General features: G+C 49.6%; 46 protein-coding genes and 4 tRNA genes (2 of these 50 running past the window's edge). 27 read left to right on the top strand and 23 right to left on the bottom strand.

All coding sequences use genetic code 11. The annotated features are described in order from the left end of the window. The 3 genes from recD to FTT64_RS02530 all read right to left on the bottom strand — a co-directional run. Window positions 1–1339: the 5' portion of an exodeoxyribonuclease V subunit alpha gene (gene recD / locus FTT64_RS02540; protein WP_160241668.1), read on the bottom strand. The gene continues 437 nt to the left of window position 1, outside the view; 1339 of the gene's 1776 nt are visible here — the first part of the coding sequence; it begins with the start codon at window positions 1337–1339; its stop codon lies beyond the left edge, outside the window. A 62-nt stretch (window positions 1340–1401) separates the two neighbouring features. Beyond that, window positions 1402–5118 carry a UvrD-helicase domain-containing protein gene (locus FTT64_RS02535; protein WP_168396675.1) on the bottom strand — a complete coding sequence of 1239 codons (3717 nt, stop codon included), beginning with the start codon at window positions 5116–5118 and terminating at the stop codon, window positions 1402–1404. 3 nt (window positions 5119–5121) lie between these two features. Continuing rightward, the gene (locus FTT64_RS02530) at window positions 5122–8808 is read right to left on the bottom strand and encodes an exodeoxyribonuclease V subunit gamma (protein ID WP_180181995.1); all 3687 of its coding nucleotides are present in this window, start codon (window positions 8806–8808) and stop codon (window positions 5122–5124) included. 181 nt (window positions 8809–8989) lie between these two features. Here FTT64_RS02530 and FTT64_RS02525 point away from each other — a divergent pair, with 181 nt between their 5' ends. Beyond that, complete coding sequence (locus FTT64_RS02525) at window positions 8990–9496, top strand: hypothetical protein (protein ID WP_005181834.1); 507 nt, start codon at window positions 8990–8992, stop codon at window positions 9494–9496. A 74-nt stretch (window positions 9497–9570) separates the two neighbouring features. Here FTT64_RS02525 and FTT64_RS02520 read toward each other — a convergent pair whose 3' ends face one another. Continuing rightward, window positions 9571–10995 carry a phosphate--AMP phosphotransferase gene (locus FTT64_RS02520; RefSeq protein WP_168396673.1) on the bottom strand — a complete coding sequence of 475 codons (1425 nt, stop codon included), beginning with the start codon at window positions 10993–10995 and terminating at the stop codon, window positions 9571–9573. 207 nt (window positions 10996–11202) lie between these two features. Here FTT64_RS02520 and FTT64_RS02515 point away from each other — a divergent pair, with 207 nt between their 5' ends. The 14 genes from FTT64_RS02515 to FTT64_RS02450 all read left to right on the top strand — a co-directional run bounded on the left by FTT64_RS02515 (window position 11203) and on the right by FTT64_RS02450 (window position 27055). After that, window positions 11203–11907 (top strand): hypothetical protein, encoded by a 705-nt coding sequence (locus FTT64_RS02515; protein ID WP_168395535.1) that lies wholly within the window; start codon window positions 11203–11205, stop codon window positions 11905–11907. A gap of 207 nt (window positions 11908–12114) precedes the next feature. Further along, the gene (ubiE, locus tag FTT64_RS02510) at window positions 12115–13056 is read left to right on the top strand and encodes a bifunctional demethylmenaquinone methyltransferase/2-methoxy-6-polyprenyl-1,4-benzoquinol methylase UbiE (protein ID WP_168396672.1); all 942 of its coding nucleotides are present in this window, start codon (window positions 12115–12117) and stop codon (window positions 13054–13056) included. A 19-nt stretch (window positions 13057–13075) separates the two neighbouring features. Next, entirely contained in the window at window positions 13076–13747 is a 672-nt protein-coding gene (locus FTT64_RS02505) for an SCP2 domain-containing protein (protein ID WP_104471776.1), read from the top strand. A gap of 12 nt (window positions 13748–13759) precedes the next feature. Continuing rightward, window positions 13760–15379 (top strand): AarF/ABC1/UbiB kinase family protein, encoded by a 1620-nt coding sequence (locus FTT64_RS02500; protein ID WP_104494772.1) that lies wholly within the window; start codon window positions 13760–13762, stop codon window positions 15377–15379. Between the two features lie 195 nt (window positions 15380–15574). Further along, window positions 15575–16651 (top strand): patatin-like phospholipase family protein, encoded by a 1077-nt coding sequence (locus FTT64_RS02495; RefSeq protein WP_005181814.1) that lies wholly within the window; start codon window positions 15575–15577, stop codon window positions 16649–16651. Between the two features lie 148 nt (window positions 16652–16799). After that, window positions 16800–17585: a bifunctional phosphoribosyl-AMP cyclohydrolase/phosphoribosyl-ATP diphosphatase HisIE gene (hisIE, locus tag FTT64_RS02490; protein ID WP_005181811.1), complete on the top strand. Its 786-nt coding sequence runs from the start codon at window positions 16800–16802 to the stop codon at window positions 17583–17585. A gap of 11 nt (window positions 17586–17596) precedes the next feature. Then, window positions 17597–19099: a UvrD-helicase domain-containing protein gene (locus FTT64_RS02485; RefSeq protein ID WP_168396671.1), complete on the top strand. Its 1503-nt coding sequence runs from the start codon at window positions 17597–17599 to the stop codon at window positions 19097–19099. 16 nt (window positions 19100–19115) lie between these two features. Further along, on the top strand, window positions 19116–20486 hold the full coding sequence (locus tag FTT64_RS02480; RefSeq protein WP_180181996.1) for an AAA family ATPase: 1371 nt from the start codon (window positions 19116–19118) through the stop codon (window positions 20484–20486). Between the two features lie 339 nt (window positions 20487–20825). After that, the gene (locus tag FTT64_RS02475; protein WP_168396669.1) at window positions 20826–23663 is read left to right on the top strand and encodes a monovalent cation/H+ antiporter subunit A; all 2838 of its coding nucleotides are present in this window, start codon (window positions 20826–20828) and stop codon (window positions 23661–23663) included. 2 nt (window positions 23664–23665) lie between these two features. Beyond that, window positions 23666–24031: a Na+/H+ antiporter subunit C gene (locus tag FTT64_RS02470; RefSeq protein WP_075167613.1), complete on the top strand. Its 366-nt coding sequence runs from the start codon at window positions 23666–23668 to the stop codon at window positions 24029–24031. Further along, window positions 24031–25839, top strand: a complete 1809-nt coding sequence (locus FTT64_RS02465) for a monovalent cation/H+ antiporter subunit D (protein ID WP_163143043.1) — start codon at window positions 24031–24033, stop codon at window positions 25837–25839. The genes FTT64_RS02470 and FTT64_RS02465 overlap by 1 nt, the downstream gene beginning before the upstream one ends. Before the next feature lie 2 nt (window positions 25840–25841). Beyond that, entirely contained in the window at window positions 25842–26363 is a 522-nt protein-coding gene (locus FTT64_RS02460; RefSeq protein WP_104499197.1) for a Na+/H+ antiporter subunit E, read from the top strand. Next, entirely contained in the window at window positions 26360–26635 is a 276-nt protein-coding gene (locus FTT64_RS02455) for a monovalent cation/H+ antiporter subunit F (protein ID WP_005181799.1), read from the top strand. Before FTT64_RS02460 ends, FTT64_RS02455 begins: the two co-directional genes overlap by 4 nt. Before the next feature lie 9 nt (window positions 26636–26644). Continuing rightward, window positions 26645–27055, top strand: coding sequence for a Na+/H+ antiporter subunit G (locus FTT64_RS02450; protein WP_016659653.1), 411 nt, complete (start codon window positions 26645–26647; stop codon window positions 27053–27055). Between the two features lie 202 nt (window positions 27056–27257). Here the strand turns inward: FTT64_RS02450 and FTT64_RS02445 are convergent, their stop codons facing one another. From FTT64_RS02445 to tpiA, 10 genes are all read right to left on the bottom strand, one after another. Continuing rightward, window positions 27258–27662: a ribosome-binding factor A gene (locus tag FTT64_RS02445; RefSeq protein WP_005181793.1), complete on the bottom strand. Its 405-nt coding sequence runs from the start codon at window positions 27660–27662 to the stop codon at window positions 27258–27260. Next, window positions 27662–30382, bottom strand: coding sequence for a translation initiation factor IF-2 (infB, locus tag FTT64_RS02440; protein ID WP_168396668.1), 2721 nt, complete (start codon window positions 30380–30382; stop codon window positions 27662–27664). Before infB ends, FTT64_RS02445 begins: the two co-directional genes overlap by 1 nt. Window positions 30383–30392: 10 nt before the next feature. Beyond that, a complete protein-coding gene (gene nusA, locus FTT64_RS02435) occupies window positions 30393–31877 on the bottom strand; it encodes a transcription termination factor NusA (RefSeq protein ID WP_005181786.1) in 1485 nt (494 codons plus the stop codon). Between the two features lie 32 nt (window positions 31878–31909). Then, window positions 31910–32434 (bottom strand): ribosome maturation factor RimP, encoded by a 525-nt coding sequence (gene rimP, locus FTT64_RS02430; protein ID WP_005181784.1) that lies wholly within the window; start codon window positions 32432–32434, stop codon window positions 31910–31912. A 228-nt stretch (window positions 32435–32662) separates the two neighbouring features. Next, window positions 32663–32739, bottom strand: a tRNA-Met gene (locus tag FTT64_RS02425). Between the two features lie 144 nt (window positions 32740–32883). After that, window positions 32884–32960, bottom strand: a tRNA-Met gene (locus FTT64_RS02420). A gap of 77 nt (window positions 32961–33037) precedes the next feature. After that, window positions 33038–33114, bottom strand: a tRNA-Met gene (locus FTT64_RS02415). 51 nt (window positions 33115–33165) lie between these two features. Then, window positions 33166–33250 (bottom strand) — tRNA-Leu (locus FTT64_RS02410). Window positions 33251–33303: 53 nt separating this feature from the next. Continuing rightward, entirely contained in the window at window positions 33304–33633 is a 330-nt protein-coding gene (gene secG / locus FTT64_RS02405) for a preprotein translocase subunit SecG (protein ID WP_005181783.1), read from the bottom strand. 13 nt (window positions 33634–33646) lie between these two features. Continuing rightward, a complete protein-coding gene (gene tpiA / locus FTT64_RS02400) occupies window positions 33647–34438 on the bottom strand; it encodes a triose-phosphate isomerase (protein ID WP_005181780.1) in 792 nt (263 codons plus the stop codon). 288 nt (window positions 34439–34726) lie between these two features. Here tpiA and pilB point away from each other — a divergent pair, with 288 nt between their 5' ends. From pilB to coaE, 4 genes are read left to right on the top strand one after another with little or no spacing between them, the layout of a single operon-like run. Beyond that, entirely contained in the window at window positions 34727–36433 is a 1707-nt protein-coding gene (gene pilB, locus FTT64_RS02395; protein ID WP_016659655.1) for a type IV-A pilus assembly ATPase PilB, read from the top strand. Between the two features lie 30 nt (window positions 36434–36463). Further along, on the top strand, window positions 36464–37690 hold the full coding sequence (locus FTT64_RS02390; protein WP_016659656.1) for a type II secretion system F family protein: 1227 nt from the start codon (window positions 36464–36466) through the stop codon (window positions 37688–37690). Then, entirely contained in the window at window positions 37690–38550 is an 861-nt protein-coding gene (locus tag FTT64_RS02385) for an A24 family peptidase (RefSeq protein WP_005181774.1), read from the top strand. Before FTT64_RS02390 ends, FTT64_RS02385 begins: the two co-directional genes overlap by 1 nt. A 10-nt stretch (window positions 38551–38560) precedes the next feature. Continuing rightward, window positions 38561–39169, top strand: a complete 609-nt coding sequence (gene coaE, locus FTT64_RS02380) for a dephospho-CoA kinase (protein WP_005181773.1) — start codon at window positions 38561–38563, stop codon at window positions 39167–39169. On the opposite strand, the gene FTT64_RS02375 is transcribed toward coaE, so the two are convergent. The 3 genes from FTT64_RS02375 to FTT64_RS02365 all read right to left on the bottom strand — a co-directional run bounded on the left by FTT64_RS02375 (window position 39166) and on the right by FTT64_RS02365 (window position 41285). Beyond that, window positions 39166–40086 (bottom strand): DMT family transporter, encoded by a 921-nt coding sequence (locus FTT64_RS02375; protein WP_168396667.1) that lies wholly within the window; start codon window positions 40084–40086, stop codon window positions 39166–39168. The two genes, coaE and FTT64_RS02375, sit on opposite strands and share 4 nt — an antisense overlap. 17 nt (window positions 40087–40103) lie before the next feature. After that, on the bottom strand, window positions 40104–40856 hold the full coding sequence (gene rlmB, locus FTT64_RS02370; protein ID WP_005181769.1) for a 23S rRNA (guanosine(2251)-2'-O)-methyltransferase RlmB: 753 nt from the start codon (window positions 40854–40856) through the stop codon (window positions 40104–40106). A gap of 105 nt (window positions 40857–40961) precedes the next feature. Continuing rightward, window positions 40962–41285 carry a pyrimidine/purine nucleoside phosphorylase gene (locus FTT64_RS02365; protein ID WP_005181767.1) on the bottom strand — a complete coding sequence of 108 codons (324 nt, stop codon included), beginning with the start codon at window positions 41283–41285 and terminating at the stop codon, window positions 40962–40964. A gap of 711 nt (window positions 41286–41996) precedes the next feature. Here FTT64_RS02365 and recN point away from each other — a divergent pair. From recN to FTT64_RS02345, 4 genes are all read left to right on the top strand, one after another. Beyond that, window positions 41997–43661: a DNA repair protein RecN gene (gene recN, locus FTT64_RS02360; RefSeq protein WP_168396666.1), complete on the top strand. Its 1665-nt coding sequence runs from the start codon at window positions 41997–41999 to the stop codon at window positions 43659–43661. Between the two features lie 109 nt (window positions 43662–43770). Next, entirely contained in the window at window positions 43771–44325 is a 555-nt protein-coding gene (locus tag FTT64_RS02355; protein WP_005181761.1) for a YqgE/AlgH family protein, read from the top strand. After that, window positions 44318–44758, top strand: coding sequence for a Holliday junction resolvase RuvX (gene ruvX, locus FTT64_RS02350; RefSeq protein WP_005181760.1), 441 nt, complete (start codon window positions 44318–44320; stop codon window positions 44756–44758). The genes FTT64_RS02355 and ruvX overlap by 8 nt, the downstream gene beginning before the upstream one ends. A gap of 119 nt (window positions 44759–44877) precedes the next feature. Continuing rightward, window positions 44878–45645, top strand: a complete 768-nt coding sequence (locus FTT64_RS02345) for an IclR family transcriptional regulator (RefSeq protein ID WP_005181757.1) — start codon at window positions 44878–44880, stop codon at window positions 45643–45645. 85 nt (window positions 45646–45730) lie between these two features. On the opposite strand, the gene FTT64_RS02340 is transcribed toward FTT64_RS02345, so the two are convergent. Further along, the gene (locus FTT64_RS02340; protein WP_168396665.1) at window positions 45731–46354 is read right to left on the bottom strand and encodes an alpha-ketoglutarate-dependent dioxygenase AlkB; all 624 of its coding nucleotides are present in this window, start codon (window positions 46352–46354) and stop codon (window positions 45731–45733) included. A gap of 137 nt (window positions 46355–46491) precedes the next feature. Between FTT64_RS02340 and FTT64_RS02335 the strand changes: the two genes are divergently transcribed. Beyond that, the gene (locus FTT64_RS02335) at window positions 46492–48294 is read left to right on the top strand and encodes an ABC transporter ATP-binding protein (RefSeq protein ID WP_005181751.1); all 1803 of its coding nucleotides are present in this window, start codon (window positions 46492–46494) and stop codon (window positions 48292–48294) included. 82 nt (window positions 48295–48376) lie between these two features. Here the strand turns inward: FTT64_RS02335 and pgsA are convergent, their stop codons facing one another. The 3 genes from pgsA to uvrC form a co-directional block, all read right to left on the bottom strand. Continuing rightward, window positions 48377–48964: a CDP-diacylglycerol--glycerol-3-phosphate 3-phosphatidyltransferase gene (gene pgsA / locus FTT64_RS02330; protein ID WP_034598126.1), complete on the bottom strand. Its 588-nt coding sequence runs from the start codon at window positions 48962–48964 to the stop codon at window positions 48377–48379. Between the two features lie 108 nt (window positions 48965–49072). Next, window positions 49073–49867 carry a thioesterase family protein gene (locus FTT64_RS02325; protein WP_168383612.1) on the bottom strand — a complete coding sequence of 265 codons (795 nt, stop codon included), beginning with the start codon at window positions 49865–49867 and terminating at the stop codon, window positions 49073–49075. A 114-nt stretch (window positions 49868–49981) separates the two neighbouring features. Continuing rightward, the gene (gene uvrC / locus FTT64_RS02320) at window positions 49982–51781 is read right to left on the bottom strand and encodes an excinuclease ABC subunit UvrC (protein ID WP_005181732.1); all 1800 of its coding nucleotides are present in this window, start codon (window positions 51779–51781) and stop codon (window positions 49982–49984) included. 173 nt (window positions 51782–51954) lie between these two features. Between uvrC and FTT64_RS02315 the strand changes: the two genes are divergently transcribed. Beyond that, window positions 51955–53031, top strand: coding sequence for an AAA family ATPase (locus tag FTT64_RS02315; protein ID WP_168370327.1), 1077 nt, complete (start codon window positions 51955–51957; stop codon window positions 53029–53031). Here FTT64_RS02315 and FTT64_RS02310 read toward each other — a convergent pair. Both FTT64_RS02310 and lpxO read right to left on the bottom strand, forming a co-directional pair. After that, window positions 53020–53436: a PH domain-containing protein gene (locus FTT64_RS02310; protein ID WP_168396663.1), complete on the bottom strand. Its 417-nt coding sequence runs from the start codon at window positions 53434–53436 to the stop codon at window positions 53020–53022. The two genes, FTT64_RS02315 and FTT64_RS02310, sit on opposite strands and share 12 nt — an antisense overlap. A gap of 121 nt (window positions 53437–53557) precedes the next feature. Further along, window positions 53558–54472: a lipid A hydroxylase LpxO gene (gene lpxO / locus FTT64_RS02305; RefSeq protein ID WP_104471810.1), complete on the bottom strand. Its 915-nt coding sequence runs from the start codon at window positions 54470–54472 to the stop codon at window positions 53558–53560. Between the two features lie 489 nt (window positions 54473–54961). Between lpxO and fadB the strand changes: the two genes are divergently transcribed. Beyond that, the gene (gene fadB, locus FTT64_RS02300; protein ID WP_168396662.1) at window positions 54962–57115 is read left to right on the top strand and encodes a fatty acid oxidation complex subunit alpha FadB; all 2154 of its coding nucleotides are present in this window, start codon (window positions 54962–54964) and stop codon (window positions 57113–57115) included. A gap of 12 nt (window positions 57116–57127) precedes the next feature. Continuing rightward, on the top strand, window positions 57128–57671 hold the 5' end (the start) of the coding sequence (gene fadA / locus FTT64_RS02295; RefSeq protein ID WP_004975824.1) for an acetyl-CoA C-acyltransferase FadA. The gene runs 629 nt beyond the window's last position; 544 of the gene's 1173 nt are visible here — the first part of the coding sequence; its start codon is at window positions 57128–57130; its stop codon lies off the right edge, out of view.

Raw genomic sequence — 57671 nt, 5'->3', positions numbered from 1 at the left:
GAACCAGTTGCTGCAACAAACGCTGCTCAATCTGCATGTTCAGCTGTTGCAAGCCCAAGCCACCATGCCGAATTGCAGTCAGAATCCGATACTGGTCAAAGGCTTTCACCACCTGTGCCACCACCGCGTCCGGATCATCGGCCTGTAAATACTGTTTTAGGCTGTGCACATAGCCCTGATAGCCCAGCATCAGTTTGTCATAATAGCCCTGCCCGGCTATGGGATCCGGGGCTTCATCGGGTAAATATTCCAGTTGCAGTACATCGGCCATGTCCTGCGTTAAAGTTACGGCCTGTAATTCGCCCGGCTGCACCAGCTGTGCGGCAAACTGCTGCAAGATTTGCGCGGCCGGCTGTTCAGCCGTTTGCTGCTGAATAAAGCGGGCCATTTCACCAATTAAGGCACCGGCTTTAAAACGGCGACTGGTGACCAGATGCACATGATTATCTGCCAGTGCCGGCACCTGCTGTAAATCGGCCAGTACCGAACCAACATCGACCGACGCCAGCTGCTGCGCATCCCCAAGTAAAATCACCCGGGTCTGTTCAGCAATGGCATTGAACAGCATGCTGGCCAGATTCAGGTCCAGCATGGAAGCTTCATCAATCACAATCAGGTCATAAGGCAACGGCTGCCGGGCATGAAAACGTGGCTGCTGCCGGTTGCCAAGGCCCAAAAGCCGGTGGATGGTAATCGGGGTCAGGCGTTTGAGATCGTCACTGACCAGATTGGCAATTTTCGGATCATCAAAGGAATTCTGCAGTGCTTCTTTCATACGCTGCGCGGCTTTTCCGGTCGGGGCCGCCATGGCAATCCGGATTTCCGGCAAGGCCTGGTTTAGCACGGCAATAATCCGCGCCAAAGTATAGGTTTTACCGGTACCCGGGCCGCCCGTAATCAGGTTAAAAGCGGTAGTCGCGGTCATTTTGAGCGCCTGCTGCTGGTGCTGGTCTTCCAATAAATGTAGATAGTCCGACACATCTACCGCCGTAACAGCTTGCTGTTTTAAGCGTGCCACCTGCTGTGCCAGCGCCGACTCCAGCGCCCAATAACGGTACAGGTATAAATGCTGCTGGTCATAAATAAACGGCGCCACCGAACCCGGTTCAGAACCGGAACCGACCAGATTGGCCAACGCTGCCACCTGTTCTGCAGAAGCGGCTATACAGCTGTCACCATTGAGAGTAGCCTCCAGCAACTGCGCGATGATTTTAGCGGAATCTTCTCGCTTTTCCGCCTGAAAAAAAGGCGCCTGTAAAAGATAGTTACTCCAAAGCGCAAACCATGCCGGGGTTTGGGTTTCAGGCGTTGCTGCTAAAACTGTCCGCTGGTTGTCCACACTATTATCCTCAAAGTTATCCACATGCTAAATCATTCTTTCTTTAAATGTTATTAAATGATTTAGGCAATTTTCCCCAGTTGATCGACAGTTGGATTCCCCAACAGTGCATCCAGTCGCAAAATAAACTCGACCGGCGGTTTCCAATGGTACACGCCCTGCCCGGCCTGACCATTCATGCCGCGCAAATACAAATAGCTGGCCCCACCTAAATGTTGATAAATATCGTAATTTTCCAGATGGACTTTCAGGTAGCGATGCAGGGCCACCAGATACAGACCGGCCTGCAGCCAGTAACTGGACTGTGACATGCTGGCCTGCACCGAGGCCGCCTGATAATGCGACTGATCGGCACCTAAAAAGTTACTTTTATAATCGGCAATATGGTAACGGTGGCCATCAAAATACACCAGGTCAATCGAACCGGTTAAATAGCGCGCCGAATTGGCATCATGAAAATCCAGCATCTGAATGCCATATTCATCAAACAGCTGATGAATCCGCTTGATCGCCAAGACCTGATCGGACAAGGACAGATAAAACGGAAATTCTGCCAGATGCTGCTCGGGCGCCAGCTGTTTTAACTGAAAGCCCGGATGCAGCGGTGTACTCAGCACATCCAGCAGCCATGCCGACAGCCAGCTCAGCAAGATTTCCTCCGTATGTTCCGGATATTCCTGACTAAACTTGTCCTGCAGCTCCTGCCACAAAGAAGGATAATCATTTTTAAAACGGCGCTGGATTTCCAGCGGCCAGTCCTGCTGATCCTGAAAATCAATGTGTTCAAAAATCTCATGCAGGAAATTACCGGCCAGCGTACCCATCGGGAACTGGCGTTTAATCCAGGCAATCGGCTGATTCAGGATGTCGACATCAGCCACCGCTACTGGCTGATGCAGTTCATCAGAGGCACTACTGTGCTGCTCAATATGAGCCGCCAGCGCATCAATCGCCTGTTTACGGCTTAAATGCTGAGCCAGAGCACTGAAACTGGTTTTACTGCGCGGATAGAAACGCTGCTGCGGGAAAGTCTTTGCCGTTAATGGTAGCGTCTGCTCATGCTGCTGCAGCTTCAGCTTTGGCGGCTTTTCAGTCAGCAATGCTTCATCGCCACAATGCGGATGCTGGAAAACGTCACTGCCCTGACCGCGCCAGAAAGCCAGACCGGAACAGGATTTGCCGCTCTGATCCTGCAAAATGGCATAGACCCGATGGCTGGCCCGGGTCAGCGCCACATACCACAGACGGCGTTGCTCAGCTTCGGCCCGAAGCTGATGCTGCTGTTGATCCTCTGCACTGAGCAAGGCTGCTGCATTTACCGCAATCAGACGCTGCTGCTCGGTTTGACCGGTCAGCGGATTGACCGCCTGAATGGTCGAGAAATTCAGGGTTTTGTTGACCTCGCGAAAGTCCTTATCAGCCCCCAGCAAAAACACCACTTTAAATTCCAGCCCTTTGGACTGGTGGATGGTCATCAGCTGTACCCCGGCGGCATTGGACAGTTTTCGCTCCAGTTCCCACTCGCGTTCACTTGGCGCCTGCAACTGTTTTAAATACCACTGATACAGGGTTTGTGCACCCTGATAATGTTCGCTGTGCTGGCTAAGCAGTTCGCTTAAATGGCGCAGATTGACCACCACCCGTTCATTGTCACGGCTGTGATGGGCGACCAGATTCTCCCAGACCTGAAACAGGTTCAGGGCATATTGCCAGGCACTTAAAAAGCCTTTTTCAAACCAGATGCTGCGGATGCAGTCAAAATCATCCATAAACTGGCTCAGGCCGGCCGGATGAGCCTCCAGTTCCAGTAAGCGCTGTAAATTAAAATTCAGCAGGCGGCTTAACAAGGCTCTTTTGACTTTGGCTTCATCATAAGGATGCATAATTGCGGTCAGCACCGCCCCCACATCTTTGGCGATCTGGCTGTCAAACACACTGCGTTTGGATGGACGGTTCACCCGAATCCCGAGCCGCTCCAGCTCGTACTGCACCTTGTCCAGCCCGTCATGGTTTTTGGACAGCACCGCAATATCATCTTCAATTAGCGGGCTGCGCTCCTGACCATTGTGCAGATAGATCTGCTGCTGCGCCGCCTGATTTAAAAGCTCCCGAATTTTCCAGGCCACCTGCAATGCTTCATTATTTTTGTCTTCTAGCATTAACCAGCGCAAGGGCTGCCGGTTCTCCCCTTGCCCGTCAATTAAGGCCGGATGGGGACGAGGTCCGGCTTCTACCAGGCTATATTGCACCTCTTCACCAAAATCTATTTGGCGCTGGAACAAGGCATCCACCACTTCCACCAGAGCCGGAATAGAACGATGATTGTATTTCAGGCTATACAGGCTCCCCTGTTTGGCCTGCACATCGGCCCGGGCCTTGTTATAGGTCAGCATATCACCGCCGCGGAAACCGTAAATGGCCTGTTTTGGATCACCGACCATAATCATGCAGCCCTGCTGATAATAGCGGGCATGACGCCAGATACTGGCCAGCATACTGTCCTGATCCTGGTTTGTATCCTGAAATTCATCGACCAGAATCAACGGATATTTACTGTGCACAAACTGGGCAAAACGCAGTCCCTGCTCGCCCTGCAAGGCTTCCGACAGGCTGCGGATCTGCTGGGCAAAGGTGGTTTCACCTTTTTGCTGCAACACCTGCGGCAGGCGTTTTTTTACTTCACGGCTTAAATAGTATTTGAGATAGGCATCCAGCAGCTCTAAATCCAGTTGCAGTTGCTGCAACTGCTGGCAGAAGGCTTTCAGCCGTTGAATCACCGCATGCTGTTCAAACTGCGTCAGCACCTCGTCCGGACATTTGTTCAGCACTTTTTTGGTGGATAAATCGGTACACAGCTTTAAGGTTTTTTCAAAATGTGGTGCAAACAAGGCATAGCCACGTTGCTGGGACAACGCCTTTAGTAATGCCGGCAAAGCCTCGCATAAGGTGTGTTGCATCAGCTGATTGGTGCGCCACTTTTTCCCAACCAATGCAGCGTACTGGCCCTGCTCCAGATAATAGTCGCTTAGGCTGTCGACATCAGCCAGATCCAGCTGCAACAACTCATCAATGGCTGCTTCAAACTGGTTTAAATCCAGTTCGGGCGCCGGTACTTCACGAAACTGGGCCGAGGCAAAATTCAGGGTATTTTCAACAATACCCACATAGGCGTCGACATGCTTGAGTTTCTTTTGCAACAGCAGATAATTCACCACCTGCTGTGGCTGGGCCTGCAGCCATTGCCGCAGCACATCATGAATCAGCTGATGCACATAACTTTTGGCATCATCAGTAATATCGGCGCGTTCAATCTTGCCACATTCAAAACTGAATTCTCGCAACAACTTCTGGCTAAAACTGTCTAAGGTACCCACAAACAGTTCATCCAGCTGGTCAATCACCAGCTTGAGCCGGTCACGGGCAAAGTCCGGTTTGGCAGCATAATCCGCCAGCACTTTTTGCAATAGCGGATCGGACTCAGTCTGGGCCTTGGCTTGCAGTTCGGCTTCAGTATAGGACTGGCACTGTTCAAAATAACGTAGGGTTTCAACCAGACGTGCACGAATCCGGCTTTTCAGCTCGGCCGCGGCGGCGCGGGTAAAGGTGGTCGCCACCACCTGATGGGGTAAATAGGCTTCCAGAAAAATCCGCACAATCAGGCTGGATAAGGTATAGGTCTTGCCGGTGCCAGCCGAAGCTTCAATCCAGTGCAGCCCCTTGAACTGCATGTCGGTAATGGGCTGGAAAGATAGCGGCGAAGAATGTGGAGTAGCGGCCATCATTTACTCCTCAAGCGTCTGCTGGTGCCAGAAAATCGGCTGGTATAAATCATAGGAAAACTGTTCACAGGCATGCGCCAATAATAAATTGGCATCCTGCTCCTGCAAAATAAACTGCCAGTCACGATGATGCTTGCAGGCTTCATTGTCGGCCACCGAAAAGGTACTGAACTGGCCTGAATCATTCCAGTCCTTATACAGCCCCTCCAGATCTTTCAGCTGCATACGCTGTTCGGCATCGGGTTCCCATTCATGCTGCTTGCCTTTTTCCGCCACTTTCAGCAGCAAGGCTGATGGCAGTACCAAGGGCTGGCGCTGGCCATAGTCCCAAGCCTTAAACCAGTGTTCCAGCCACTGTCTGGCCTGATTGGAACTGACCCCTTCACAGCAGACGGTATCATCGCTAAATACCACAATCCGCTGATGCTGCTGGCCGCCATCACCCAGATTCAGATAGGCCAGCCAGAGCAGATATTCCAGCCAGAGTGCGGTACGGCGTTTGGCACGCGCACTGGACGCTTCCAGACTAACCCAGCGCTCGGCGCCCTGTTTTGGCAGGGTCAGGCGGATGTGCAAGTCAGGACGCACTTTCCAGACCTGTCGGGTGATAGTCGTTTCACTCGGTGCATAGTGCTGCAAGCGGGCCTGTAGCTGCTGCTGTTCGACCAGACTCATGGTCCAGCTGCCTTCACGAATTTTGCCAATCGGCAGGCGGTCTTGTAACAGTGCCGGATCGGGCGTATCGTGCTGCTGTTTCAGAAAATCGCGGATGGTATAGCGACCCAAACCATCCAGCAATAACGGCTCGGCCTGATCGCTGCGTTGTTCCGGACGTAGGTTTTCCACCCCGACACTTTTTAAATACAGCCGCGCCGGGAAAATCATGTCCTGAATCCATTGCTGGCTGTCCAGCACCTGCAAATCCTGAGTCAATAAAGGATAAGGCTGATTGGCCCAGTGACTGCGCTGCCCACCCGGCTGACGGATCTGCTGTGCCACTGCATACCACTGGTCCTGAAAGCGGATGATCTCGCTGGATTCAAACCCGAGCGGATCAAACGGCTGTAAACGGTGCACACAGTACAGCTGACGTAACTGCTCCGGCACCTCAATCCCGTCAATATTCACGGTCTGGTTCAGTGCGGACTCGGGCTGCGGCGCGGCAACAATCAGCGCCAGATGCTGAATCAGCTCCTGTAAGATACTGGATGGATCACGCACCTGCCCGTCATTGACATCAAAGCCGTTATAAAACAGCCAGACCTTGTCCTGCGCCAATAGCAGTGCATCCAAAAATGCACCCTGATCATCTTCCAGACGTGAGCGGTCACCCAGTTGCGGTTTCAGCAACTGCATTAAATCGAATGGCAGCTGCACATTACGATTCGGGAATTTGCCACTATCCAGATTCAGCATCACCACCAGTTTATACGGCAGTGGACGCAGCTGGCCCAGCTGGCAAAAGGTAATCTGGCCGCTTGGTTCGGCCTGTTCCAGTTGTGCTGCCAGCTGTGCTTCAATTTCTTCCAATATATACGGCAAAGGCAGACTTAAGGCCGCCAGCGCATGCCGGTCCTGCTCATCATAATAGCTGGCCAAAGTCAGCATACGGTATTGCTTTTTAATGATCTTATAAACCGTTTCCAGCGCGGTGACACCGGCTGCACTAAACTCGTCAATGTCTTGCATTAAGCGTTTTAGCCACTGTTCGGCCCGCGTGTTCTCGCCGCGTTCATGCGCAATCATCCAGTGCCGGCGCTCGGCCAGGTCCTGATAAATCTGGATCAGTTTGGCAATCAGTTCAAAATCGGCTGGCATCACTTCGGCAAAACATAGGGTGTCCTGAAACAGGGTATGTTCCGGAATGGCCAGCCCCAGCGCCAGACGATCCAGCGCAAATTTAAAACTGAAGCGATAATCCTGATCATCGGCGCTCAGGCTGCGCTGCAAATGCTCGGCATCAAAACCGCGTTTAAAACCGGCGGCACTAAGCAGCTCCAGCAAACGCTCCAGCTGGGTAATGTCCAGCTCATAACGCTGCAAACTGGCCGCTAGCCCGAGCCAGTCAGCAAATTCATCCAGACTAAAGCGGCCCTGTAACAGACGAATCCGGCCGGCCACGGCGCGCCAGGCATTGCTGACATCCAGCTGGCTGACCCCGGCAATCTGAATTGGCAAATACACGCTGTGCTGGGCCAACCGGCTACTGTCATGTAAGGGACTGCCCAGATCACGCGCACTCGGTGGCGGCGCAAAGACACTGCGGATTAAAGGCTCAATCTCTTTTAAATTTGGACTTAAAACCAGAATATCGCTTGGCCGGCGTGGCTGCTCTTTTGTGCCTTCTGACAGCCAGTGCAGCAGCTGGTCTTTTAACACTTCCAGCTGACGCAGACTGGAATGGCAGACATGAATCTGGATGGAATCATCATGCTGCTCTAAAGCATATTGATGCGCGGCCGGTTCATTTAAATACAGGATATCGGCCTGCAGCTTGCCCAATAAGCTGGGCTGATAGTCATCAATAAACAGATCGGCCCACACGCCTTCTTCACCGGAAGATAAGGCAGAGAGTAAGGAGAAATGATCGCGTGCCTGCTTGCCCAGACGGGTCAGCAAGGGATGACGCGACTCGCGGTTCTGGGCATTAAAATGCAGGGTAAACTGTTCGAAAAACTGGGCAATCTCGGCATCATTGGCCTGTGGATGCTGCGCCAGAAAACGCTGTTTCACCCGCGCATCATAACGTGCCTTCCAGTTCGGATCGACGCTGTCGGCCCAGTACTCCTGTGAAGGGTTATAATGCAGGATAAAAATTTCAATGTACTGACCTAAACGGCGCAGGAACTGTAACTGCTGCGGCGGCAAGTCCAGCAAGGTAAATACCACCAGCTGTTTCGGTAATTTGCGTAGCGCCTTGCCCGGCTGCTCCGGACTGCCCAGCGCCTGCCAGAACAGCTGGTCAATCTGCTGCATCTGCTCAAAATCTTCATGAAAAACTGCCTGCCACAGCCAGCGCTGCCACGCCTCCAGTTCTTCTGCCTGCTGCAGCATAAAGCCCGACACTTCGCTGTCGGTTTTAAAGAACATCTGCTCCAGATCAAGGGCCTGATCACGGCCCCATTGCATCAGCCAGTTGGTCGGACAGCGGCACTGCTCGCCACAGCCTTTCTGGCAATGCCCACGATAAGTCATATAGTGGCTAAACAGTTTGGATACCTGTTCGGCCACCCAATACAACATGCTCTGTTTTTTCAGCTGGCGTTCCAGCGGCTGTTCCAGCCGGTCGGCACTGGCATAAATCCGCTGGATAATCGGAAACAGCGCATGGCTGGTTGCTAGCGGATTCTGTTCCGGCTGAATAAATTCTTTTAGCGCCTGAAATACGCGCCATTTAATGATAATTCGTGGAATATTGGCTTGACGGACCAAGTCTTTCTGATCGTGCAGCACCCATTGATAGGCACTCCACTGGAAACCGCGAATCCGGTGATGAAACTCGGTATTGGCACAGATGCTTTGATGTTCGGCCAGACGCTGGGTTAACCAGGCTTCCACCGCAGGGGACGGCACAATAAAGTGCTGGGTTTTTAATACCTCCAGCGGATGCGCTGCAGGTTTACGGACTGTCTTCAGCATCGCCTCGACCAGTACATCGACACGCTGACTTTGAATGACATGAATCCCCATAACGCTCTACCCTGTTAAACTTTTGCCATGATATCTACAAAACCATAAAGATTCATTACTATACTTTTGCAGTTGCCTATGTCACTTTTAGCTCATGGTTCGATTCAAAAATGCTTTGAAATACGTACCTTAATAGTGCTTCAATAAAAAAATCGATACACCGCTTAAGGTATTTAATATTATGAAAATAGACAAGATTCCCAACTCGATTGACCCCAATTTAAATTTAGAGCAAGTTCGTGCTGACTGTCTGGAGCTGGTCAAAAAACGGGCCTACGTGTCCGCAGGCGCGGCGGTCATTCCGGTTCCATTTTTAGATGTCGTGATTGACGTCGGTATTTTGTCACAACTGATTCCTGAAATTAATGCCCGTTTTGGTCTGTCGCCGGAACAGGTCAGTGTCTATGACCCCGAAACCAAGCAGATTCACTGGCAGGAACTGCGTAAACGCGGCATTGAATTTTCCGGTTTGGTGGTGGCACGTACCGCCGTCAAAAAATCATTGAACAATGTTGCCGCGAAAGTGATCACGAAGCAAGTCACCAAATTTATTCCTTTAGGCGGACAGCTGGTGGCGGCCAGCCTGGGCTATTTTGTCATGAAGAAAGTCGCCGAAGCGCATGTGGAAGAAAGCTATAAGATTGCCAAAGGCATCCAGCAGAAACAGACCCAGGTGGTCAATGGCTAAGCCTTTTTCCTCAATCTGATGCCGGTCCAGTGACCGGCATTTTTATAGCGGATTCATGCCTGTTTGCTGCCGGCTTAATCAGCTTTCAGCTGTTTTAAGATGGTTTTCAGCACTTCAATCCGGGCACTGTTTTTATCATTGGTGGCAATAATATGCCACGGCGCATCCTCGGTGCTGGTATGGGCAAACATATCGGCTGCGGCATTTAAATAATCATCCCAGCGATTCCGGTTCCGCCAGTCTTCCTCGGTAATTTTAAAGCGTTTATGTGCAGTCTGTTCACGCGCTTTAAAACGCTGTTCCTGCGCATCTTTGCTAATCGCCAGCCAGAACTTGATAATCACGGTCTGATGCTCGGTTAAATCCTGTTCAAAGCGGTTAATTTCCGCATACGCACGTTGCCATTCCAGATCACTGGCAAAACCTTCAATCCGTTCCACCAGTACCCGACCATACCAGGAACGGTCAAAAATACAGATTTTTTCTTCTGGTTGCAGCTTGGTCCAAAAACGCCATAAATAAGGCCGGCGTAATTCATATTTTTCCGGTGCGCCAATGGTATAAATTTCGTATTCACGCGGATCCAGCTTTTTCACAATCCGTTTAATTGCGCCGCCTTTGCCGGCGGCATCCATCCCTTCAAACACAATCACCACGTTACGGTCATCAAAACGCAAGGCATCGGCCACTTTACGGCTAAGTTTTTTGAGTTCGGCTTTATAGTCGCCCTCATCCAGCGCGGCATTGTCCGGATTGAGCAAGGCCTCGGGAATCGGCGCCTGCTGCCAGCTCTGCTCAACAGTTTTCGGATGCTCCGGGCAATCTTTAAAAGCCTGTAATACATGCTGGGCAAACTGCTGGTCACGCAGCTGCTCATCTTCACCATCAATAATAATCCAGTCATCGGTAAAGCGCTGGCGCAGCTTTTGCAAGGTGTCGTACTGTTTTTTGTTACGCCAGTCGAGGCCATTCATCTTATGCCAGCGCACTTCGCTCGGCTCCATCTCGTTCAGGCGTTTTTGCAGGGTTTTCCAGGACAGGTCAAACCAGATCTTGACCACATCAACCTGGTTATTTTTTAAATCCTGTTCAAAGGCCCGAAAACGCTGCACATACTCATCAAACAGGCTGTCATCAAAGGGCTTTGAGACATGGGTGGCACTGCTGAGCAGGTCGCTATACCAGTTACCAAACAGAATCATGATCTGCCCTTCGGCCGGAATAAAACGCGCATAGGGCTGCCAGAAACTGGTTTTGAAATCAAACAGGTGTGCGGCATCAGCCTTCACATGCAAATAACGTGGATCAACCCATTCCCGCAGCTGTTTCACCGCCTCGCCTTTGCCGGCCAGCTCAATACCGCTGACCAGAATCACCAGACTTTTGGCATTGCTCTGACCGCGGCTATCTTTTAGGGCATATTGCGCTTCAATCAGCTCGACAGACAGCTGATCTTCATCCATTAACTGAAATTCTGTTTGCGGGTTCTGCTCGGTCATAGGCACACACTCTTGTTTTATTGTTCCGTTCAGTATAACCAGCCTGCTGGCCGGGCGGCTGATGATTTTGTATAGCGCGTCTGTCTGATTTTGTCTATTTCTAGTGCAAACTGACCCGATGATCCTGAATCTGTCACCAATTTGTCATGGCCTGTGCATGTAACTGGCTTTAGAATGCCGCTTAAGTCAAAACAATTGAGACGCTCCATGTCCAAACTTGCGGTTTTAGATGACCTTTTAGAACTTTATAATCAATTTGAATATCATCGCCAGCCGGAAATTTTCACGCGTTTGCAGGAGGTGCAGCTGTGGCAGAAACAGCGCATGCAACGTACCCATGCCCCACATTTTGCCGAAAAAAATAATGTGCTGATGGCCGAATATTTTCTAAACCGTTTATACGGCGGCCCCGATTTTGATGCACTGGCCGCACAGATTGCACGCCTGACCAAGTACGCACATAAAGCAGAAAAACTGATTCCGGAAAATGCAATTAAAACCGGCACCTCCGGGGTGGCACTGGCCATTTTGGCAGTGCAACTGGATGAACAGGTCGCCATTCAGCTGTTAAAGGATTATCCGGCGCAGACGCCATTGACCGACGAGATGATGCGCCTGACCTATTTAAAGCTCGATCAGGGCAGCGCGCGTTTAAAACAGCTGGACATGCTGGATGAACTGGGCAAAAGCCTGGACAAATACATGCGCTCCTTTATGGTTTATACCGCCTTTAAAATGTGTAAAGGTGCCGCGCATAAATACAATTTCGATATCATGTACGAGTTTATGCAAGATGGTTTTGTGGCCATGAAACCGCTGAAATCTGCAGAAAAATTTGTCCGTGAATTTACTGCGGTTGAACGCCAGATTATTGACAAAGTGCATCGGGGAGATCCGCAGCCCTTTCAATAAAGCCACATAATTTTTTGCATGTGATGGCCAAAATTTGGTACAAAAACAGCAGTAAAACGAATATGCATTCACGTTCATCAGGATAACAATTCAATTTTCTGTATTTTATTCCTGACAATTGCAGGCCGATGACTGTACAACGCCTAAGAATCTGTCATCATGCTTGCACTGCCACATCAACCCGATTTTCATGTTAGGAGTGACACTATGTCTAATGAAGAGCAAAAGCCTACCCATCCAGAAACGGCAACCAACACAGACAAAGTGAGCCCATTCTTAACCTCGCCATTACCGGAAGGTGCACCACAAGGTCAGCAGCAGTCTCTAGAACAGCGCCTAACCGATACTCCGGTAACGGGCAGCATTCCAAAATACAACCTGCCACGTGGCGCCAATACCGGTAATGTCGGCGCGACCACGCACTTTGGCTACCAGACCGTAAACAGCGAAGAAAAAGCCCAGAAAGTGGCGGAGGTGTTCCATTCGGTGGCCAGCAAATACGACATCATGAATGACCTGATGTCTTTTGGTATTCACCGTTTATGGAAACGCTTTGCGATTAACATGTCGGGTGTGCGTCGTGGCCAGCACGTACTGGATATTGCGGGCGGTACCGGTGATCTGGCCAAAGTTTTTAGCCGTGAAGTTGGTCCAAGCGGCCATGTGGTCCTTTCAGATATTAACGAATCCATGCTGAATGTCGGTCGTGACCGTCTGATTGATGCCGGCTGTACCAATGTCGATTTCGTTCTGGCCAATGCTGAAACACTAGAACCATTTGCCGACAACAGCTTTGACCTGCTGACCATTTCTTTCGGTTTACGTAATGTGACCGATAAAGATGCTGCACTGCAGGCCATGTACCGCGTACTTAAGCCAGGCGGCCGTTTACTGATTCTGGAATTCTCAAAACCGGTATTTGAACCGTTCTCGAAACTGTACGACCTGTACTCGTTCACCGCACTGCCAATCATGGGCAAACTGGTGGCGAATGATTCTGAAAGCTATAAATATCTGGCGGAATCAATCCGTATGCACCCAGACCAGCGCACCCTGAAAGGCATGATGGAAAATGCCGGCTTCCAGAACTGTGACTACCACAACCTGACCGGTGGTATTGTGGCGGTGCACCGCGGTTTTAAACTCTAATTCCGAAAAGGACACTGCTATGTGGTCGATTCTGGCCTTAGGTGCCGTTGAACGATGCATCCATCATGTCATTAATCTGGATGCGATTACCCGCATCCAGCTGAACCAGCTACAGGGCAAAACCCTGCGCGTGGTGATGGATGCGCCGCAACTGTCGGTAGATGTATTTTTTGATGAAAACAAGGTGCGTCTGGAGCCGACCGTTACCGGACAGGCAACCCAACCGTCTATTTTCGAGCAGCGCCCGTTTGAGCGCGAACAGCAGCTCAGTGAAGCCACCGCCACCTTGCAGGTCAAGAATGTGGTGGAACTGCTGAAACTGCTGCTGGCCGATGATGTCGGCACCATTCCGGTACAAGGCGACTATAAGCTGCTACAGGACATCCAGCGTATTATCGAGCAGGCCGAACCCGATCTGGCCGCGCATCTGTCGCCATGGGTTGGCCCGACACTGGCACATGAGCTGGGTAAAATCCAGCTGGCGCCCAAGCAGCTGAAAAAAACCTTGCAAAGTCAGCTGTTTTTCGCCGAAGATGCCCTGAAAGAAGATTCCGGCCTGTTTGCACCGCGCTGGCAAATGGATGATCTGCAACAGGATACCCGCATCCTGAACCAGAATATCGACCGCGTAGAGGCCAAGATTCAACAGCTCCGCAAGCAGCTTGAAGACACTCCAGATTCACACGACTAGGTAAAGAGATTTATGATTCCGCACGTTTCACGTTTAATCGAACTTTGGCGTATTGCTGCGCACTATAGACTCGACACGTTGTTCCCTGCGGAAGAATTACCAGAAAAAGCCCGCCATATTCTGAGTCTGATCCGGATGCATCCGGCGGCCTGGTCCAGTAAGGAACGGAAAAATCCGCTCAAGCTGAAACAGGCCCTGGAAGATATGGGACCGCTGGCGATTAAACTCGGTCAGCTGTTATCGACCCGTCGTGACCTGATTCCACCTGAAGTATTACAGCAGCTGGTCTTGCTGCAGGACCGGGTCAAACCCTTTGGTTCCGATGTCGCGCAAATGCGGATTCAGGAATCCTTAAAGGCCGATGTCAACACCCTGTTCGCGCGTTTTGATGAACAGCCGCTGGCAGCTGCTTCAATTGCCCAGGTGCATACCGCTGCCCTGCACGATGGCCGCGAAGTGGTGGTCAAAGTCACCCGTCCTAATATCCGCCAGCAGATTCTGCAGGATTTTGAAATTCTGCAATGGCTGGGCCATTTTCTGGAAAAACGTCTTGAAGCGGCACGCGCGCTGCATTTATCCGAAATTATTCAGGACTATCGCCAGATTATCCTGAAAGAACTCGATCTGACCTTAGAAGCGGATAACACCCGCCGTATGCGCCATTACTTCACCGGCTCCAGCATGATGTATGTGCCGGAAGTGTATATGGACAGCAAAGATGTGATGGTGGCCGAGCGGATTACCGGGGTACCAATTTCCGATGTGGCCACCTTTGACCGCTTGGGTATGGACCGCGCCGATCTGGCGCAAAAAGGCCTGACCATCTTCTTTACCCAGGTGTTCCGCGACAACTTCTTCCATGCCGACATGCACCCGGGCAATGTGTTTGTAGAAACTATCAATCCGCAAAACCCACGCTTTATTGCACTGGACTGCGCGATTATGGGTGAGCTGTCCAAGCACGACCAGATGACCGTGGCGCGCATGTTACTGGCGGTCATGAACAGCGACTTTATGCAGCTGATCCAGATTGTGCATCAGGCTGGCTGGATTCCACCGGGCACTGATCAGGATGCTTTGGCACGTGAAATGCGCCGCACGGTAGGACCGATGGTCTCCAAACCCATGCATGAGCTGGACTTTGCCGGTATTCTGATTGAAGTGATGGATATTGCCCGCCGTTTCCATCTGGAAATTCCTCCACAGTTGATGCTGCTGCTCAAAACGCTGGTGCATGTTGAAGGGCTGGGCACCGATCTGTATCCGGAACTGGACATCTGGAGTCTGGCCAAACCAATCCTCACCGATTGGGTCAAGGCACAAATGAATCCGCAGAAAAACCTGAAAGAGCTGGGACAAAAAATTCCGGACCTACTGTTGGGTGCGCAGGATTTACCGACCCTGATGATCGACAGCTTAAACGGCCTGAAAAACCAGTCGGCCTGGCATGCCAAACAGCTGAATGAACTGCAAAGCATGCGTCTGCAAATGGAACATCAGCAAAAACGCAGCTGGATCTTTGGCAGCGTAATGGCGATTCTGCTGTCGATTGCGATTATTTCACCGTGGTTTGTCTCAGTCATTCTGATTGTGCTGGCCAGTATTCTGGCAGTCTGGCGCGTGGCCAAATAAGGCGAAATGGGCAAAGTTTCCTGAATCATTATATTCCTCCATTATTTAAACCGGTCACATGACCGGTTTTTTTATGGCCTGCAATTGCAGATAACATACCGGATGACTGAGCAGTCAGAGAGTGAACATTCCTGCCCTTGTGAGCCTTGGTCACTGGCCTAAAATACAGACAACTGTTTATTTTTCTTCCTGACCATGATCCAGATTCTGCAAAAACGACCACCTGCCCTCACCCTTCGTGCCGGTCATCTGGCCCGGCAGCTGATTGCCGAGCAGGGCCTACAACCCGATCAGGTCGATATGATTCCGGGTGCTGCCGGTGGTCCAAAAGGTATTGGTATTCAGGGACTGGATCAGGCCATTTTTGGCGAGTTTTTGCCGCAGTCAGCGCAGCGCCGCACCCTGATTGGTTCTTCAATTGGCAGCTGGCGTTTTGCCAGCATTCTGGCCTGGGGCGCCAAAGCAGGTACCGAACGGCTGGCAGACTTATATACCAATCTGAGCTTTCATAAAAAAATGTCACGGCAGGACGTCAGTCATGTCTGCCGCGATATGCTGTTGAATCTGGTCGATGGCAAGGCACAGCAGCTGGTCGATCATCCAGATTATCATCTGACCGTGCTCTCGGTAAAAGCGCAGCACATTTTCCAGAGTGACCGTGCACTGGCCCTACTGGCCTCGGTGGCTGGTATTGTCAGCGGCAATGCACTGGCGCGCAAACACAACCGCCTGTTTATGCAGCGCGTGATCAGCCAGCCAGCTCAAGGCAACCAGTTTCAGGTGCAGGATGATTTCTTTACCCATTATCATGCGCTAACGCCGGACAATGTCACCAGCTGGCTGATGGCTTCGGCCTCAATTCCGGGCGTGATGTCCGCAATTCGGGATATTCCGGAAGCGCCGGGCAGCTACCGCGATGGCGGCCTGATTGACTATCATATTGACCTGCCGTTTCAGAGTCAGGGACTGGTGCTGTATCCGCATTTTACCGACAGCATTACCCCGGGCTGGTTCGACAAGATGCTGAAACACCGCAAGGCCAATCCGGACAATCATGCACGGACCCTGCTGATTTCACCATCAGCCGAATATTTACAGTCTTTACCCCTGGGCCGCCTACCCGACCGCAAAGACTTTAATTTAAAAGGTATGGATCAGGCACAGCGCATTCAGCTCTGGAAGCAATGTATTGCGGAAAGTCAGCGTCTGGGCGATGAGTTTTTAGAACTGGTCGAAAAGCAGTGTTTGCCGGAGGTGTTACAGCCGCTTTAAACAGGACGATAAATGAATGTTAGAGTGGTAACATCCTGAGCGAAAATAGGCAAAGATTTTTTCCTGCAAGCCGGTCAGATACCGTACACTATAGCGTTTGCGCACTGGCGTAATCTCGTTTTTCTGAACAAATTTTGGTGACATACTCATGAATAACTTGCAATGGCTCGATGAAGTAAAATTTAACGAACAGGGATTAGTGCCAGCCATTGCACAGCATCATCAAACCGGTCGGGTATTGATGGTGGCCTGGATGAACCGCGAAGCGCTGGCCTTAACCGCAGAAAAAAATCAGGCGGTGTATTTTTCCCGTTCGCGCAATAAACTCTGGCACAAAGGTGAAGAATCCGGTCATTTCCAGACCGTGCATGAAATCCGTCTGGACTGCGATGCTGATGTGATTATCCTGCAAATTGAACAGCATGGCGGCATTGCCTGCCATACTGGCCGTGAATCCTGCTTCTATCGCAAACTGACTCCGAATGGCTGGGAAATTGTTGATGCGCAGCTAAAAGACCCGAATGCGATTTATGGCGAGAAGTCCAGCAATCCGCACACCTTGGCCATGAATGCCTCCACTGCGCAATCTGAACAGGTCGAAATTCTGAGCTATTTAGGCAAAATGATGGCTGAACGTAAAGCCGCCGATCCGGATTCTTCGTATGTGGCCAAGCTGTATCACAAAGGCCTGAACAAGATTCTGGAAAAAGTTGGTGAAGAAAGCGTAGAAACTATTCTGGCAGCCAAGGAATATCAGGCTGCAGCTTATGAAGACAATAAAAATGACCTGATCTATGAAGTGGCTGACTTATGGTTCCACAGCCTGGTCATGCTCGGCTATTTCAATCTGGACCCGCAACTGATTCTGAATGAACTGGCACGCCGTCAGGGCTTATCCGGTCTGGTGGAAAAAGCCAACCGTACTCAGGCTTAAGCTGTCGCCCTGTGTCTGAGCTGAAGAAACCGACCGCCACCTATGAGCAGGCCACTGCCATTGATAACGCACGTCTGGGCAAATCCTTCAAGGTGATTGCCTATGCCGGCACAGGGAAAACCACCACCTTGCAGATGATCAGTGAAGCCATGCCGGAGCGGCGTGGCATGTATCTGGCCTTTAACAAATCCATTGCCGCAGAAGCGCAACACAAGTTTCATCGCAATGTCGATTGTCGCACCTTTCACTCGCTGGCCTTTCGTAGTGTTCCACGTGGAGTCACCGACAAACTGCGCCTGCCGCGCCTGAGTCCGAGTTTTATTGCCAAGGAATATCGTCTCGAGCCGATTACCCTGCGCCGGATGATGGGCGGCCGCTATGAAAAATATGTGCTGATGCCGTCACGGCTGGCCAGTCTGGTGGCCAATGCAGTTGGCTATTTCTGCTCGACCAGCTCGCAATATCCGGCACCACGGCATATTCAGGCACCGAACTGGCTGCACCCCGATGATGCCGAGCTGCTGCAAAAACATTTGTATCCGGCAGTAGAACGGCGCTGGCTGGAATCGATAGATCTGAACCATCAGGCCGGAATCGGTCATGATATTTACCTGAAACTGTGGGCACTGTCGGAACCGAATATTCCGGCCGATTATGTGCTGTTTGATGAAGCGCAAGATGCCGACCCGCTAATGCTGGGGATTCTGCTCAAACAGCGTAACACCCAGGTGATTTATGTTGGCGATGCCCATCAGCAAATTTATGCCTGGCGCGGTGCCATCAACGCCATGCAGCAACTGCCTTTGCCGGAGTCGCGCTTAACCACCTCATTCCGTTTTGGTCCGGACATCGCCATGACCGCCAATGCCATTCTCGGCGGTTTAAATGAAACTGTGCCGCTGCTCGGCAACCCGGATTTACATTCCAAAGTGGTGAACAAGCCGCATACCAAACAGCGTGATGCGATTTTATGCCGCACCAATGCCCGGGCGATGGAATTGCTGCTGGCCGGTCTGGTACATGGTGACAAGGTCAGCCTGCAGGCCGATCATGTCAAACTGAACCGCTTTGTCGATGCCGCCAGTATGCTGAAACAGGGCCGCCGCGTCACCGATGTGCCGGAACTGGCCTGGTTTAACTCCTGGCACGATGTACATGAATATTGCGAAACCAATGAAGGCAGCGACATTAAGCCGCTGGTAAAACTGGTGGATGATCATGGTACCGATCCGCTGAAAAAGGCGCTGGCCAAAATCACCCCGATTGGTCAGGCCGACTATATTATTTCAACCGCACACAAAGCCAAAGGGCTGGAATGGGACCGCGTGCATCTGGAAGATGACTATCAGTTCAAGGTCAATGAACGCGATCATAAAATTAGTGATGAAGAGTTACGATTACTGTACGTGGCCTGCACACGTGCTAAAGTAAGCTTAAATATCCATCATATTTACGATCTGGTGCAACAGCTGAAACAGCAGATGCCGGTGTCCTTGCGTAAGGCGGTGGGTTAAAGCATGCAGGTGACCCATGAAAATTCAGTCTGTCCAGTTCAAGCACATCACCCACTTTACCGACCTTCAGCTACAACTGCATCCGCAGCAACAGCCTGTGGCCTTAATTCTGGGCAATCAGAGTTCCGGTAAAACCTCGCTACTGCGCTTCACCTATCAGGCACTGACCTGGTTTGCTGCCCGTTATAAAGATTTACGCACCTCGGGACTGGTCATGCTTGATCAGGACATTATGCACACCCGGCTGCAGTCCAAAATTGATCTGTGCGTGTGTTTTCCCAAAGACATTGGCAGCCTGCCGGAAAGCAGCGATGCCCAGCAGCAGGACCGTCAGTGCTGCGACTGGCAGCTGTACAAAACCCTGAACAGCAACGGCGTCGGGGTCAGCAAGACCGAAACCCAGAAACTGGAAAAAATGGTCAGCCTGTACCAGCAGGCGGTAAAACAGGACCCGCTACAAGGTCTGCCATTAATTGCCTATTATCCGGCCGAACGTTTTGTCAATGAAGTCAATCTGCTAAGTAAAAACAATCCGCTGATTTTTCAGGCCGCACATGCCTATGAAATTTCGGCCATCCCCTTCACCACCTTTACACGCTTCTTTGAGTGGTTCCGGGAAATTTCCGATATTGAAAACGCCCAGAGCGCCCAACTGATTGAACAGTTATTACATCCGCAGCATCCCGACGCAGAACCTCCACGGCGTGACAAACTGATGCAGGCACATGCCCAGATGCACGCGCCAAGTCTGCAGGCCCTGCGCGATGCACTACAAATTGTGCTGCCGGAACTGAGCCAGATTTATCTGCAATATCATCCGAAACTGCAATTGATGGTCACCTATCAGGGCAAAACCCAGCTCTATCAGCAGCTGTCCAACAGTATCCGCAACTGGATTGCACTGGTCGGCGATATTGTGCGGCGTTTATGTCTGCTGAATCCTTATAGTCTGTATCCAACTCTAGAAGGCGACGGCATTCTGCTGATTGATCAGGTCGATCATCAGCTCGATCAGGATATGGCCTCGGTAATTCTGGCGCGTTTGCATCAGGCTTTTCCGGCACTGCAGATTATTGCCACCGGTAACCGCACGGCACTCTTGGAAAATGCCGAAGACTATCAATGTTTAAGGCTGGATCAGCAGCAATTACATCCAATTCATCTGCAACCGGTGCAGGAACAGCTCGACGCCATTTATGCCCAGTTTATGCAGACTGAAGCCAGCAGCAGCGATGAAAGCCTGAGTGAAGAAGCGGTACAGGAGCCGGCCAGCGTGAAGGACCTCTATCAGCAGATTCAGCAGCATTTAAATGCCGAACAGCAGGAAGCCCTGCTGAAACGGCTGCAAAATGATGATGACACCTCGACCCCGCATCCGTTGCCTTAGATACGGCTTTGAATATGGGGGAATATCGGAAAATCAGCCGAAAAAGTCCGGTCTGATCTAACAATTTCATCCTGAAAAAAGTTCGGCGGCGTATAATGTCTGCCGTGTGCGCAAAAACAAATTGATGTTGTTTTATTCATGTAATAAAATCAATCAGATTTATATTTTTATAGTAAAATCCGATTTTCTATAAGTTTCTCAAGTTGCGCAACACAACTTGTTTATTTAGACATAATTCTATTTTTCGGCTTTCAAGATTGAGTATTTTGGACTGCTCCTTGCATTCCTGTAATCCTTGAAAGATAAGATTCACCCTTAGGTTTTGAACCTATCAAGACAATGGATACGAGTGTGCTATCGATTATTATATTGCTACCGCTGGTACTTGGCACAACCCTTGTCTCGTGGCTGAAGCAATTCTCGCGCGGGGTAACGGCTTTAGGGGCGATAGGAGTCAGTTTAAGCAGTCTGATCCTGTTACTGACTCAAGCAAAGGATGTCTTTAATGGCGCCACAATCATTCAGTCATGGTCGTGGCTACCCCAGTTAGGGATTGATTTAAGCTTTCGCCTGGATGCTTTAGGTTTATTATTTTCTTTGCTGATTACCGGTATCGGTACCCTCATCTTTATTTATGCTTATTATTATTTAAGCCCCAAAAACTCCCTCAGCAAACTGTATCTCCTGCTCATGCTGTTTATGGCAGCCATGCTCGGGATTTCATTGTCGAATAACCTGATTATCCTGCTGGTGTTCTGGGAACTGACCAGTATTTCCTCGTTCCTGCTGGTGGGTTACTGGAGCAATTACGAAGCGGCTCAACGCGGCTCACGTATGGCCCTAACCATTACCGGCATGGGCGGCCTGGCCATGCTGGGTGGTTTTGTCCTGCTCGGACAGATCACCGGCACCTATGAGCTGGACCAGATTCTGACCATGACCGATCAGATTCAAAGCCATGTGCTGTTTGTACCCAGTTTATTGCTGATTTTACTCGGCGCCTTTACCAAAAGTGCCCAGTTCCCGTTCCATTTCTGGTTGCCGAATGCCATGGCGGCACCAACGCCGGTATCGGCCTATCTGCACTCCGCGACCATGGTGAAAGCCGGAATTTTCCTGCTGGCGCGTCTGCTGCCAATTTTTGCCGGCGCGGCGCTGTACCATAATCTGGTCACCTTTGTTGGTCTGTTTACCCTGTGTATCGCGGCTTTCTTTGCCATTTTCAAAGAAGATCTGAAAGGTCTGCTGGCCTATTCCACCATCAGCCATTTGGGCCTGATTGTCTGCCTGCTCGGGATTGGTTCTCCGCTGGCCGTAGCTGCAGCCATTTTCCATATTATTAACCACGCCACCTTTAAAGCGGCGCTGTTCATGATTGCCGGGATTATTGACCATGAATCCGGCACCCGTGATTTACGCAAACTGAGTGGCTTATGGCAGCTGTTACCGTTTACCGGTACGCTAACCATGATTACGGCTGCGTCGATGGCAGGTGTGCCTCTGTTCAACGGCTTCCTGTCCAAAGAAATGTTCTTTACCGAACTGCTGGCCAATTTAAGCGGACCGGTGGTGGTGATCTCGGCAATTGTCGCGACACTGGCCGGTATTTTTGCCGTGGCCTATTCGGTGCGCTTAGTGCATGGCGTGTTCTTCGATGGCCCGATTGGCAAAGACGTACCCAATAAAGATGCACATGAACCGCCAATGGGCATGCGCGCACCGGCCCTGATTCTGGCGATTTTATGTATTGCTGTCGGCCTGTTCCCTGCCCTGCTGGTTGAGCATCTGGTCAATAGCACCACCCGTGCCAGTACCCAGCTGATGAATTTTGAAGGCACCCATCTGGCCATCTGGCACGGCTTTAACCTGCCATTGCTAATGAGTGTGATTGCGCTGGTGGGCGGTCTGGTGATGTATTTTGCCCTGGCCAAAGGCGGCCGTATCCGCGAGATTGATCTTGATCCGGCATTGGGCCGCTTACAGGGACGGGTGTTATTTGACCTGTTCTTAAAAGGCCTATTGCTGAACTCGCGCCGCTTTAAACGCCTGACCGAAAACGGCTCCCTACAAAGTTATCTGTTCTGGATTCTGGTGTTTACCATTGCACTGGTGTCGGTGCCGCTGCTGAATCAGGGGATTGGTACCGGTACGCGTGAGCTGACCCAGGCACCTGCAATTGCCATTGTCTTGTGGCTGCTGTTATTCAGTGCCTGCTGGATGATGCTGTGGTTCCATCATGAACGGATTAAAGCTGTCCTGATCAGTGGCGCCGTCGGTCTGGTGGTAACCATGATCTTTGTAACCCTGTCGGCTCCGGATCTGGCCCAAACCCAGATTACCGTCGATGTGGTGACCACCGTGCTGTTACTGATGAGCCTGTCGCTGCTGCCACAATTAACCCCGTATGAGTCAAGCAGCACCCGCCGCTGGCGCGATGCCGGAATTGCAATTCTGGCCGGTGCTGGCATCAGCTGGCTGGCCTGGTTAATCATGACCCGTGATCACAACTCGATTTCATGGTTCTTTAACCAGCAGTCGATTCCACTGGGCGGCGGTACCAACGTGGTCAACGTGATTCTGGTCGACTTCCGTGGCTTCGATACCTTCGGTGAAATTACCGTACTCGGTATTGCTGCCATTGGTGCCCTCTGCCTGATGGATGGTATGCGTGCCCACGGCACCACCATGACGCAGGGCCTGACCTATCGTTTTAACCCATCTCCACTGATGCTGCGCATGACCGCTTCCTGGATTTTACCAGTGGCCCTAGTAATCAGCCTGTATATTTTCCTGCGCGGGCACAACCTGCCAGGCGGTGGCTTTATTGCCGGACTGGTCACATCAATGGCACTGATCATTCAGTACATTGCCATTGGTCAGGACCAAACCGAGCAAATGCTGAAAGCCAAATCCGGACGTTTATATGAAATCTGGATTGGTTCCGGTCTAACCATTGCCGGCATGACCGGGATTGCAGCCTGGTTCTGGGGCCGTCCATTCCTGACCAGCGCGCATATTTATGTCAATCCGCCGGTGATTGGTGAGCTGCATTTGGCTTCAGCGGCACTGTTTGATGTCGGGGTCTATGTCACCGTTGTCGGGGCAACCATGTTGCTGATTTCCGTGCTGGGCGACTCGCGTCACTCCAGTATGTCTGGTCCAATTCCTCGGGGGTAAGCATGATTAGTATCGAATTTTTAGTCGCAACCTCTGTAGGTTTACTGGTCGCCACCGGCGTGTACCTGATCTTAAGGGCACGTACCTTTCCGGTGGTACTGGGCCTGGCCATGATTGGTTATGCAGTCAATATTTTCCTGTTCGCCATGGGCCGGATTCAGCTGAATGCACCGGCCATTTTAACCACGGCAGCACAATCCACCGACCCTTTACCGCAAGCACTGGTGCTGACTGCTATTGTAATTGGCTTTGCCACCACCGCCTTTGTGGTGCAACTGGCCTTACGCAGCCGTTATGAATCGGGAACCGACCATGTGGATGCCAAAGATGATCCTGCTTTACTTGACCCACGTGAGGATGAGCCATAATGCATGACTTTATCCAATTCTGGGCGCAACACACTCCTATTCTCAGCATCCTGCTGCCGGCTTTTACCGGTTTTATTCTAGTGCTGCTGGGCAACCCGGGTTCGGGTTCGCTGTCGTATGACTGGCGCCAGCCGTGGCGTCGTGGCATCAGCCTGATTTCGACTATTCTCGGACTGGGCTTGGCGATCAGCTATCTGATGCTGGCCAAAACCGGCCAGATTACTGTCTACAACCTGTCTGAATGGTCAGCTCCATTCGGGATTGTACTGGTGCTGGATCAGCTGTCTGCGCTAATGCTGGTACTGACCTACGGTCTGGCCTTGCCAGTGCTGTGGTTCGCCTGCCAGCAATGGGATGAACGTGGTCGCTATTTCCATGCCATGTTCCATTTCCTGATGATGGGCTTGTGCGGGGCTTTCCTCACCGGCGATTTATTTAACCTGTTCGTATTTTTTGAAGTGCTGCTGCTGGCTTCGTATGTGCTGTTGCTGCATAGCCAAGGCAAACCGCGCTTTCAGCTTGGGGTGCATTACGTCACCATCAACCTGCTGGCTTCAGCGCTGTTCCTGATTGGTCTGGGCATGATTTACGGCAGTGTCGGCAGCCTCAACATGGCCGATGTGGCCCGTTTAATACCGACGCTGGCAGAAGATCAGCATCGTCTGGCGGTGGTCGGCGGCTTGATCCTGTTTATTGTGTTCGGGATTAAAGCGGCGATGCTGCCAGTCGGCTTCTGGTTACCGAAAACCTATGCCGTAGCAGCTACCCCTGTGGCGGCGATTTTTACCATTATGACCAAGGTCGGGATTTATGCGATTTTAAGGGTCAATGGGACGGTCTTTGATGATGAACTGAGTCAGAAAATTCTCAGCAACTGGTTATTGCCAATTGGCCTGATTACCTCACTGTATGGCGTCATCGGTGCAATTGGGGCAGAACGCTTACGCCGTTTTGTCGGTTTTATGATGCTGTCGTCGATTGGCACCATCCTGATTGCGATTGCCCTGTTTAGCACCCAGGCCTGGACGGCAGCGTTGTATTATCTGGTACACAGTACCTTAATTGCCGCTGCCTTCTATCTGTTCTGCGGCTGGGTCACGGCGCAGCGCGGTGAATTTAAGGATCACTTTAATATCGCCCCGCAAATGAAACAGCATAAAGTGATGTCAATTACCTATCTGCTGATTGCACTAATGATTGCCGGCCTGCCGCCTTTTAGTGGCTTCCTCGGTAAAGTATTCTTGTTACAGGCCACGGCTGATGCGCCTTATCAGGGCATTATTATTGCCGTGGTGCTGCTAGTTGGTTTACTCAGTATTCTGGCCCTGACCCGGGTTGGCTTTATCCTGTTCTGGCGCGCATCGCGTCCGGAAGATGATCCGGACAATGACGCCTATCACAGCTACCAGGCCCTGCCAGCCAAGGCCCCGAAAGGCAATGATAAGGCCATTTACCTGTTATTGGCAGCACTGGTGGCTTATGTGGTTTTTGCTAATCCAATCCAGCGTTATGCCTTTAGCACGGCCCAGCAAATGCAGAACAACCGTCTGTATGAAATGGCGGTGTTAAAGCAGGATGAAACCGGCCAGGTGATTAGCGTCCAGCCTTATGATCCAAACTATTTGCCAGAAACCAAATACAGTGGTGAAAAACCGGACCCGAATGCCAAGCTGATTCCGTATGTAATCAGTCCAAATACACTGGAAGGTGAGCATATTTCGGACTATAAACAACGTCAGATCAATCAGCAGATTGAGCAGGACGCCGCAAGCAACGACCTGCCACAACTTAAACCTATGGAGCCATAACTATGCAAAAGACATCGTTTTGGGATATCTGGCTGCCACATCCCTTTGTTTCGGTGATTGTAGCCATTAGCTGGTTGTTACTGGCACATAGTGTTTCTGCCGGCAATCTGCTGATGGCATTGATCCTGAGTATCCTGATTCCACTGATGGTCAAACCGTTTATTGCCCGCACCCCGAATATCCACTGGGTGCCAGCCTTTAAACTGTTCTGGGTGGTGGTCTGGGATATTATCCTGTCCAATATCCGCGTCGCCAAACAGGTGCTGGGACCCACCGATGCGCTGCATCCGAAATGGTTCCGTGTGCCACTGGAGACCGAGCATGAACAGGTCAACACCCTGCTGGCGATGATCATTACCACCACGCCGGGGACGGTCACGGCCGGTATTGACCAGGACCGTGGCGATATTCTGGTACATGCCTTAAGTACAGATGACGAAGAAGCTGAAATTGCCCTGATCAAGAGCCGTTATGAACAGCCGCTGATTGAAATCTTTAACGTCAAGACAGGAGTGGCCTCATGATGATATTGCCTTATGCGCTTGGCATCTGCCTGATTGCCATTGCCGGCTCGATGTTTATGTGCCTGATTCGCCTGATTATGGGACCGTCAATTGTGGATCGTCTGCTGGCGCTGGATACCCTGTTTTTAAATGCGACCTGTCTGATTGTGGTGCTGGGCATTTACTGGACCAGTACTTCACTGTTTGAAGGTGCGTTACTGGTGGCGATGCTAGGCTTTGTTTCAACCGCTGCCCTGGCCCGTTACTTCACCTCTGGCCACGTGATTGATTAGGAGAACAGCATGCAACTGATGATGGAAATCCTGGTCTCCATTTTCCTGTTAATCGGCACCTTCTTTATGCTGGTCGGCGGAATTGGCATGATTCGTCTGCCGGACCTGTTTATGCGCCTGCATGCCCCGACCAAGTCCAGTACCTTAGGTCTGGGCAGCTTCCTGATTGCTGCCATTATTTATTCAGCTTATCTGGGTCGCTTCGGTTTTGCAGAAGTGCTGATTACCCTGTTTGCCTTTATTACCGCGCCGGTATCGGCCAACCTGATGGCACAGGCAGCCCTGCATTTACGTCTGCGCTCGATGAGTGGTGAAGTCCCAGAAACCCTGGAACGTCCGCTACCATGGCAGCGTAGCCGTCGCCGCGCCTTTACAGATCGTGAACCACTGGGCAGAATCAAACCCTCTAAAGACGAATAAGTCTTCGCGTCATCTTCTAAAAAAACCTGACCCGGATTGTTCCTGGTCAGGTTTTTTATGTGCTGTCTCAACCGCCCTGCCCTTGCCTGATTGCAATCTTAAAGCGCTTGTTTCTGCTGGAAGATAAGCAAGTTAAGTAATTACGGATGACATAAAAAAAGCCACCCGAAGGTGGCTTTTTTGCATAGACCTGCTGGCCTACTTATTCTTCATCTTTTTTTGCATCGGCAGCTGGTAAATCTTTTACTGCTTCTGCAATCAGACCAAACATATAGTTACCGTAGGCATTGGTTTTGTCGTAATGGAAACGCAAACGCGGCGTAATCCGGGTCTTGATCCGACGGCTCAGCTCATGGCGCAGGAAACCGGAGGCTTTGTTAAGCACATCCAGGGTTTCCTTGTTTGCCGCTTCACTTTGCTCATCGCCAAGTTCACGACCCATTACGGTCACATACACTTCGGCATAGCCTAAATCTGGGCTGACTTTCACCGCCGAGATGGTCACCAGACCACCCAGACGTGGATCTTTCAGCTCCTGGCGGATCAGGTCGGACAACTCGCGTTGTACCGTATCTGCCATTCGCTTAAGACGCTGACTACCCGCCATTAAAGACTCCGTTTAATTAGTTGGACATCGTACACTTCAATCTTGTCTTGTACTTTGATGTCTTTATAGCCTTTGACTGCAAGACCACATTCCATACCAGCACGGACTTCTTCCACCACGTCTTTATAACGACGCAGAGATTCAAGTTCGCCCTGGAACACCACCACATCATCACGTAATACGCGAATCGGCTTGTTACGGTGTAAAGTACCTTCCAGTACCATACAGCCTGCTGCTGCACCGAACTTGCTTGAGTGGAATACTTCACGGACTTCCGCCACACCCAGAATCGTTTCACGGTGTTCTGGTGCCAGCTTGCCGCTCATCGCATCTTTCACGTCATCAATCAATTGATAGATGATCGAGTAGTAACGGATGTCGATACCGTCAGCATCGGCTTTTTGACGTGCAGTATTGTCGGCACGAACGTTAAAGCCCAGCAGTACCGCTTCTGAAGATTCAGCCAGCGTTACGTCAGATTCAGTGATCGCACCGACACCTGAACCAATCACACGGACTTTCACTTCATCCGTTGAAAGCTCGGCCAGTGCCACGTGCAATGCTTCCAGCGTACCACGTACGTCAGTTTTCAGTACCACGTTCACAATCGGCACATCTTTCTTGCCCATAGACGCCATGATGTTCTCAAGACGCATTGCAGACTGACGCTCAAGACGTTTCTGACGTTCACGATCCATACGCGCATCAGCAACTTCACGCGCTTTCTTCTCGTCATTGACCACCAGTACTTCATCACCCGCCATTGGCGCTTCTGGCAGACCCAGAATTTCCACTGGAATTGATGGACCAGCAGACTTGATGCGTTTACCGTTTTCATCGGTCATGGCACGTACACGGCCATAAGATGAACCGGCAAGTACCAAGTCACCCACTTTCAGGGTACCGTTTTGAACCAGAATCGAGGTCACTGCACCACGGCCTTTATCAACACGTGCTTCAATCACCACACCTTGTGCTGCACCTTCTTCAGAGGCTTTCAATTCCATCATTTCTGCTTGAATTGAAATCAGGTCAAGTAATTCGTCAATGCCGGCACCGGTATGCGCGGAAACTTTGGCGACTGGAACATCACCGCCCCATTCTTCAGGCACGATTTCCTTGGTGGTTAATTCGTTCAGTACGCGGTCTGGATCAGCTGAATCTTTGTCCATCTTGTTGATGGCAACAATGATTGGCGTACCCGCTGCACGCGCATGGTCAATCGCTTCTGCAGTTTGTGGCATCACGCCATCATCTGCTGCAACCACCAACACCACGATATCAGTCGCTTTGGCACCACGTGAACGCATCGCGGTAAACGCGGCGTGACCCGGAGTATCTAGGAAGGTGATGATACCTTTGTCTGTTGTCACATGGTAAGCACCGATATGCTGGGTAATACCACCGGCTTCGCCTTGTGCCACTTTAGCACGGCGGATACGGTCAAGAAGCGAGGTTTTACCATGGTCAACGTGACCCATGATGGTAACAACAGGTGGACGCGTAGTTTGCTCACCACGTGCTTCTTCAGCCGCTTCCAGCAGGTTGTCTTCTGCCGCAGTTTCAGACACCAGCACCGGATTGTGGCCCATTTCTTCAACCACAAGCACCGCAGTATCCTGATCAATGGCCTGGTTTTGTGTGACCAGCTCACCCATCTTCATCAGGGTCTTGATTACTTCACGTACTTTAATTGCCATTTTCGCAGCCAAGTCAGCCACAATAATGGTTTCACCAATTTCTACATCATAAACCTGTTTTTTCACTGGTTTTTCAAAGCCATGCTTGTTGGCCTGACTGGTTTTTAAACCACGTTTATGCGAGTTGTCACGGAACGACTGTTCTTCACCACGACGGCCACCTTTCTTCTGGCCACGGGTATCTTTGGTTCCGCCACCACGTTTGATTTCACGGTCTTCTTTGGCAAATGAATCTTCATAGGCCTGACCCACCAGACCTGCGGCCAATGGTGAATCATCAATTACGCGAATGGTCGGTGCAGCATCATCAGATGAATACTTCGATGCCATTTTACGCATTTGCTCAAGGGTACGTTGCTGCGCTTCTTCAGCTGCCTTACGACGTGCAGCTTCTTCAGTCGCTTTCAACTGTGCTGCCTGTTCTTCACGGGCGCGTTTTTGCTCAGGCGTTTCAACCACTTTAACCTGGGCTTTCACCACTGGCTTGTTGGTTGATTTACGCTTCACCACCACAGCGGCTTTAGAAGTTTCCTGTTTGGCGGTTTCCTGTTTCGCAGCAGCACGCATTGCTTCTAAGGCCTGTTTGGCTTTAGATTCGCCTTTGCTGGCAGCTTCTGGCGCAGCTTTTGGCTTCGCCGGTTCACGGGCTTGCTGTTCAGCTACTTTGGCTTCTGCTTCAGCCTGTGCTTTGGCCAAAGCTTCTGCTTTGATTTGCTCAGGGTCTGGCTTGACAAATGTATGCTTCTTGCGCACTTCTACATTAATTGTTTTCGCCTTACCTGACGTACTTGCCACTTTAGCAGTACTGGTAGTTTTACGTTTCAACGTGATTTGTCCTGCATTACCCGCATCTTGACCATGTACTTTTTTCAAGTGGGTCACGAGGGTATCTTGTTGTTCAGTGGAAATAATGTCGTCAGCTTTACGTTGCGGTAAACCTGCATCACGAACCTGCTCCAGGAGTTTCTCAACTGGACGTCCTACGCTGAGCGCTAACTCTTTAATCGTCTTGTCCGTCATACATTACCTCCTAGTTAAACCATGATTCGCGTGCTTTCATAATGAGTTGACCCGCTTTGTCAGCACCTAGACCTTCAATATCTGCGATATCGTCGGTGGCCTGGTCTGCCAAGTCATCAACGGTCACTACACCACGAGCAGCAAGCGCATAGGCGATCTCTTGTGTCATCCCTTCCATTGCCAGAAGTTCGTCACTCGGATCCTGAATATTTTCTTGCTGTTTTAACGCATCTGCCAAAGCCACTTCTTTGGCACGACTTTGCAATAATTCAACCAGCTCGGCATCAAGCTCAATTTCATCAAATGTTTCTGCTGGTACATAGGCAATCTCTTCCAGTGAAGTGAAGCCCATTTCAACCAGTGCCATCGCCAGGTCTTCTGCAATGTCCAAACGCGATACAAACATATCCAGATATTGCTGCGCTTCATTTTGCTGACGCGCGTAATATTCTTCTTCCAGCATCATGTCCAGTTTATAACCGGTCAGTTCAGATGCTAGACGTACGTTTTGACCTTGTGAACCAATGGCACGGGCCAATTGATCGCTGGTGGCAAAAATAATGTCGGCAGTACGTGCATCTTCATCAATCACGATACTCGATACATCAGCCGGCTCTAATGCGCTGGCAATGTACTGTGCCGGATCATCTGACCACACCACCACATCAATACGCTCACCATTAAGCTCCTGCTGGACTGCCTGGATACGCGTACCACGCATACCAATACATGCACCAACCGGATCAATACGATGATCGTTGGTTTTCACTGCAATCTTAGCACGAACGCCTGGTTGACGCGCAGCCGCCTTGATTTCAATGATTTCTTCAGAAATTTCAGGAATTTCTTTTTTCATTAACGCCATCAGCATTTCAGGTTTCGCACGTGACAATAGTAATTGCGCACCACGACCTTCACGGTTGACGTTAAATAAAATGGCATTCACGCGCTGTTTTGGACGCAGAATTTCCTTTGGAATCATTTCTTCACGTGCCAGATACGCTTCGGCATTGTCACCTAAATCAATGATAAAGCCATCTTTGGTCTGCTTTTTCACTTCACCGTAAATCAGCTCGCCCACTTTGGCTTCATAAGCATCGGCAACGAGTGCACGTTCTGCTTCACGAATTTTCTGAACAATTACCTGTTTGGCAATTTGCGCCGCAATACGACCGAAATCAATTGATTCCACTTCAAGTTCGCGAATGTCACCAATTGACCACTGCGCCGGATCGACATCAGAAATCGCATCCTGACATGCTGGCATTTCATGATCTTCATCCGCCACCACTTCCCATTGACGGAAAGTACGGTAGTCACCTGTTTTACGGTCGATTTCTACACGTAAACGTGCTTCTTCCGCATTTGTGCCTTCGTAAAATTTCTTTTTCGTCGCAGCAACAAGAGCCTGCTCTAGCGCCTCAAAGATTGCTTCACGACTTACACCTTTTTCGTTACTAACCGTTTCAACGACGGTAAGAATTTCGCGTGCCATAAGTCACCTATTTTAGATTCTTATTTATTGAATTAATCTTGATAAACCAGATTGGCCTTATCGATATTGTGGCTGTCAATTTCCAGCACTTGCTGTTTTTCAACTTCAACCTGAATGGTTTCATTTTCAAGGTCAACTGCCACCAGTTTTGCCTGGAATTTACGACGGTTTTCTACCGCGCTAATCAAACGCAAGGCGATGGTCTGGCCAATATAGGCAGGAAGCTGTTCCAGCTGGAAAAACGGACGATCCCAACCTGGTGAAGACACTTCGAGTGCATATTCACCTGAGATCGGATCATGAACGTCCAAAATGGCGCCCACTTGCTGAGTCACGCGCACACAATCCTGTACGCCTACACCACGACCCTGCTCGAGTTCACCGTCTTCATTCAGGACCGGTGCGGCATTTTCATCAACCGCTTTGTCGATATAAATACGCAATAGTGAGCGTTTACCTTGTGGCAGGAATTCAATTCCCCACAAATCTACATCACAGGCTGCAACTGCGGGTGCAATCAAGTCCTGGAGTGCCTGGGTTTTATTTGATAGCTTCATTTACTCTCGTCATATGGGTGCGATTCAATGGCCTGATCTGACCACTACAGTCTCATTCAAGCTATAGTAGTAGTGAAACATGACACTTGAGTTTATGCCGTATCCGGCTCATATCGACACTACACGATAGCCAATAAAAAAGGGCGTAAATCGCCCCTATTATTACACAGAAAAACCAATGTCCACTGTGCAAAAAGGCCCACCTTGTTGTGAGCCTCTTAAGAAACTTGGTAGCGGGAGCTGGATTTGAACCAACGACCTTCGGGTTATGAGCCCGACGAGCTACCAGACTGCTCCATCCCGCATCAACGTGCAAAAATTATATACAAAATATGCACAATTTTCAATGAAAATCGTATGTCCTGTATATGGCGTTATTTATCGCTGAAGAATGAGTAACAAGCGTCAGATTCAACCAACATGGAAATATATTACTCAACCATTAAAAATGGTAGCGGGAGCTGGATTTGAACCAACGACCTTCGGGTTATGAGCCCGACGAGCTACCAGACTGCTCCATCCCGCATCAGCGTACAAATAACTCTTCTCAGCTCAAGAAACTTAAGCCGCCTTTTAAAGTTTGCATCTTTAAAAAGGATTGATTGGTAGCGGGAGCTGGATTTGAACCAACGACCTTCGGGTTATGAGCCCGACGAGCTACCAGACTGCTCCATCCCGCATCAACAGAAGTTTTGCTGCATACACCAAACTTATGTTCTGGATTATAAGTTTGGTGCGGAAGGGGGGACTTGAACCCCCACGCCCGAAAGCACTACCACCTCAAGGTAGCGTGTCTACCAATTCCACCACCACCGCAGCTGTGACGCATTCTAGTCGCATCACCGCGAAAAATAAAGGCCTAATTGCAATTATTCGCCAGTTTGAGGTGTAGTTGGTGAAGAATCAGGCAATGTTGCCGGCGCGGTTGTGGTCGCCGGAATTGATTTTAAACTGTAGGCATCGGTGGTTTGCTGTTTGGCAAATACCGCCAGGGTCAGACTGGTGATAAAGAACAAAGCCGTTAAAATTCCAGTCAAACGGGTCATAAAATTACCCGAACCAGAGGCACCAAATACGGTCGCCGCACCGCCGCCACCAAAAGAAGCACCAGCATCTGCCCCTTTGCCGTGCTGAACTAGAATCAGCACAATCATCAAGACGGCTAAAATAATATGTACTACCAGCACAAAAGTTTGCATGCTGAACTCCTAATTATTGTGTATTGGCAAAGGCCTGCGCAATTTGATGGAACGATGCCGCATTTAAAGAAGCACCGCCGACCAGCGCGCCATTAATATCTGGGCAGGCTGCTAACTCTACTGCATTTTCCGGCTTAACACTACCACCGTACAGAATAGCCATTTGCGGACCATAGCTGGTCAGCTGGGTCAGACCTTCACGAATTTTGGCATGCATGGCCTGTGCATCTTCAGGCGAAGCGGTTTTACCGGTACCAATCGCCCAGATTGGCTCATAGGCAATTACAATATTCTGCCACTGCTCTGCCTCAACCACTGCTGCAATGTCACAAATCTGCTGTAACACCACCTGCTCGGCCTGGCCACTTTCACGCTGCTGCAGGCTTTCACCGACACAGTAAATTACGGTCAGACCGGCTGCCAGTGCATTTTGAATTTTTGCATTTAGAATTTGCACATTTTCAGCAAAAATTTCACGGCGTTCTGAATGACCGACCAGTACAAAGCCAATCTGGCTGTCTTTTAATAGCTCGGCACTCACCTCACCAGTATAAGCACCTAAACCAGCAATACGTGAAACATCTTGTGCCACGGTATACACCGGACGTACCGCAGTTTTCAGCTGTTCCTGAACACTGCCCAATGCGATTGCAACTGGCGCAACCCCTAAATGACACTGTGCGGCATCAATGGCCTGCTGTTCTAATAATGTTTTAAATTCTGAAACCAGCTGTTGCGCTTCTGCTTGCACTGGGTTCATTTTCCAATTGCCAATCACCCAAGGCGTAATCGCCGAACCCGACATACAATACCTATTCAAATACCTATGTTTCAATCGCGCACATTCTACACGTAAATCGATTCAGGACAGAACAATTTGTTGCGGCATTTTTAGATTTGCAGTCTAAATAGGCCCATCTGAACATCGGCTTAACAAAAATCTTTGCCGATTAATTGCGACTGGTTCATGCTTTTAGGGGATACTTAGGTGGTGACATCATTTTCAGATATGGTATTTTTATGCAACAAAAGTATAATTTTGTGATACCAATTATAAACAAACTTTTTTGATTTTTTTTAAGGACGTTGGGGAATGTCAGTACAACAAGCAATGCCTAGATTTACAGGTTTTATTCGGCGACTGGTCGAAGAAGGGCTTGTGACGGCTGAAAATATGCAGCAAGCCATTGTCGCGGCGAAAAAAGCCGAGACCGATATTGTGCCGTATTTAATTCAGCAGTTGCAGATTTCACCGCTGACCATTGCTGAAAAAATTTCCTATGAATTTGGTGAACCGATTTTTGACTTGGCGGTGTACGATTCGCGTCTGATTGTACGTGAAGGTCTGGATGAAAAACTGTTCACCAAATACCGAATTCTGCCCATTTTCCGACGTCACAATCAGCTTTATATTGCTACCAGTAACCCAACCAATATCGAAGCCATTGATGCGATCCGCTTTAACAGCAAGCTGAATATTGAAGTGGTGATTGTTGAGCATGACAAGCTGGAACGGCTGATTGAACAGAACTTTACCGAAGACAGCACCTTTGACTTTGATGAAGACTTTGATCTAGAAGTTGGCGACAACGCTCCCGAAACACAAGAAGATAACGATGAGCCACAAGGCGATGAAGCCCCAATCGTCAAATATATTAACAAGTTACTGGTCGATGCAATCCGTATGGGTGCCTCGGATTTACACTTCGAGCCTTATGAAAAAAGCTACCGGGTCCGTTACCGGATTGACGGCGTACTGCGCCAGATTGCCAATCCTCCGTTACAGCTGGCCACACGCCTCGCCTCACGTTTAAAAGTTATGTCACAAATGGACATCTCGGAAAAACGTATTCCGCAGGATGGCCGGATCAAGCTCAAGCTGTCAAAAAACAAAGCCATCGACTTCCGTGTCAACTCATTGCCGACCCTGTTTGGAGAAAAAATCGTACTGCGTATCCTCGATCCATCTAGCGCCATGCTGGGGATTGATGCACTTGGTTATGAACCGGAGCAAAAAGAGCTGTTTATGGAGGCGCTGGACAAACCACAAGGCATGTTGCTGATCACCGGCCCGACCGGTTCCGGTAAAACCGTATCTTTATATACCGGCTTAAACATTCTCAACCGCGAAGACACCAATATTTCTACCGCCGAAGATCCGGTGGAAATTAACCTGGAAGGCATCAATCAGGTCAACGTCAACCCGAAAGTGGGTCTGACCTTTGCCGCAGCACTAAAATCATTCCTGCGCCAGGATCCAGATATTGTCATGGTCGGTGAGATCCGTGATCTGGAAACTGCAGAAATTGCCATTAAAGCCGCACAAACCGGTCACATGGTCATGTCGACGCTGCACACCAACAGTGCACCCGAAACCCTGACCCGTTTACGCAACATGGGCGTCCCCTCATTTAACATCGCCACCTCGGTGAACCTGGTGATTGCCCAGCGTCTGGCACGTCGTCTCTGCCAGAAATGCAAGGCCCCGGTGGAGATTCCACGCCAGAGCCTCTTGGAACTCGGTTTTACCGAAGAAGATTTAAACCAGCCAGAGTTCCAGCTGTATCAGCCGGTTGGCTGCCCGGAATGTCGTGAAGGTTATAAAGGCCGTGTCGGGGTCTATGAAGTAATGAAAGTCACCCCGGAAATCTCACGCATTATTATGGAAGATGGCAATGCCTTGCAAATTGCAGCAGCCTCGGCAAAATCCGGGTTTAACAATTTACGCCGTTCAGGATTAATCAAGGTCATGCAGGGGGTCACTTCTTTACAGGAAGTGAATCGTGTGACCAGCGAATAGATGAAGCATTTAAAATAAGGATAAACACGCATGGCTGTCAAAAAAGCACAGATGATGCCCACCTTTATTTATGAAGGGATTGACCGCAAAGGGGCAAAACTTAAAGGGGAACTGCCAGCACGTAATATGGCGCTGGCCAAGGTCACGTTGCGCAAGCAAGGGATCACCATCAAAACCATCCGCCAGAAGAAGAAAAATATTCTTGAAGGCTTGATGAAGAAAAAAGTCTCGACCCTGGACATCACGATTTTTACCCGCCAGCTGGCGACCATGATGAAAGCCGGTGTACCGCTGGTGCAAAGCTTTGAAATTGTGGCTGAAGGTCTGGAAAACCCGGCCATGCGTGAAGTGGTATTGGGGATTAAAGGCGAAGTCGAAGGGGGCAATACCTTTGCTGGTGCACTGCGTAAATATCCGCAACATTTCGATAATCTGTTTTGCTCGCTGGTTGAATCGGGTGAACAGTCGGGTGCTCTAGAAACTATGCTGGACCGGGTAGCGATCTATAAAGAAAAGAGCGAATTACTCAAACAAAAAATCAAGAAAGCCATGAAATACCCGGCAACGGTGATTGTGGTGGCGGTGATTGTCACCATTATCCTGATGGTCAAAGTGGTACCGGTGTTTGAAGAACTCTTCACCTCTTTTGGTGCCGACTTACCAGCCTTCACCAAAATGGTGGTGAATATGTCGCAGTGGACCCAGAAATACTGGTTTGTGCTGATTATTGTGGTCGGCTTTGCGATTGCAGCTTTTCTGGAAGCCAAGAAACGCAGCAAGAAATTCCGTGACCTGCTGGACAAAGCCGCCCTGAGAGCACCAATTTTTGGTGATCTGGTGTATAAGGCGATTATCGCGCGTTATAGTCGTACCCTGGCCACCACCTTTGCTGCCGGTGTTCCCTTAATTGATGCACTGGAATCTACTGCCGGCGCCACCAACAACGTGGTTTATGAAGAAGCAGTAATGAAAATCCGTGAAGATGTCGCCACCGGTCAGCAGTTGCAGTTTGCCATGCGGGTCACGGATAAATTCCCATCCATGGCCGTGCAGATGGTTGCGATTGGTGAAGAATCCGGTGCGCTGGATGCGATGCTGGATAAAGTCGCTACTCACTACGAAAACGAAGTCGATAACGCCGTCGATGGCTTAACCTCGATGATGGAACCACTGATTATGGCCGTTCTCGGGATTCTGGTCGGCGGTCTGGTGGTCGCGATGTATCTCCCAATCTTCCAAATGGGCTCTGTGGTTTAATGCAAGAATTCATTCATTATCTGATTCAACACCCAACTGCGCTGTATTTCGTAGTTGGGATTTTTAGTTTATGTATTGGCAGTTTTCTGAATGTGGTGATTTACCGCACGCCAAAAATGATGGAACAGGAATGGCGCAATGACTGTCAAATGCTGCTGCATCCTGAACAGGCCATCATTGATGAAAGCAAAATCAGCCTCAGTCAGCCAGCCTCGACCTGTCCGAAATGCCACAGCCCGATTCGCTGGTATCAGAATATTCCAGTAATCAGCTGGCTGCTTCTACGTGGCAAATGTGGCCAATGCCAAAACCCGATCAGTATTCGTTATCCTTTTATTGAACTGCTGACCGCAGTGTGTGCCTTAACCGTAGTCGCGGTTTTTGGCCCGACCCTGCAAATGCTGTTTGGCCTGGTGTTGACCTATGTGTTAATTGCCCTGACCTTTATTGATTTTGACACCCAGCTGCTGCCTGACCGCTATACCCTCCCCCTGGCTGCACTCGGCTTGGGGGTGAACAGCTATGCCCTGTACACCTCCGCTAGCTCTGCCATTTGGGGATATATCATTGGCTTTTTATGTCTGTGGGTGGTGTATTACCTGTTTAAGCTGGTGACTGGCAAAGAAGGTATGGGCTATGGCGATTTTAAATTGCTGGCCGCCTTAGGTGCCTGGATGGGCCCGCTGATGCTGCCGCTGATTGTGTTGCTATCTTCTCTGGTTGGTGCAATCATTGGCATTATTTTGCTGAAAATCCGCAAAGAGAACCAGCCTTTTGCCTTTGGCCCTTATATTGCCATTGCCGGCTGGATCGCCTTTTTGTGGGGTGATGCAATCATGAAGCTTTATTTAGGTCAATAAGGACAACAGGATGACATTTGTTTTGGGTTTAACTGGCGGCATTGGCAGCGGCAAATCGGCAGCAAGTCACTGGTTTGAAACTCAAGGCATTGTGGTGGTCGATGCAGATGTGGTGGCACGTGAAGTGGTTGAGCCAGGCCAGCCGGCCCTGACCCAGATTCATCAGGCCTTTGGCGACTGGGTCCTGCTCAATGGCGAGCTCAACCGCCGTGCCTTACGCGAGCATATTTTTAAAGAACCGGCAGCACGCAAAACCCTGGAAGCGATTACCCATCCGGCCATTCGCCAGTCGATCATCCAGCAGTTACAGGCAGCCCGCAGTGCCTATGTGGTGCTGGTGTCTCCACTGTTATTTGAAAGCAACCAGCATGAACTGACCCAGCGCAACCTGTTAATTGATGCCTCTGAAGAACTGCAGATTCAACGCGCCTCACAACGCGATGGACAAAGTATCGAACAAATTCGCAAGATTATTCAGGTACAGATGTCACGCGCAGACAAACGCCAGCGGGCAGATGATATTGTGCTGAATGATGGTCATCTGGAGCATCTCTATGCCCAGCTTCAACCCTTACATCAACACTATCTGACTTTGGCGCAACAGCAGCAGTCGGTTTAAGACGGCTTGTTTTGTCGTTCGATTTGCTGGCTTAAGCTGTCTTTCCGGCCCCACCAGCGCCAAGGCTGTAACGCCCCAATGCCCATACCAAGCAGACCACAAACAATCGCCAGGCTCAATGGCTCATTCAGTAACGGTACCGCCAGAATAGCGGCAATAAACGGTGCCAAGGTCACAATACTGCCAGCCTTAAAAGCACCTAAACGCTTAATCGCTTCGACATAGCTGAGCGTGGCAATAATCACCACAAAAATTCCATGAAACAGGGTCTGACCAATTAAATGCAGTGGTTCAGGACCACTCAGGTTTTTCGGAAAAAATAGCCAATAAATAGGTACATACACCAAAGCTGACCAGATGGCTACACTGGCCATAGAATGCCAGGCCGACAGCTTCCATTGCCGCAACAGCACCGTAAAGACGCCCCACCACAAGGCACTCAGGAAAAACAGCAGATCGCCAAAACCGAAAGTGACACCGGTTTCCTGATACATCAGCAGACTCATGGCAGCAATCGCCAGCAGCATGATCAATACACTAATCCAGGTATGCCGGTCAAAGGGCTGTCGAAACAGCAACCAGGCCGCCAGTGCAGTACATAAGGGAATACAGCCATTCAAGAAAATCGCCGCATGCGCCGCTGGCACAAAATGAAATGCACTATAAGCCGTCAGGCAGTAACCGACACCGCCAATCATCGCCAGGATAAAGGACTGTCGGGTCCATAAAAATGCCGTATCTTTGCGATATAGCAAAACCGGCATCAGCAGGCAAAAGGCCAGCATAAAACGCAAGGCCACCAGATCCCAAGCACTAATGCCCCACAGGGCACTTAAACGGGTACTCAGGGTAAAGCCACCCCAAATACACATGGTGATGGCCAGTAACAGATAGCCTTGCTGGCGTGCGTTGATCATTAAGATGGAAAGAGCGCTTAAGCCGGTTGACGCTGACGGCAGGCTTCATACAGCGCCATGCCGGTGGCCACACTAACATTCAGACTTTGCAGATTGCCCATCATCGGGATATACACGGTTTGATCACACTGCGACTGGGTGATTGGGCGCAAACCGGTATCTTCGGCTCCCATCACCACACACACCGCCGTACCGGTGAAGTCAAACTTCTGGATCGGCAAGGCTTTTTCATCCAGCATGGTGCCGACCACGCGCACATTAAACTGCTCTTTGATTTGCCCCAAAGTACGGGCCAGATTGGTAACCTGAATAAATTTAACTTTCTCGGCGCCACCAGCAGCCACTTTACGCGCCGTTGGGGTCAGGCTAGCTGAACGGTCACGCGGTACAATCACCGCTTCTACACCCATGGCTGCTGCCGTACGGATACAGGCGCCCAGATTATGCGGATCGGTGACCTGATCCAGAGCCAGTAACAGTGGCTGATTGGACTGCTGCAACAGCTGTTCCAAATCTTTTTCATTTAAGGTTGGATGCGGACGCACCGCAGCCACCACGCCCTGATGAAATGGCAAACCGGCCAGTTTTTCCAGGCTGTCACGACTGGCTTTTTGTACGCTAATACCAAACGGCTCTGCCAGTTCCAGAATACGCTGTAAACGCTGGTCATCACGACCTTTGAGGGTAAACAGGGTTAATACACGCTCCGGTTCAAGTTCTAACAATGACTCTACCGAATGAACGCCATAATAATATTCTGGTTTTGCCATGAATGACCTCAACGCTGTGCTGTAAATCCAAAAGAAAAATCCTGCAAAGGAAACTTTACAGGATTTCTGTGTCGGCCTAGTTTAACCGATTTGGGCTAAAAATGCTTAGCCTTCTAAATGACAAACGTAGTCCAGTACATCATCAGTTTCAATCTTAAAACGGCTGTTGCCCGGTACATAAAAAGACTGACCAGCGCGGAAAAGCTCACTTTCTTCACTATCGGCGATTTGCACACGACATTCACCTGAAATAATTTCCATCCGTTCAGGAACATGCGTTTCGAAAGTTAAGGCTTGTTCAGTCGGTAAAATCACACCCAGCGTCTTTTTGGTGCCATCTTCAAATTGCACCGTATGACTAATGCAGAGCCCGCCAAAATAAACATTGGATTTTTTTACCACTGATACATGATCAAACTGAGCTGACATGCGTATTCTCCAGCTAACGCGTTTTTATATTTTATGATTGAGGTAGTGTAATGCTGCCTACTGAACTAATCAATCAATCTTCATCTAAGGTAAATCACTCTATTTCCTGTCGTTTCAGGCAAGTCATTTTGCCTGGCACGCGAATAAATTCACCTCATTTTTGCGAGAGTCTAAATCAACTTTCAGGCAAGTACAAATACCTTTTAATCGCAGATGAACTAAAGTTCAACGCCCCCATTGCACTCTCCGACCATCTGTATTTTCAGCCTGACAAATCCTGCGCCGAACTGGTTCAATTCGGGTTATGCATCTGACTGATTTTCATCTGAATCTCTAAATATAGTGAGCACTTTTCTGCTCGTTTTCAGCTTGTCTGATAATCATAAAAAATTTGATGATTGGCAGATAAAGTTATGCAACATTCTGCCGACGCTGTATTGCAAGCACATGAAACTGGACACAGTTTTCTGTTTCAGATGAAGATAACAGCTGATCTTTCGATTGCAACAGTAGCGACTTGATCTACATGGTGGATATAGAACCTCTGCTCACAGCATGCCGCTGAATATTCTGTACCGAGAAGTTTTATTTTTCTGCAAAAATTAAGCTAGAATGATTGTGTTTTTTCAGTTGCTTAAAATAAAGGGCGATGCTTTGCACTGCCCAACCTGACACTCTTCAACTCAAACTTTTCGCAGCCTGGATGCGTTTATGCTGACACATTTAACCCTGATCAATTTTGCCTTAGCCGACCGTTTAGCCATTGATATTGAATCTGGTTTTAACGTCCTGACCGGGGAAACAGGTGCCGGAAAATCATTATTGCTGGATGCACTTTCGGCCTGTCTAGGCGAACGCACCGACACCAATTATGTTCGTTATGGCGCAGACAAGGCCGATGTCACTGCCACCTTCAGCTATCATGACGGTAGTCCAGAAGCCGAGTGGCTAAAACAGCAGGAACTGGATGATGAATCGGGCGAAATTCATTTACGCCGGGTAATTTTCGCCACCGGACGCAGCAAGGCCTGGATTAACGGCCGTCCGAGCAGTCTGTCTGAGCTCAAAGAAATTGGCCGTTTGCTGGTGCAGCTGTATAGCCAGCACAGCCAGCAGCAGCTCTTAGAACCGCCTTATCCAAAACACTGGCTGGATCGTTATAGCAATTTTTATGCGCCAGCCCAGGCCGTACGCGATGCCTATAGCCAGTGGCAAAAAGATATTCGCCAGCATCAGGCGGCTTTGGATGCCCAGGCGACGCGTAAACAGCGCATCGACACACTGGAATTGCAGCTGGAAGAATTAGAAGAAGTGGTCCAGGTCGATTATGCCGATATTGAACAGGAATTTGATCGCTTAAGCCATCATGAAGCGATTATGCAGGATTGTGCCTATAGTCTGAACGGGCTGGATGAAGCAGAGCCAAACCTGAGCCAGGAACTGTCCTCGATTTTACGGCGTCTGGAAAGCCATGCCGGCCGCAGTGAACAGCTGTCAGAAATTTATACTTCCCTGCTGAATGCGCAAAGTGAAATTGAAGATGCCACCGCCAGTTTGCGTCATTTTATTGACCGGCAGAGTTTCGATCCGGAGCGGATGGAAGAACTGAATTCCAAACTGGAAATTTTCCATCGTCTGGCCCGTAAATATCGCACCCAGCCAGAATTATTAAAAACCGAATATGACAACTGGCAGGCCGAGCTGGAACAGCTGCATCAGCTGGAAGATCCGGAAACCTTGGCCGAACAGGTCGAAGTGTCCTATCAGGACTTTTTGTCCAAGGCCGAACATTTAGACCAGATTCGACGTGAAGCTGCCGGACCTTTGGCCAAACAGCTGACCGAACAGGTGAAACAGCTGGCCTTACCAGAAGCACATTTTGAATTTAAATTTGAGCCTTTAGAGCAGCCATCGAGTGAAGGCTTAAGCTTTATCCAGCTGCTGTTTACAGCCAATAAAGGCATTCCAGCACAACCACTGGCGCGTGTCGCTTCGGGCGGTGAACTGTCGCGTATTGCGCTGGTGATGCAGGTCATGAATGCTGAAAAAACCGAAGCAGAAGTGCTGGTGTTTGACGAAATTGATGTCGGGATTAGTGGTGGTACGGCGGAAATTGTGGGTCGTTTACTGGCCGGTCTGGGACAGCATGTACAAATTCTGTGTATTACCCATCAGGCGCAGGTTGCGGCTCAATCCGACCAGCACCTGCTGGTGAAAAAACAGCAGACCGATCCGGCCAGCAGTACTATTTTAATGCTGCAAGAAGAAGAGCGGATTCTGGAACTGGCGCGGATGACCGGTGGCGTCGAAATTAGCGAAACCACCTTGCAGCATGCCAAGCAGTTGCGTCAGCTCAAGTTTCAATCTGGCGCATAAAATCACTGAAAAACCACAAAAAATGTTTGGTGAAATAGCAATCCTCTTGTAACGTGATGATTAAGACCTATATCTATATCAGAACATACATTTTAGGAGAAAGGCTTAGGTGACCAAACAATATCTGACACATCGCTGTCTTATTGCGCCACCCGAGATAAATGATGACTTTTTTGCGAATACTGTCATTTATTTGGCGCGTCATGATGAAGACGGGGCGCAAGGCATTATTCTCAATCGTCCGGCAGGGATTCAAATTAAAGAGTTACTGAATGATCTGGATATTGAAGCCGATCATGTCCATCCACATGAAGTATTGCAAGGCGGGCCGCTGCGTCCGGAAGCCGGATTTGTGCTGCATACTGGCCAGCCAACTTGGCATTCATCCATTGCGGTTGGTGAAAATGTCTGTATTACCACTTCCAAAGATATTCTGGATGCTATTGCCCATAACGAAGGCGTAGGCCGTTACCAGATTGCCCTCGGCTATGCCAGCTGGAGTAAAAACCAGCTGGAAGAAGAAATTTCGCGTGGTGACTGGCTGATCTGCGATTCAGATATGGATCTGATTTTTAATCTGCCCTATAGCGACCGTTGGGATGCCGCCTACCGGAAAATCGGAATTGACCGCACCTGGCTTGCATCAGAGATTGGCCATGCCTGAGTCTGCTGCACACATGATTATGGCCTTCGATTTTGGCACCCAGAAAATGGGCATGGCGGTGGGTCAATCCCTGATCGAAAGCGCCACGCCGCTGGCCCTGTTTCCCATGAAAGATGGTATTCCAAACTGGGATGAACTGCTGAAACTGGTGAAACAGTATCAGCCAAATTTATTTCTGGTTGGCTTGCCACTGAACATGGATGATAGCGAGTCAGAGCTGTCGACCCGGGCGCGCAAGTTTGCCCGACGTTTACGTCATCAGACCAATATCGAAACCCTGATGGTGGACGAGCGTTTGACCACGCGTGAAGCCCGTGATGAACTGGATCATTATCAGGCTCAGGGACGCGGTAAAAAAATTGCCGCCGACAGTATTGCGGCCGCCCTGTTCATTGAAAGCTGGTATCGTTATCCGCAAGGCGTCCAGCCTTAAAATCTCGCTGTTGACGTCCAAATCCCCTTTCTCTTGGTTTTCAGCTCAATCCGGTCTGTTATGATAGTCAGTACCGGATTTTTTCATTGATCTTTTTTTACGTTGTAGAGTAATCGCTGATGGCAATATCGAGTTTTGGCAAAATTTTGATGGTTCTGAATTTATTTTCAGTGTCACGTCCGGTGATTAATGTCGATATGATCAGTGAAGAACTAGGCCTGTCCAAACCGACCAGCTACCGCTATTTAAAAGAACTGGTTTCGGCCGAATTATTGCAGCGTTTAAGTGGGACTTCGGGCGATTACACCCTCGGCTCGAAAATTGCAGTGCTGGATTATATTTCCCGCACCACCGATCCACTGGTGCAAATCAGCATTCCGTTTATGCAGGATATTGTGCAGCGTACCGAATTTTGCTGCGTACTGACCTATCTGAATCAGGATGCCTGTATCGACCTGCATGATGAAGTATTCCAGCATATGAATCTGCTGTCCTATGGCCGCGGCTGCCCACGTCCGGTGTATATGGGTTCGTCACCGAAAATCATGCTGGCGCATTTACCAAAACAGAAAATGCTGAATTATTATCAGCGTTTTGCCGTGCAGTTCCGTCAGTCCGGTTTTGCCCAGGATGAAGCCGAGTTCATCAGCAAAATGAAAAAGATCAAAAAACAGGGCTATTACTATTCTAGTGGTGAACTGGAACCGCAACTGGCCGGCTTGTCGGTGCCGATCAGACTCTCCAATAAAACAGCACCATTCACCCTGACCTTACTGGCCTCCAAAAACCGCTTTGAATTTGTCAATGTCGAAAAGCTGATTGCCATTTTGCAGGAAAATGCCGCGCTGATTGAACAGAAAGTTGAAAGTCTGAATCCACACGCTTAACTTGATCTTTATCAAAATACAGCTGTTAAGATCAGCGTGGTGAGATAAATCTCTGCCCTGCCCGGCCTTTGGATCACAACCAGCATTAGAGTGGATAAAAATAGCGAAAGGTTAAATTAATTCGCGGCGTCACCACACGGCTGGATTTGGGCAGGCTGTGCTTCCAGTAGCGCTGGGTCTGCCCACGCATCACAATTAATTGACCACTCTGTAGCAGCAGCTCGACTTTTGCTGCGCTGTATTTGTGCTTAAAGCTAAATTTACGGGTTGCACCCAGACTTAAAGAAGCAATCACCGTTTCTGCACCCGGAGATGCGACCAGACTCGGTTCATCATCACTGTGCCAGCCCAGTCCCTGACTGCCATCTGCATATAAATTGGCTAAACAGGAATTAAATGGATGTCCCACGATCTGTTCAATCTGCTGTTTTAACTGCCACAAAGCCGGATGCCAACGCTGCGCCTGCTTCAAACTGCCCGAATAACGATACTGATAATACTCATCACCATACCAGGCAATTTTCCGCGCGGTGACATAATGTTTGCCAAATAAGGTGACTTCATCGGCTTGCCAGGCCAGCTGCTGTAAACATTGCTGCAAGTAAGCGTGACTGTCCTCAGCGGACAGAATCAGCCCATAATCCTGCACGATCCCCTCATAGGGCAACAGATTCTGCCGCGGCTCGGGCGGAAACAGTTCCAGATTCATTGTGGCGTTTTCCTGCGAAGCGGAACTTCAGTTTAAACCCAAAACGGCTTCACAAATCAAAACATTCTCTGTGCTTGTGAGCCACGCCAAATCGACATAGACTGAAAAACAGGTTTTAGAATAAAAAATAATTGCTTATGAACTTATGGCAGCTCTTTCAGAAGCTCAAGCCCTTTGTGCGGCCGTATCGGCTGCTGGTGATTGCCACGCTGATTCTGACTTTAATTGGTTCTCTGACCGCACAGGTCAATGCCCTGACCCTGCAATATGCCGTCGACAGCATTAACCGGCTGGTAGAAGCCGGTCAGGGGCTGGCTGAAGGCTGGCAGATTCTGATAACCATTAGCGCCATTTTACTGGGCAAGGAAATCATTAATGCCTTTGTCCAATTCGGGCAGAAATTTTATGGTGAAAAACTGCGGATTTTTGTGTCGCAGGATTTGGCTCAAGGCATTATTGAGAAGTTCCTGACTTACCGGCTGGCGTTTTTTAATCAGGATAACAATCAGGCCGGCAAGCTGCAAACCCGGATTGACCGCGGCATTGGCTCCCTCACCCGGCTGGTACAAATCTTTTTTATTGATATTTTACCGTTATTTACCAGCGCGATTATTGCCTTAGGGCTGATGTACTGGGCCAATTTCTATGTCGGACTGGTGGCCTCGGCCATTGTGCCCATTTACTTCTGGCTGACCTATAAACAGGCCCAGAAACTTGGCAGCTGGCGCCGCAATTTACGTGATGGCCGCGAACGGAAAAGCCAGGGTATTCTGAGTATTATCAACTCGATTACCGTGATCAAATCCTTTAACCGGGAACATATCGAATCGGACAAACAGCTAAAACTGCAAAAGGAACTGACCGATAACCAGATGCATACCCGGCAGACCAGCTTCCTGTTTGATGGCCTGAAAACCTTTATTGAACAGATCGGAATTGTGCTGATTATTATCCTGACTGCCTATTTTGTGCTGGATGGCCAGATGAGTATCGGCATGATCATGTATCACGTGCTACTGTTTAATAACGTGTCGGCACCAATCCGTTCACTGCACCGGATTTATGATGAAGTGAATGATGCCATGATCTACTCGGAAAGCTTTTTCCAGATTCTGGAGGCCGATGATGAAATTGAAGCCAGCGGTGCACAAAAACCGGTAATTCGCGGGCAATTCAATTTAAGCGGGGTCGAGTTTTATTATCCGAACGGGCATCATGCCTTAAAAAATATCGAGATGTGCATTCAGCCCAACAAGATTACCGCACTGGTCGGCCTGTCCGGTGCAGGGAAATCGACCCTGATCAGCCTGCTGGATAAATTCTATGAACCACAGCAGGGCAGCATTCAGTTAGATGGAGTGGATTTAAAAGACATCGACACCCAATACCTGCGTGACCATATCGGGCTGGTGCTGCAAAAAAACCATATTTTCCAGGGCAGTATTTTTGACAATATCCGCTATGGCAAAACCGATGCTTCTCAGGAAGAAGTGATACAGGCCGCCCAGAAAGCCTCGATTCATGAGCAGATTTTGCAGCTCCCGCAAGGCTATGACAGTGATGCCCTGATGCTCTCGGGCGGTCAGCAGCAGCGGATTGCACTGGCGCGGATGTTCCTGAAAAATCCACCGATTATTTTTCTGGATGAACCAACCGCCAGTCTGGATGCCATTGCCACCGAGCAGATCAAGCAGAGTCTGGATGAAATTAAACAGGGCCGTACCGTGGTGATTATCTCACACAGTCTGTCGCAGATTATTGATGCCGATTACACCTATGTCATGAAAGAAGGCGCGATTGCCGAACACGGCGAACATGACACGCTCTACCATCAGGACGGTGTCTATAAAGAAATTTTTGATGCGATGGCCAAAAGCCTGAATATTGAAAAGATTGCCCGAACCTTTGAAGATGACGCAGAAGAAGAAACCCATAGTTAAACCGCAATCCGGTTAAAGATGAAGGAATGATTCTGTATTTTTTAATCCATAAAAAAAGCTCCTGTACAGGAGCTTTTTTGCCTTAAGGCTGTTTTAAATACGGCCAGGCGGCTTTTAAATAAATAAACATCGACCACAAAGTCAGCACCACCGCAGTATAGAGTAAGGCATAACCAAGCAATTCCAGTGGCTCCCAGTTCAGCAAGAACACGGAAATCGCAATCATCTGAAATGCAGTTTTATATTTCCCGACGGTAGAGACCGCCACGCTGGTACGCGCGCCAAGTTCTGCCATCCATTCACGCAAGGCCGACACGGTAATTTCACGTGAAATAATTACAATCGCGGCAAAGGCCATGGAAATGGTCGGCTGCCATTGCACCAAGACAATCAGGGCGGCTGCCACCATCAGTTTATCCGCCACCGGATCCAGGAAACGGCCAAAGGCTGAGGTCTGGTTTAAGGTTCGTGCCAGATAGCCATCAAACCAGTCAGTGACGGCAGCAATCACAAAAATCGCGGTCAGAATCAGATGCCGGGTCATCCCTGCATCATGATCATGGATTCCCATGGCAGGCGGCCAGTAGGCCACCAATAAAAATACGGGAATTAAGGCTATACGCGCTAAAGTTAAAATATTTGGAATGTTCAGGATTCGACCTGTTGTCATAGACACCGCCAATGCTTCCCCGTTATGCACGAGCTAAATGCACATATTTTTTGAGGGTTTATCCATCGTTAATAGGCTTCACTTTATACGAAATGGCAGAAAGTGTCACTAGGCAAAGACCGTTACGGTTTGCCGCGAAATGGCAATCAGCCGGTTTTCAGCATCCCAAAGATGTGCTGTTTCAGTAGAATAGCCATCTGCCGCATGCTCGGTAAACACTTTATATTTAAACCAATCATGCACTTGGTGGCGGATCGGATGCACATAAGTAATATGCCAGGTCAGCGAACTGGCCGGTGACAAGGTTTTAAATAAAGGCAGTACACCCGGTGGCCAAATGTCCATCAGTGTAACCAGATCGGCCACAGTAAAGTCGCGGTTGGCATGTTTTTCTGGCGTATAGCGGCACCAGCCGCCAAAATCGGACTGCTGGCTGCCGGTACACGGATAATCGCCTTCGGCCCAGCACACCTCAAACTGCTGATAACATTCCGGCATCAGCTGATGCACCGGTAAATAGTTAAGCTGCGCTGGTGCAGGATAATCCGGCGCCACCGGTTCCTGCTGTACCTGAATAGTGGACTCACGCGCCGCACCAAAGCTGGCCAGCAAGATGCTTTGTACCGCATCATCCTGCCATAAGCGCACTTCCAGCGTGGTCACCGACTTGCCCTGTCGCAAAATTTCTGCACTGATTCTGGCCCGGTCTTCCCGCACCGGCCCGACAAAGGTCACCGATGCACTGAGCAGGCGTTTATCCGGATCGGCAATCATCGAAAGGGCTTTCTGCATCATCAGTCCGGCCACCAGTCCGCCATAGATGGTTCGGCCCTGTAACCAGCCTGTTGGAATCTGAATCCATTCATCCTGCTCGATTGCGGCAAATACAGAACGCAGCGACATATATTTTCCTTTTTATTGAGTGCGCTTCATCTTGCAGCTTTTCAGTGTGGATGTGAATGGTCAATCGTATACTGGCCAGTGACTATTTTTGCCAATAGGTCAAATATGCCGGACTTATTCGTGCAGAATTTTATAGATGGTCCGCGCCATGACCTGCCCCAGTCCCGGTACCAGCATCAGGTCTTTTTCCGAGGCTTTTAGCACGCCCTGAATCCCGCCAAAATGGGTCAGCAAATCACGGCGGCGTTTCGGGCCCAGGCCGGGAATCACTTCCAGCACCGAACTGCCGCGTTTTTTATCACGTTTGGCCCGATGCCGGGTAATGGCAAAACGGTGTGCTTCATCCCGCACCTGCTGAATCAGATGCAGGGCTTTATGGTCTTCCGGCAGCTGGATTTTGCTGCCATCGGTAAAATGCAGGGTTTCCAGTCCAGGTTTACGCCCCTCGCCTTTGGACACGCCGACCATAAAGGCTTCCAGTCCCAGTTCCTGCATCACTTCCATCGCCATATGCAGCTGGCCTTTACCGCCATCAATCAGCAGTAAATCCGGCAGCATGGCTTTTTTATAGCGTCGGGTCAGGGCCTGACGCATTGCGGCATAGTCATCGCCTTCGGTAATGTCATTGATGGAAAACTGGCGATAATCGCGTTTGCGCGCACCGCCCGAATCAAACACCACACAAGACGCCACGGTCGCTTCGCCCATGGTGTGGGAAATATCAAAACATTCAATCCGGTCAATAGGACGCCCCACCACCTGCTCCAGCTGATGAAAACGCTCATTCAGCTCGAAGTGATTGGCCAGCTTGCCTTTAATCGCGTGTTGCACGTTCATTTGTGCCAGTTCTTGCCATTCGGCCCGGGTTTCGCGGACTTTGTGCTTGATCTGGACTTTCTGCTGAAACTGCTGCTGTAGCGCCTGCTCCAGCTCTTTGGCATCTGGCAGTTCCACATTCACAATCAGCTCGGCCGGTACTTCATCGGCGACCTGAAAATAGAAGTTGGCGATAAAATCGGACAGCATCTGGCCCTGATCATCTCCGAGCATATCCGGAAAATAGCTTTTCCCGCCCAGCATCTTGCCATTGCGCACATGCATAATCTGCACACAGGTCACCCCGGCCTGATAGGCAATTGCCAGAATATCGGCTTCGCCTTTGACCTTATAAATTGCCTGCTGTGCCTGTACATCGCGCAGCAAGGCCATTCGGTCCCGATAAAACACCGCTTTTTCAAATTCCAGTGCTTCAGCCGCGGCTTCCATTTTGGCAATCAGTTCCTGATTCAGTTCACGGGTATCGCCCTGTAAAAAACGGATCGAGTTCTGCACATCTTCCTGGTAGGCTTCCGGTGAAATCAGCCCGACACAAGGCGCCGAACAGCGTTTGATCTGATATTGCAGGCAGGGACGTTTGCGCTGGGAAAAATAGCTGTTTTCGCACTGGCGCACATTAAATAGCTTTTGCAGCACAATTAAGGTATCACGGGCGTTGTAGGCACTTGGATAAGGCCCGAAAAATTTACCCACCTGATGCTTGCCTTTGCCACGGCCACTGGCAATCCGCGGATAAGGCTTGTCACTGGAGACAAAAATATAGACATAAGATTTGTCATCGCGCAGCATGATGTTATACGGCGGCCGATGCAGCTTGATCAGGTTCTGTTCCAGCAGCAAGGCTTCGGTTTCAGAGCGTACCACCAGCGTTTCAATATCATAAATCCGCGCAACCAGCGCCTGGGTTTTCGGATGTTCGATGGTTTTTACGAAATAGCTGGACACGCGATTTTTAAGATTCTTGGCCTTGCCCACATATAACAGTTCCCCATCTTTACCCAGCATGCGGTAAATACCGGGCAAGGTGGTCATATTGGCCAGAATTTTGACAATATGTTCGCGTGCGTTTTCGTTCACATTCAGCCTATTTATCGATCTCGTCTGCTCTAGCATGATGTGATGGTGATTCTGCTATTTTCAAGCATTGCCGCGCAAGCATGCCGGCAGAAATGACATGATTGCTACAAAGTCTTAGTGCCACAGACAAATTTTGCTATGCTGAACAGCTTGTCCCGCTCAGGATTCAGTTTATGCACACCGTCCACTCTGCCATGCATATTATTCAGCCGACCACCTCAACACATGCGACATCGGAAAAAGACCGCCTGATTGGCAAACCGCGCTTTCATTTTGAACCGCGTGAAGTGATGCAGCTGCTCAGAACCCGGATTATTGGACAGGACACAGCCTTAAATGAAATTGAAAAAATGCTGCATGTGGTCAAGGCAGATTTTTCCAGCCCGGAACGTCCGCTGTCGGTGACGCTAATGCTGGGGCCAACTGGCGTCGGTAAAACTGAAACTGTCCGGCTGATCAGTGAAGCGATTTATGGCCGCCCGGATGCTTTTTGCCGGATTGATATGAACACGCTGGCACAGGAACATTATGCAGCAGCACTCACCGGTGCACCGCCGGGCTATGTTGGCTCCAAAGAAGGCCATAGCCTGTTTGATGAAACTGCGATTGCAGGCAGTCACACCCGCCCCGGCATTGTGCTGTTTGATGAACTGGAAAAAGCCTCGACTGAAGTACTGCGCGGGCTAATGAATGTGCTGGACACCGGCAAACTGACCCTGACTTCTGGCACCAAAACCATCGACTTTCGCAATTGCATGATTTTCATGACCAGTAATGTCGGTGCCCAAGCTGCGCAGCAATATCTGGACAAGCTGAATCTGTTCCCGAAAAAAATGCAGGACCTCTGTCTAAAACGTCTGCCGGCCAGACAGATTATTGAAAAGGTGATGCAGCGCCGTTTTGATCCGGAATTTCTCAACCGGATTGACCGGACCCTGCATTATGCGCCGGTCCAGGAAAATGCCCTGCCGCAACTGGTCGAGATTGAACTGGAAAAACTGAACAAACGCCTGCAGCATCAGAAGCGTCAGGTACAGCTGACCGATGCCGCCAAAGCCTACTTTTATCAGGGACATGATATTCGCTATGGCGCCCGGCATTTGGGCCGCCGCATGCGCACCGAACTGGAACCGATTCTGGCGCTGTATTTCCTCAGTCATCCAGAGCAGCTTAGTCTGTGTCTGGACTGTCAGGATCAGCAGCTGTTGATTCAGCCGGACCCAGCGACCAGCACTGAATCAGGACGATAAAGGCTGTTTAATCGCGGCGCAGAATTGCTCCGGATGCCGCGGCGACACCAGCACAAACTTGTTCACGCCATCTTGCTGATAGTCAATCTTTAAGCGTTTTAAGGACATGGCCGGAGATGCCACCGAGTTATTGGTCGGTGATACTTTTTGAATCTGCGCCAATGGGATGCGCCAGCTTACAAACAGGCAGCGGATGGTGAGGCAGTCTTCGCTCACACGATAGCGGGTATTCCACACCGGCCACCAGATCACCACAATCGTCAGCAGATACACCGCAGTATGCACCGGATACGCTTGCATGGTGCCTTTGGCCTGCATGGTCAGCAACAATTGCACCAGCAGCCCGGTCATACAGATCAGAAAGGCCAGCACCCACCAGTCAATTTTGGAACGAAATTTCTGCATTATTTTCCCCTTTACTGTCTGTATCTTACACAAAATTTATGGGGGCTGCTGTATTGGGCCGTGCAGAAAAAAACGCCCATGTGGGCGTTTTGGTTGGAGTGCAAAAGATCAGAATATCATCTTAAAACAGATAAGGGCGTATAAAAATCAGGAAGAATAGCCCCAGCATCAGCACCCATTTTAAAATGTAATACAGGGTCCGGTTTCTGGCTTTCAGGGCCTTGGCCTGAATCCGGATCTGATAAACATAGGCAAAGGCTTTATTCAGGCCGCCAGTGCGGTCCCCGACTTCATTGGGTGAGCTGGCCGCCGTCATCACCTTTTTACCAAACCAGTGATTAAACTTTTGCATCCAACGGGTAGTTAACGGCCGCTCGACATCGGCAAAGAAAATAATCCGGTTTTGCTCGGTACCATTTTCAGCATAGTGAATATAGGTTTCATCAAATACCACACTTTCACCATCGCGCCATGAATAGCGCTGGCCATCGACATCAATAAAACAGCGCTCATCATTCGGGGTCATTAAACCCAAATGATAACGCAGCGAACCGGCATACGGATCGCGGTGCCGAACCAGGCGGCTGTCTGGTGCCAGTTCGGTAAACATTGCCGCTTTAATACTTGGCAAGGTTTTTAATAAGGCCGTGGTTTTCGGGCACAGCTCGGCCGCAGAAGGATGCGCGGTGTCATACCATTTCAGGTAAAAGCGTTTCCAGCCAGTTTTAAAGAAAGAATTAAACCCCAGATCATCATATTTGCTGGAGGCCTTAATGCCGCCTTGTTCATACAGCGCTTTGGCCTCATCGCGAATCATCTCCCAATGTTCATCCAGCACTTTTAAATCCTGAAAATGCTGGGTGTCGATGTAGGGCTGATTCGGTACGCGTGAAAAGCGGTACATCAGGAAATTAATCGGGGCGAACAGGGTCGAATGGTCAAAGAACTGACGATAAAACGAATGCCGAACTTTGCCGCGTTGCTGGATATAAAACGCTGAAATGACAAAGATGGCCAGAATAATCCACTTAAGCATAGCAATATCCGGGAAATTGCCGCCCTGTACAGGGACAACAGACAAGCCAAAATATCGGCGAGTATAACAAATTTAGCCAGGCCAATCAGCCAGGCGTTTAAGACACAGCGTTGCAAAACTGGCGCTGTTCAGGTGCTTGCAATGCCCTGTCCATTCACACAAATTGACTTTTTTGACCAAAACACCACAACTCCGGCATGGGCAGTAGCAGCTTTTTCCGTTATAAACAGAAGGCAACCGCGCCAAAAAAGTAAAACTGAAACAAGTACTTCATCTGCTTTTAAGCGAAATAAGCAGGAGAAGAAAGGGAACAAGACCTTGATTGGGCATAGAAAAATTGATGACCCTTGCGTCACGGCTTGATACAACTTGTTATGTTCTTTTTCGATATAGTTATCGTAAGATTAGCGAGGCATAGAAGTGTGCGGGAAATGCACACTCGCTTCACAACATCAACTTAGAAATCCTCCAAAATAAAGGAGATCAGGCATGATCCACGCTGGCAATGCCATTACCGTCCAAATGCTTTCGGACGGAATTGCAGAATTCCGCTTTGACTTACAAGGTGAGTCGGTCAACAAATTTAACCGTGCAACGATTGAAGATTTTAAAGCTGCAATTGACGCTGTCAAAGCCAATAGTGAAATTAAAGGCTTGGTGGTCACTTCAGGCAAATCGACCTTCATCGTGGGTGCAGATATCACTGAGTTTGGTGAAAACTTCGCACAAGGCGAACAAGCAATTGTGGAATGGGCCTTGCCTGTTCACGACATCTTCAATGCTTTTGAAGATCTAGATATTCCTAAAGTCGCTGCCATTAATGGTATGGCGCTGGGTGGCGGTTTTGAAATGTGTTTGGTATGTGACTACCGTGTCATGTCCGAACAAGCGCAAGTCGGCCTGCCAGAAATCAAGCTGGGAATCTTCCCAGGCTTTGGTGGTACAGTACGTTTAAGTCGTTTAATCGGGATCGACAATGCGGTGGAATGGATGGCAATGGCCAATCCGAAAAAACCAGCCGCAGCATTAAAAGATGGTGCAGTAGATGCCGTTGTTGCCGCAGACAAACTGACTGAAGCAGCGGTTGATCTGGCTAAACAGGCAGCAGCTGGCCGTCTGGACTGGAAAGCAAAACGCCAAGAAAAATTAGACCCAGTGAAATTGAACCCACTTGAACAAATGATGGCGTTCAACACTGCAAAAGGTGCGGTATTAGCCAAAGCGAATCCTGCACAATACCCTGCACCAAAACTCATGCTTGATTCTTTACAAGCAGGTGCAAGCTTGCCACGTAATGACGCACTCAAAGCGGAAGCGGAAGGCTTTGCTAAAGCTGCGGTAACGCCACAAGCAGGCGCGTTGATTGGCTTGTTCATCAACGACCAAGTGGTGAAGAAGACCTCGAAAAAATATGAAAAAGGTGCGCATCCTGTGAACCAAGCGGCTGTACTCGGCGCGGGTATCATGGGTGGCGGTATTGCTTACCAAGCGGCAAGCAAAGGCACACCAATTATCATGAAAGACATTGGCAATCCACAATTGGCATTGGGGATGTCTGAAGCAAACAAATTGCTGACCAAACAAGTTGAACGTAAAAAAATGACACCTGCCAAAATGGGTGAAACTTTGGCACGTATCCGCCCAACTTTAAGCTATGACGAGTTTAAAGAAGTAGATATCGTGATTGAAGCCGTGACTGAGAATCCGAAAGTCAAAGGCATTGTGTTGGCTGAAACTGAAAAATCAGTACGTGAAAACACCATTATCGCGTCAAACACATCAACCATTTCGATTACACGTTTGGCAGAAAACCTACAACGTCCAGAAAACTTTGTCGGCATGCACTTCTTTAACCCAGTGCACATGATGCCATTGGTAGAAGTGATTCGTGGTGAAAAAACTTCACCTGAAGCGATTGCGACTACTGTGGTGCTTGCTCAGAAAATGGGTAAAACACCAATTGTTGTGAACGACTGCCCGGGCTTCTTGGTGAACCGCGTATTGTTCCCTTACTTCGGTGCATTTGATCTGTTACTGAAAGATGGTGCGGACTTCCAGCAAGTCGACAAAGTCATGGAAAAATTCGGCTGGCCAATGGGTCCTGCATACTTAATTGACGTTGTCGGTATCGACACGGGCGTTCACGGTGCAGAAGTTATGGCAGAAGGTTTCCCTGACCGCATGAAGCCTGACTATAAAGGCTCAATCCAGGTGATGTATGAAAACAAACGTCTTGGTCAAAAAAATGACGTTGGTTTCTACAAATATGAATTGGATCGCAAAGGCAAGAAAGCCAAAGTGGTTGATCCAACTGCATACGAGCTTGTGGCATCTGTGGCAACATCTGAAAAACGCGAATTTGATGCACAAGAAATCATTGACCGTATGATGCTGGCGTTCTGTAACGAAACGGTTCGTTGCCTGGAAGACAACATTGTCGCAACACCATCTGAAGCCGATATGGCGATGATCATGGGTGTAGGCTTCCCTCCATTCCGTGGTGGCCCATGCCGTTATATCGACCAAACAGGTGTTGCTGAATACGTTGCGCTTTGCGACAAATATGCACACTTAGGAAAAGCTTATGAAGCGCCACAAATGTTGCGTGACATGGCTGCTAACAACAAAAAATTCTACGGTTAAGGAGCAACGTGAATGGCTACTTTAAATCCACGTGACGTTGTCATCGTTGATGGCGTACGTTCTGCAATGGGTAAAACCAAAAACGGTATGTTCCGCAATGTACGTGCTGACAGTCTATCGGCTGAATTGGTTCGTGCTTTAGTTGCTCGTAACCAGTTTGATGTCAACGAAGTTGAAGATGTGATCTGGGGCTGTGTTAACCAAACCCTAGAACAAGGTATGAACATTGGTCGTAATATTGCTTTATTGGCTGATCTTCCAAAAACAGTAGCGGGTCAAACTGTAAACCGTCTGTGTGGTTCTTCAATGCAAGCAATCCACACGGCTGCAGCACAAATTGCAACCAATCAGGGTGATATTTTCATCATTGGTGGTGTAGAGCACATGGGCCATGTGGGCATGATGCACGGTATCGACATCAACCCTGCTGCATCGAAGCACTATGCCAAAGCATCAAACATGATGGGTTTAACTGCTGAAATGTTGGGTCGCATGAACGGTATTTCGCGTGAAGAGCAAGATGCCTTTGGTGTGGAATCACATCGTCGTGCATGGG

It is taken from the genome of Acinetobacter sp. Q186-3 (assembly GCF_013420655.1).
GTDB lineage: Bacteria > Pseudomonadota > Gammaproteobacteria > Pseudomonadales > Moraxellaceae > Acinetobacter > Acinetobacter indicus.
The sequence above is the reverse complement of the archived record's forward strand: the minus strand, read 5'-3'. Positions and strand labels throughout refer to the sequence as shown.

What these genes read in the sequence shown, in the direction of transcription:
- FTT64_RS02385 (WP_005181774.1), top strand. Translation starts at nt 37,690, where the DNA reads ATGCAAGAATTCATTCATTATCTGATTCAACACCCAACTGCGCTGTAT.
- fadB (WP_168396662.1), top strand. Translation starts at nt 54,962, where the DNA reads ATGATCCACGCTGGCAATGCCATTACCGTCCAAATGCTTTCGGACGGA.
- infB (WP_168396668.1), bottom strand. Translation starts at nt 30,382, where the DNA reads ATGACGGACAAGACGATTAAAGAGTTAGCGCTCAGCGTAGGACGTCCA.
- tpiA (WP_005181780.1), bottom strand. Translation starts at nt 34,438, where the DNA reads ATGTCGGGTTCGGCGATTACGCCTTGGGTGATTGGCAATTGGAAAATG.
- FTT64_RS02365 (WP_005181767.1), bottom strand. Translation starts at nt 41,285, where the DNA reads ATGTCAGCTCAGTTTGATCATGTATCAGTGGTAAAAAAATCCAATGTT.
- FTT64_RS02515 (WP_168395535.1), top strand. Translation starts at nt 11,203, where the DNA reads ATGTCCAAACTTGCGGTTTTAGATGACCTTTTAGAACTTTATAATCAA.
- FTT64_RS02335 (WP_005181751.1), top strand. Translation starts at nt 46,492, where the DNA reads ATGAACTTATGGCAGCTCTTTCAGAAGCTCAAGCCCTTTGTGCGGCCG.
- coaE (WP_005181773.1), top strand. Translation starts at nt 38,561, where the DNA reads ATGACATTTGTTTTGGGTTTAACTGGCGGCATTGGCAGCGGCAAATCG.
- FTT64_RS02480 (WP_180181996.1), top strand. Translation starts at nt 19,116, where the DNA reads ATGAAAATTCAGTCTGTCCAGTTCAAGCACATCACCCACTTTACCGAC.
- FTT64_RS02475 (WP_168396669.1), top strand. Translation starts at nt 20,826, where the DNA reads ATGGATACGAGTGTGCTATCGATTATTATATTGCTACCGCTGGTACTT.
- FTT64_RS02460 (WP_104499197.1), top strand. Translation starts at nt 25,842, where the DNA reads ATGCAAAAGACATCGTTTTGGGATATCTGGCTGCCACATCCCTTTGTT.
- FTT64_RS02495 (WP_005181814.1), top strand. Translation starts at nt 15,575, where the DNA reads ATGATCCAGATTCTGCAAAAACGACCACCTGCCCTCACCCTTCGTGCC.
- ruvX (WP_005181760.1), top strand. Translation starts at nt 44,318, where the DNA reads ATGCCTGAGTCTGCTGCACACATGATTATGGCCTTCGATTTTGGCACC.
- rimP (WP_005181784.1), bottom strand. Translation starts at nt 32,434, where the DNA reads ATGAAGCTATCAAATAAAACCCAGGCACTCCAGGACTTGATTGCACCC.
- FTT64_RS02445 (WP_005181793.1), bottom strand. Translation starts at nt 27,662, where the DNA reads ATGGCGGGTAGTCAGCGTCTTAAGCGAATGGCAGATACGGTACAACGC.
- recN (WP_168396666.1), top strand. Translation starts at nt 41,997, where the DNA reads ATGCTGACACATTTAACCCTGATCAATTTTGCCTTAGCCGACCGTTTA.
- rlmB (WP_005181769.1), bottom strand. Translation starts at nt 40,856, where the DNA reads ATGGCAAAACCAGAATATTATTATGGCGTTCATTCGGTAGAGTCATTG.
- lpxO (WP_104471810.1), bottom strand. Translation starts at nt 54,472, where the DNA reads ATGCTTAAGTGGATTATTCTGGCCATCTTTGTCATTTCAGCGTTTTAT.
- FTT64_RS02470 (WP_075167613.1), top strand. Translation starts at nt 23,666, where the DNA reads ATGATTAGTATCGAATTTTTAGTCGCAACCTCTGTAGGTTTACTGGTC.
- FTT64_RS02450 (WP_016659653.1), top strand. Translation starts at nt 26,645, where the DNA reads ATGCAACTGATGATGGAAATCCTGGTCTCCATTTTCCTGTTAATCGGC.
- FTT64_RS02345 (WP_005181757.1), top strand. Translation starts at nt 44,878, where the DNA reads ATGGCAATATCGAGTTTTGGCAAAATTTTGATGGTTCTGAATTTATTT.
- pilB (WP_016659655.1), top strand. Translation starts at nt 34,727, where the DNA reads ATGTCAGTACAACAAGCAATGCCTAGATTTACAGGTTTTATTCGGCGA.
- nusA (WP_005181786.1), bottom strand. Translation starts at nt 31,877, where the DNA reads ATGGCACGCGAAATTCTTACCGTCGTTGAAACGGTTAGTAACGAAAAA.
- FTT64_RS02500 (WP_104494772.1), top strand. Translation starts at nt 13,760, where the DNA reads ATGATTCCGCACGTTTCACGTTTAATCGAACTTTGGCGTATTGCTGCG.
- FTT64_RS02455 (WP_005181799.1), top strand. Translation starts at nt 26,360, where the DNA reads ATGATGATATTGCCTTATGCGCTTGGCATCTGCCTGATTGCCATTGCC.
- ubiE (WP_168396672.1), top strand. Translation starts at nt 12,115, where the DNA reads ATGTCTAATGAAGAGCAAAAGCCTACCCATCCAGAAACGGCAACCAAC.
- hisIE (WP_005181811.1), top strand. Translation starts at nt 16,800, where the DNA reads ATGAATAACTTGCAATGGCTCGATGAAGTAAAATTTAACGAACAGGGA.
- FTT64_RS02390 (WP_016659656.1), top strand. Translation starts at nt 36,464, where the DNA reads ATGGCTGTCAAAAAAGCACAGATGATGCCCACCTTTATTTATGAAGGG.
- secG (WP_005181783.1), bottom strand. Translation starts at nt 33,633, where the DNA reads ATGCAAACTTTTGTGCTGGTAGTACATATTATTTTAGCCGTCTTGATG.
- FTT64_RS02375 (WP_168396667.1), bottom strand. Translation starts at nt 40,086, where the DNA reads ATGATCAACGCACGCCAGCAAGGCTATCTGTTACTGGCCATCACCATG.
- FTT64_RS02530 (WP_180181995.1), bottom strand. Translation starts at nt 8,808, where the DNA reads ATGGGGATTCATGTCATTCAAAGTCAGCGTGTCGATGTACTGGTCGAG.
- FTT64_RS02315 (WP_168370327.1), top strand. Translation starts at nt 51,955, where the DNA reads ATGCACACCGTCCACTCTGCCATGCATATTATTCAGCCGACCACCTCA.
- FTT64_RS02535 (WP_168396675.1), bottom strand. Translation starts at nt 5,118, where the DNA reads ATGGCCGCTACTCCACATTCTTCGCCGCTATCTTTCCAGCCCATTACC.
- FTT64_RS02505 (WP_104471776.1), top strand. Translation starts at nt 13,076, where the DNA reads ATGTGGTCGATTCTGGCCTTAGGTGCCGTTGAACGATGCATCCATCAT.
- FTT64_RS02310 (WP_168396663.1), bottom strand. Translation starts at nt 53,436, where the DNA reads ATGCAGAAATTTCGTTCCAAAATTGACTGGTGGGTGCTGGCCTTTCTG.
- FTT64_RS02340 (WP_168396665.1), bottom strand. Translation starts at nt 46,354, where the DNA reads ATGAATCTGGAACTGTTTCCGCCCGAGCCGCGGCAGAATCTGTTGCCC.
- pgsA (WP_034598126.1), bottom strand. Translation starts at nt 48,964, where the DNA reads ATGACAACAGGTCGAATCCTGAACATTCCAAATATTTTAACTTTAGCG.
- FTT64_RS02465 (WP_163143043.1), top strand. Translation starts at nt 24,031, where the DNA reads ATGCATGACTTTATCCAATTCTGGGCGCAACACACTCCTATTCTCAGC.
- FTT64_RS02325 (WP_168383612.1), bottom strand. Translation starts at nt 49,867, where the DNA reads ATGTCGCTGCGTTCTGTATTTGCCGCAATCGAGCAGGATGAATGGATT.
- FTT64_RS02520 (WP_168396673.1), bottom strand. Translation starts at nt 10,995, where the DNA reads ATGACCGAGCAGAACCCGCAAACAGAATTTCAGTTAATGGATGAAGAT.
- FTT64_RS02525 (WP_005181834.1), top strand. Translation starts at nt 8,990, where the DNA reads ATGAAAATAGACAAGATTCCCAACTCGATTGACCCCAATTTAAATTTA.